Genomic DNA, 57,671 nt, shown 5'->3' on the forward strand with positions numbered 1-57,671 from the left:
TAAGAATCTTGGCAATTTCGGTCGGACTAAATTTGCTGATTTTCATAATACTTACCTAAAGTTAAAAAATATCACACTTTTTAAACTTTTAATCCGTACTATTTTTGGGGAAGCTTACAAGCCCTAATTCGAACATTTCGAATTAGGGCTTTTTGTTGAATTATTCAATAACAAATAACGCCTACTCAAACATCAAATACAGTGTAACTGAATGAGAATTAAGTCTTTGTATGGCGTTAGAATATGAAAGTGGATTAGTTGGCGCCACATACATATTGACTAAGCCATGTGAGAATCGTAGTTCTGGGGTGAATTTGAAGTATTTGAAAAATTGTTCAAATCCAATACCGTATTCGATTGAAAAATCTCCTGTTTTAGTATTCAATCGAGTGGTCGTTGCTGCATTTTTACGAACATTTGCCTCAAGACCTATCTTAAAACCTGCATCTACAAACATTCTCGAATTTCCTCGTCTTTGAGATTTTAGCTTTAGTAATACTGGTATTTCAAGCCAAGTTGACTCTCGTAATTCGGGTGGATAAGCTGGCGAATGATCAAATCGGTAATCAATTTCACGACCATAAAGGGCAATATTAATACCCGTTTTAAGGTCAAAATGCTTGCTTAGCGTAAAATTGGCAATACCTCCAACGAGGAATGCAAAATTGCCTGGCGAAACAATCGACCTTGATGTATCGGAGGGCGCTGCTACTTGAGGGCCATGATACAAGTTGAATCTAGCATCTCCAAAACCAAAAAGAAATCCAAAATGCACAAGTTTTTCATCATAAAACTCGTCATAGATTCTTTTGTATTTGTAGCGTTGCGCCTGAGATTTTGGAGAAAATCCTAGCACCAATATGCCTGTAACAACAGCAAAAATTATTTTTTGCCAATGTAAATCGTACTTATTCCGAACGTAAGTGGTAAGCATTGCGTCTGAGTAAAACCTGCTTTGTGATACACTTTCAAAAAGTCTTCACCATCAGGAAATGCTTGTACAGACTCTGGAAGATATGTATAAGCCGATGAATCTTTTGAAACCATATTACCAATAGTAGGCAAAATGTATTTGAAATAGAAATTATAAATCTGTTTGAAAGGGAATGACTTTGGTTTTGAAAATTCCAAAACAATACATGTACCTCCTGGCTTCATTACGCGGCACATATCGGTAAGACCTTTCTCCAAATTTTCGAAGTTTCTTACGCCAAAACTAACGATGACAGCATCGAAAGTATTGTCTTCGAAAAGTAATCTTTCCGAATCACCTAATTGCATTTCGATGATATTATCAACGCCTAATTTCTTGATTTTCTCTTTTCCCACATTCAACATTCCTTCCGAAATATCCACGCCGACAATTTTTTCAGGCTTTAAAGCTAAAGCTTCGATAGCAAAATCACCCGTTCCTGTGGCAATATCTAGGATGTTTTTAGGCTGAGCAGCTTTCAATAATTTGATGGCTTTTTTACGCCACAAAATATCAATACCACCGCTCAAAAGGTGATTTAAAAAGTCGTATTTATGTGAAATATTATTAAACATTTGAGCTACTTGCTCCTTTTTGCTAGCCTCTTGCTCTTTGTATGGAAGTACTGTCATTGTACAAAATATTTTGATGAAAAAAATGCCTTAGAAGTCTACCTACGCATCTGTAATTTGCAAAATCCAAAACAGACCACAAAGTTACACTTCCTATTTGAGATAACAGCCTGTAAAATAAGAATGTTTTAGGATACATAAATTATCCCTACCTTAGTGTAACTGGAGTGTAGAGCTATCATAAGGATTTCGGATTCGTAAATATCTAATGATTTTATCTTTAAAAACTTATCAGAATCCCAAATCCACAATCAAAAATCTCATATCCACAATATTCCTAACCTTTCAATCTCTTCGCTATGATGTATTTATTGAGTTTACTAATGATATCGGCTGGCATTTTTCATTTTGTGAAGCCTAAGTTTTTTCTAGCAATAATGCCGCCATATATTCCTGCTCATCAGTTGATGGTGGCGCTGAGTGGCCTAGCAGAAATTGTTTTAGGAATAGGTTTACTTTTTGAAAATACTCGCACATGGTCTGCTTGGGGAATTATTGCACTTTTGATAGCAGTTTTTCCAGCCAATATTTATATGGCCACTTCCGATAAATTTAAACAATTTCCTAAATGGATTTTGTATGCTCGTTTGCCACTCCAATTTGCCCTCATGGCATGGGCATATAGCTATGCGTAGTGGTTTTCGGCTTTCAGCCATCGAAAGGATGCACTTCCAAGAGCCAACGGCTGACCGCCGACTACTCTTTCTAACTCATAAAATAGTCTATGAAAACACGTTTACTATTAGTGGGGATATGCCTGTTTTTAGGCTTTTCCTCATTTTCTCAAAATGCCTATTATGATGCGCTTACCTTGCGTGTGTATAAGGATTCTTTGGAGAAAATTTATCCAAATTCAAGCCGTGGAGGTGCCAAACGGACTTTCTTCGGCTATCTGGATACGAAAAGAGTTATGAATGCCAAAGATTATGAGGCGATTAAAAGCTTTGTGAAAAAGCCTTTCTCTAAAGTCAATAATGAGCTGAATACGATTAATCAGTTGCCCAATGCTTTTAAACTTTTTCATGAGTTTGACGGTGCACAGTCAGTAATTAATGACAAAGCTCGTGTAACAGCCAAAGCAATAGATACTCTCATGAGCAAACTCAAACTGCGCATTGACTCGCTCAATACACGTTATAAAGTCAATGTGGTATATAAAACGACCAATTTTGTAGGGGCTGAACGTTTGCCTATTTCGAGCCGTAATCTCTATGTGAAGTTTGAGCCAATGCCCGATTCTGTTCGACAGAAATATCAAGAGTCAATTCAAATAACACAGTTTAAAGTGGGTGAAATAGCCTCTGATTTGGATTCGACCTTAAGCGAAATGGCAGGTGCACGTATAGCGATTATGGATTCGGTCATTAGTAAAAATCTTATCAAGAAAAAGGAAAAAGAGATTCTCGAAACACAATCATTTGTTACAACCGATGCCCTTAACAATACGCGTAAACCTCAGTTACAAAGCACTTCGACCTCGGGCTCGGGGTTATCTTTGGACATGACCACTCGTATGGTGGACGCAACCGCCAGATGGTTGGTCAAACGTACTAAACAGGAATTGACTTTGGCTTTTTTTGATAAACTCCGAAATCGACTCGACACGATTCCTGAGCTTCGGGCTTTTTTTCCTGCTACTTATTTGATGTTACAAAATGATGAAAATATCTATCGTTTGCCTTCTTTGGGGAATACTTGGTTGGCGGCTTTTCATGCCGATGTAACCAAAATTCCACAAAATTTTGAAAACTATATTCAACAATATCATCCTGAAATGCTGAAGGAAGATAGCTTCAAAATCTTTTTGATGACTTATCATTCTTTTGATTTATTGGAAAAAGGTACCAATCCTGCGACACTTTTAGATTTTCTGAAAACACGTTATGCGACCGATGCCGACATTCGAACTTCGGAAGTGAGTCGCACGATACGTTTGTTAGCATTGTTGTCGGACAACCTCATTGACTTGACAAATGACCCTGCCAATAAAATGTGGATTCGTCCTTCGGAGGCACTTAAGCAGTTTTCTGACCCCTTGGTTGGTAGATATTTCTTGGGACTATTGTACCAAAAAGATGCATTGCTTTTCAATAATTTAAAAGTGGGTTCAGATGGACAGAGTCTTGGGAATTGGCTCGGTGAGTCCAATAATCGTTTGGAGTATTTTAATCAAACGGTTAGCCAGTTTTTACTCATGCTAGATGATATTCAAAAGCAAATTGTCTATAATTCTACCTCCGATAATCTGCCTTTGCGAGATGTGAAGCCCTTTTTACATTATACCCAATCGATTTTTGATATGGTGAATGTAGGTTTTCAAATCAAGTATTTGCTCAAAAGTGGTGAGCCAGATACAAGCTTTTACAAAAGTGCTTATAATCAAAAATGGAAACCCATCGCCACCGATGCCATCGAAGCTATTAAGGCATTTTATACTAAAAGTTATGGTTCAGGCTTACTGCATACTATTGCAGCGATGAAGCCTATTTGGGCAGAGGTTAGTCCCAAAGATGTACGCTTAGGGCTTTTGAATAATGGCTTGGCAATTTTACAAAAAACACATATTGCTCAGGTTGAAAAGGATTTGACTTCAAATAAAGGTTTGATAGCAACAAAAGAAAAAGAAGCTAATGCGCTTTTGAAGCAACTAAAAGAAAACATGAACAAAGATTCTTTGAGAATTTTGACCATCAAAAAATTACAAGAAACCAAAATACAATTGGAGTTGCTACAAAAACAAGTAGAAGATTTGACAAGCCAGAAAAAGACTTTTGAAAGTGTTCAGAAAAGCTTATCAGAAGTAAAAAATATCGATGAATTGATGGCACAAAATAACACCAAGGTTCAGAAAAAACAAAAGGAGCGACTCAAAGCAAAATTTGATCAAATTACTTTTTATGCCAATTTTATGACCGATGTAATTACTTCAGATTCGACTACGGATTTACAAGAAATTATTGATAAATATGCGGCTCCAGTTGGCTCGTATAGTCTCAAACGCAAAAATGCTTTTAGTCTCGATATTAATGCTTACCCAGGGTTATATGCAGGCGTTGAGCAACCCATTGCTTCAAGTCGAGGCGTGTCGCAAAGTGCTTTTGTGACAGGTATTACAGCTCCGATTGGCGTGGCTTTTAGTTGGGGTAAAAAAAGTAAAGTATTAGGAGGATATGAAAGAGATAGTCGTGGAGGACATTCATTGAGTTTGTTTGTGCCAATTGTTGATATTGGGGCAGCATTTAGCTATCGTTGGTCACAAGGAGATGAGATTAATGGTTTTCCGAAAATTAAGTTTTCTCAAATCTTTTCACCAGGTTGTTATTTGGTTTGGGGCGTCAAAAATGCTCCTATTGCTTTGAAAGTAGGTGCGCAAATTACGCCACAATTGAGAGAGGTCAATGTTACCTCTTCGTCAGGAGGATTGACTAATACGGTATCAGAAGTGAGTATGCTACGTTATGGTATGACTTTGAGTGTAGATATACCAGTTTTTCATCTTTTTGAGAAAAGGATGAGATAATAAATGAATGTTTTTGATTAAGAAACATGAGTCATTTTGAATTGAGTGAATGGTAACATACTAAAACTTTTATTCTACTAGGGTGCGACTAAGTCGTACCCTAGTAGAATAAAATGTAATGATTTTAGCCTATGAGTCCTAATATATGCAAAATGAGATGGCGCCTACAAAAGCTCACTTAAAAACCTTCTAAACTGAAGAACAGCTAGGGTAGAGGCATTGATATTGCTTTACTGGTCATTTGATACAAAATGATAATTAACAGATTGGCTAAGAGATATGTTTTATCGATAAATTGGAATACTAAGAAATACTTTCGATAAATCTTCTATTATAAACAATCGTTCAGATTAAAAGCCAAGTCTTCTATTTGTGTTTTGGTAGGGCTAATCCCTGCTGTGATTAACTTGCGAGCATTGAGGTGATCGGCAGCACGGTTTAAGGAATCAACAGCTATCAATTGTTTATTTTTGAAATAGTAAACGGAAAATTTATCACTTCCTATTTCTCCTCTCAATACATATTCGTCAAAACCTGCTGATATACCAACCATCTGTAGTTTTAAATGATACTGATTTGTCCAAAACCATGGAACAGCACGATAGGCTTGTGGTTGTTCTAGGATATGATTTACAGCTACCTTTGCTTGATCAACAGCATTTTGGACAGATTCTAATCGTATGTTTTTTCCAGCAAAAACATTGTAATGGTTGGCACAATCGCCAATAGCATAAATATAAGGAACAGAAGTCTGCTGAAACTCATTTACTACCACGCCATTTTCACAAACGATACCTGCTTCTTGAGCCAACGAACTTGCTGGAATAACCCCAATGCCTGCCAAAATTAGGTCTGCTTGGATAAAACCTTCTTTTGTCTGAATACCCTCGTTTGAGATTTGTTCAATATGTGAGTTTAAGCAAATACGAACGCCATTATGTTCATGGGTTTGTTGAAAAGTAGTTGAAATAACAGCAGGTAAAACTCGTTCCATTAACCGAGTTTGTGCTTCAATAACGGTTACTTGCTTTCCTTTTTCGGCTGCTAATGCAGCTAATTCTAAACCAATAAATCCTCCACCGATTATAGCAATGTGCTGACTACTTTCGAGTCTTTGGGCAATTACTTGGGCATCATTTAAGGTTCGTAAGTATAGAATATTAGGTGCTTCGGTACCATTGAATACCAGCTTTCGGTTGTTTGCTCCTGTAGCTAAAATCAAATGAGAAAAAGAAATAGTTTCTCCAGAGCTTGTAACTACCCGTTTTTCAGAGACCTTTATTTGCTGTACTTCTTCGCCTAGTCGTAAGTGAATATTATTATTTTCGTAATAAGTAGCTGCACGAAATAGAATAGCTTCTTCCGACTGCTTACCTTGCAGAAATCCTTTTGAAAGAGGAGGCTTCTGATAAGGCATTTCTTTTTCAGAAGCAATGAGTACGATTTCACCATCAAACCCCTCTTCTCGTAAAGAAGCTACGACTTGTATTCCCCCATGTCCTGCTCCAATAATGACCACCTTTTTACTCATTGTTTTTCGGGAATTCTGACGATGATACCATCTAATTTTGGAGAAACTCGTACTTGACAACCTAAGCGACTATTGGGTTTTATTTCGGCAGAAGCCCCTTCTAACATTTCTGCTTCTTCTTCTTCCATTTCGGGTAATAAATCCAAAAATTGTTCGTCGATATACACGTGGCAAGTTGCACACATACATGAGCCCCCACATTCGGCAACAATGCCTTTTACGTCGTTTTGAACAGCCCCTTCCATGATGGTTGCTCCCATTGGTAAGGATACTTGATGTGCTGTTCCGTCGTTCTGAATATATGTGATTGTTGGCATAAATAATTCTGTTTTAAGATTCAATATCTCTTTGGTTACTAAATAAATTTGGATGAAAGGATGATTTAAGAACAAGCATAAACCTTAAATGAATTGCTTCCCTCCATCTACTATGATGGTTTGACCTGTCACAAAGTCTGATGCAGGAGACGCTAAATACAGTGCTGTTCCTACAATATCTTCGGCCGACGAAGGGCGTTTGATTGCCCCACGGTCAACACCATACTTGTTGGCATTTTCCATTATGGACAAACTGGCTTCAGTAAGCGTAAAGCCTGGGGCAATGGTATTGACATTGATATGAAAATCGCCTAATTCCTTTGCCATCGAACGAGTAAAACCAATCACTCCTCCTTTAGATGCTACATAATGTGACCAATTGGGCGAGCCGCTCATAACGGTGGCAGAAGAAATATTGATAATTTTTCCTGAGCCATTGTTTTTCATAAAAGGGAAAATAGCCTTTGAAACCATCCAAACGCCTTTTAGGTTGACGTTCATTACCAAATCCCATTCGGCTTCGGTAATTTCAAAAAATGGCTTTCGTTGAATGGTTGCATAAATGGCTGCATTATTAACAAGTACATCAATGCGACCAAAAGCATCCATTACTTGTTGTGCCATCCTTTGTGTTGATTGTTCGTTAGCAACATCCACTTCAATAGCAATAGCGCCTTTTATTTCACTTGCGGTTTCGATGGCTCCTTGTATATTTTTGTCACAAACGGCAATTTTTGCCCCTTGTTCTGCAAATGCTAAAGCAAATGCTTTTCCTAAACCTCCTGCTGCCCCTGTTATGACGACAACTTTATCTGTTAAATTGAACATTTGTCTATTGAGTTAAATCACTTATGCAATTGGAGAATAAGTGATACCTAGCCAAGCGGATAGATTTCTGAATAAATTTGTCTTATTACGCTTTAAGTCGTAAGTATCTTATAGTCAAATACTTATAGTTGGTTGTTTATTTGAGCTATTTCCAGCATCATTATAGCAAGTCGCTTTCCTTCTTCAGTCAAAAAGGTAGGTAGTACAAATCCTTCTAATATTTTCAGAACTTCTGAGGGAGGAATACCAAACCATTCTCCAATGATTTTATTTCCATGTGGGGTATATCGCCAAAGTTTATCTGCATCCTTGTGAATAGCGTCGTTCAACGAACGGCTATTTTTAGTGGTATCGTGCCCATCTATCAGGGCTACGATATCCGTAATTCGCTCACTCGAAAAACCTAATTTAGGTAAGGCCTCTTGAGCAATGGTTACACTTTCTATTTCATGCTGGCGAGTGAGTTCTGGATATTTATTATTAGGACCAAAGGCATCAAAGAGTTTTTCTTTAGGAATTTTAGACCAACCTGTATCATGAAAAATAATTGCTGGCAGTACTATTTCTAAGTCTGAGGTCGGATAAAACCGACATAGTTCTTTTGCCAAATAATACGAAAACTGTGTATGTTCATCGTTATTTCGGACATTTAGGTGTGCTTTGGCAACTTCCCAAAGTGCCAAGTCTTGTTCTCTAAAAATCATAATTTCAACTTATTTTGATAAAGAATACACAGCACTAAATTTGTTTGTTGATGATTAGTAATTCAGGTAAATAGTTTTCAGTTCAGTGTATGCCTCAATGCCATAGTGACCTTTTTCTCGTCCAATACCACTTTGTTTGACTCCTCCAAAAGGGACATCATGATACGAGCGACTGATGTTGTTAATCCAAACAGAACCAGCTTCTAATGACTCAGCTATTCTTAGGCCTGTTCCCACTTGTTCTGAAAAAACATACGCTGCCAATCCATATTCCGAATCATTGGCTAAAGCAATAGCTTCTTCATTGGTTTCGAAGGGCATAATACCTACTACAGGACCAAAGGTTTCTTCGGTCATAATCTTCATGGAGTGGTTAGTATCTGAGATAATTGTTGGTGGAAAATACCAACCTTTATCATATTCTTCTCCACGTAAGCGTTGTCCTCCTGTCAGCACTGTTGCTCCTTTTTCAAGGGCATCCAAAACTTGAGCCTCACTATTTTGATAAATTTTTTGGTTGACTATTGGTCCCATATCAGCATTTGAATGAGGATTCCCTAGTTTCAACTTCTGCGCTAAGGCAACAGCTTGTGCTAAAAAGGCTTGGTACTTAGTTTTGTGAACATATACTCGGTTTACACGATAACAAAACTGCCCACTGTTGGCAAAAGCATGACGAACGATGGCAGTGACTGCTGTAGTTATATCGGCATCTTCACAAACGATTGCGGGTGATTGCCCCCCCAATTCTAAGGTTATTCGCTTGTTGTGCATCGCTGCCGTAGCCCCGATTCGTTTGCCTGTGCTAGTTCCTCCTGTGAAAGCAATTTTGGCAGTAATTGGATGTTCAATAAGAGCGTTTCCAATTTCATAACCCCAGCCTGTTAGCACATTAAAAACGCCAGGAGGATAGCCTGCCTCCATAAAAATTTCGGCTAAGATTAAAGTCGAAATAGGCGTATCTTCTGAAGGTTTGGCAACTACAGTGCATCCTGCCATTAAGGCAGCCCCTAATTTCATTACCAACAACGTAATGGGATAATTGAAGGGGGTAATGGCAACTACCACTCCAATAGCTTCACGAACGATTAAGGCTTTTTCACCCTCTAAATTATGCAGGGGAATTTCGCCTTTCATACGAAGTCCTTCTTCGGCATAAAAATCTAGTAAGTCTGCACTACGACTTATTTCAGTGAAACATCCCGCAAGTGGCCTGCCCAATTCGCTGGCTAGGCTATTGGCTAAACGCTCTGCATTTTGACGCATCAAGGTGGCAGCCTTGTGTTGCAACACAGCTCGTTGAGCCACTGGTGTTTTCTTCCAATTTTTAAATGCCAGATTAGCAACATGTAGCGCCTCATTTACGTCTTTAATATTACTGCAAGCAAAGGTTTCGATTACTTCTCCTGTGCAAGGATTGAAGACATCGGCATATTGTTCGGAACGAGGTTTTGTCCACATTCCATTGATAAAATTTTCCATATTTAAAGCACGTCACACAACAACGCTTTTCGTGTTTGGGCAAGGTCTGCTTTTGCCATTTCTATAGATTCAGGTAAGTGTAATTGAGGAATAATGTCTGTTTCTAGGCGATTACAATAACGAGAAGGTGTTTGTTTAAACCAATCACAAGCAATACTTACACCTGTAACTGTAAAACGCCAAAGTTTATCGGCATCTCTAACAATTTCATCTTCCAATGATTTTGCAAAAGCACGAGTATCGTGTCCGTCTATAATTACGCCTACTTTTTCTATAAATTCAGTTGGGTAATTTAAGCTTGACAATACCTCTTTTGAAAGTCTAACCCCTTCTGATTCATGTAAATAACGAACGTCGCTCTGCATGAAATTTTCTGACTGAAAACCTTTTTTAAAAATATCATCTTCATCAATCGAATACCAACCAATGTCATGCAAAATGATACCAGCGGCTGCTAAATCAGCATCGGCATCGGGGTATTTCTCAATGAGTCGCAAAGCATAATCAAATGAAAGTGGAATATGCACATCGTTCTTACGTACTCGCATATACTTTTCGGCTGCTTTGAAAATCTCTTGATAATTGGTCATTGTATTTGGCGATTATGTGCTTTGCTCGATGCGTACACGTGTTGATGGTTATGTTGTTGAATTTAAGCCTAATAGGCAAATTCAAAAGGTAATATGCTTTTGTTCCAGTTTGATGTTTTGGATAGATATAGACTAGCCAACTAGTAGAAGTTGACTAGTCTTAAATAATCGACTCAAATTCCTGTAAATTATTATGGTATATTAGTTTTTGACTAGGCAGTCTCTAAAATGACAACTTCGCCTGTTGAACCATCCACTTGGATTAAATCACCCGTTTTAATAGTGGTACTTGCAGAGCCTGTGCCTGTTACCGCAGGTAGACCATACTCACGACATACAATAGCAGCATGCGACATCATACCTCCAATATCAGTAACTGTAGCTTTGATTTTGCCAAATACTGGTGCCCAGCTTGGAGCGGTTACTCGGGTCACTAAAATTTCTCCTTGTTGCAACAATCCCAATTCTTCTGGGTTGTTGATTACTCGTGCAATACCCTCTACTTTTCCAGCAGAAGCAGCCATACCTTTTAATTGATTGGTAGTTTCGCCACTACTTAACCAGCCTTGTACACTCTCAGTAGTGATACCCCAAAGCATAATAGTAAATGGCTCGGTAACTACTGCTGGAGGCTCGTTGAAAGCTGGCTTAGGAGCTGCTGTCGATAAAGCATCAATGATTTTTTTACGACGCGCTACTTCATTTGGTAAGTAATCAGGGCCAATGGAAGGTACGCCCATTGCCCAACCACGACCATAATCAAAAAGTAATTGATGAATTTCCTCACGACGGAAATAGAACATATCGTTAGGGTCAGCAAAGAAGCCTGCTTGTACAAATACATTAGCTAATTCACGCATTTTACGCCAGAATACACACATAGCCCAGTGTTCAATATAGAAATTATGGTTTTCTACATACGGGAATACTACACGCGCCAGACCTATTTTGCCATCAAAAGCTGCTTGAGCATCTTCGCTTGCAATAGAATCTCGGTATTCTTCGGTAATGCGTTCTCTTTCTGCCGCAATGACTTCTGTCGGACGGTCGATAGTTTCCCCTTTTTCCAATCGTATAACATAGTCTTGGATATAGCCAAAAGGAATTTCAAGATGTTCTATCCAATACTTATCTGTTGAATAAAAACCGTTTCCAGTAGTAAAATTAAACCATGGATATTTAGCTTTTTCCCAAGCTTCAAGCCATGTTTTTCCTGCTTCTGATTCGGCTAGGATAGCTAAGGCTGCATCAACATTGTGTTTTGTAATGATGTTGTTGACCTGTAATTCAATGGCTAATTTGGACAAAATACGTAATTCCTCGTCAGGGCGAAATAGGTCTACTTCTACGCCTTGTACCATCTTGGCAATCGACAAATCAGGTATTCCAGGGAATGTTTCTTTACAAAAACCAAAGAAATCAAGGTAAGCAGCGTAACCCAAATTCAAGAACTCAAAATGATATTGCCATGTTTTGTAGCACAAATCAATCATTTTATCATAATTCTGAATCATAAAGTAGGTAGGGTCAAGTCCAACGCCATTTTTTACCCACTCCATATCAATTACTTCTGGAAGAGCTTCAAAAGTAACAGCTTCCATATCATCGATAACTGTTTTTACTTTTTTATGCCAATTTTCCAATAAGTCATTCCAATTCATGAAATAATGTCCTGCCCTTTCCATAAACTGAGGTACACGGTCGGCAATAAGCTCGGGAGCCACTCCCACAGGACTCATATAACAATAACCATTATGAATCTTAAAATCAATACCATTTGCTGGCGGAATTAACCACTGACGAGTATTATATTGTCCCAAGCATTTTACGGCAAATTCTACCGTGATAGCATCAAAAGGCTTAAATACCTGTGGCCAGTGTTGTGAATCACAAAAAAAGAATTTTGATTCTTCGGTGGATTTCAAGTTTTCTTGAAAAACCATGTAATATGGATACAACTCTTTCCATCCTTCTGCTCCTTCAGGAGCTTGGTGATCGTAAGGGCTAATGAATTTTTGAGACATAATTTTCAAATGGTTTTATGATTATTGTTGTTTTTTGAATAATTACTTTTTACTCGAAATTGGATTCATGAGTGTATTCAAAATACCCTCCATTCCCATTTTAATTGCTCCTGTTTCGACTTTCTTCTGTGTCCAAACTGTTTCGGGACGACTTTGGAGGAGGGTAAAATTCTGTCCTTCTGGCAAATCAAAATCAATTGCCCATTCGATATCTTGCGGACATTTGTAGTGCTTTTCTATGATTTTTGCCATTCTACAAATTTCCTTTACTTCAGTTTCACTCAAACTTGGTTGGGAGGCTCTTGCTCCTTCTATTTCTTTAGTCACTACGCAGCGATTGGCACGGTCAGGTATGTGTTCGATATGCTTATGCTGAATGTCTGACTTTAATACCTGTAACATAATTTTATCGACCATAAAATTATCGGGGGTTACTTCTCCCGAAACTACTGCTTCTCCTAAGCCCCATGAGGCATCAATGACAATTTTAGAACGGTCGCCATTGGTTGGGTTAAGAGTCATCGCAACGCCTGCAGTTCGTGCATTTACCATTTTTTGTATTACTACGCACATCAATACTTCGCTTTCGATAATCTCTTGATTTTTACGGTAGTTAATAGCTCTAGAAGTGTACAAACTTGCCCAACATTTACGTACGTTTTCGAGTACTTCGGCTTCGCCAACAACCCACAAATAAGTATCTTGTTGTCCTGCAAAACTTGCATCAGGTAAATCTTCGGCTGTTGCAGATGAGCGTACCGCTACGGGTAAATCGTTATTCATGCCTGCCATTTCGCACAACACCCGATATGAAGTTTTGATACTAGCTTCAACGTCATCAGGTAATGCTTTTTGTAGAATTATTTGACGAATTTCTTCAGAAGCTAAGTCTAACTCAGCTACGTTAGAACAATCAATATTATTTACTTTTTCAATGATGATGTCTGTGATTTTTCCAGATTCTAGAAAAGTAGCGTAAGCATTGGTTGTTACACAGAATCCTTGTGGAACAGGTAAGTTTGCCGTTGTCATACTAGCTAAACTTGCTCCTTTACCACCCAATAAATGATAATCTTCGGGTAAGGCCTCTTTGAAAAATAAGGTATATTTCATGTTTTACTTGTTGAGTTTGTTGCTTTATTTAACGGATTGATTTTGCCATTGTACATCTAATGCTACAGGAGCTCTGAAAGAGGTATTATGAGCAAATTCAAATTTTTGATTAGGCTTTAGACGCAAATCAGGAATCCGCTTACTTAATTCTTCTAAAACTACTTTTGCTTCTAATTTAGCCAAAGGTGAGCCCAAACAGAAGTGAATTCCCGCTCCGAAAGATAAATGTTGATTGGCATTAGAACGCTCAATATCAAAGGATTCTCCTTCTGGAAATACAGCCTCATCTCGGTTGCCAGATCCCATTACTAACAAAATATTGGAACCTTTAGGAATAGGTATTCCGCCAATTTCAGCATCTTCAACGGCTTTTCTTCGCCATGATACAATAGATGGACTAAAACGTAAAATTTCATCTACTGCTCCAGGTATTAAACTTGGATTAGCACAAATTGCCTCCCAACTTTCACGGAAGGTCAGTAACTCTCTAATGCCATTTCCTAACAAAGAGGTGGTGGTTTCGTGCCCTGCAAATAAAGCACTGTAACACATAGCGGCGATTTCTCGGTCAGAAATTTCATATCCTTCCGTTTGATAACGAACCAAATCCCCTGGTAAGTCGTCCGTTGGATTGTCTTTTCTTAATGCGACTAAATGTTGGCAATAATTCCAATATTTAATCATATTCTCAGCGTGTATTAGTTGGTCATCTTCGCTCAAATCACCCCACGTTAATAGCAGGCGGCTTTCTGCCCAGCTTTTTACTTGTTGTACCTCCTCTTTGGGTACTCCCAAAAGCATGAAAATGACAAATGCAGGCAAGTCATAGGCCAAATCTTTGATGATATTCGTTTCTCCTTTGTGAATAAAGCCCTCAATCATTTCGATGGCTAACTCACGAATTCTTGGTTCTAGTTTTTTGAAACGACTCATACTAAACGCCATACTTACGATACGTCTAATACGAGTATGATCAGGGGGGATTCTTCCCGATAAACCCGAAAGTCCTACCATACCAGCGGTTTCCATTAGGGCTTTTGCTTTGGGGGAAATTTCTTTGAGAGGAGATTGTGCATTTTCAGAAGTAAAAACTTTCCAATTGGCAAAAACAGATTTCACATCTTCAAAACGTGTTACAACATAATAGCCTAATTCTTGGTTGAAGAAAACAGGTTTTTCTGCTCGTGCTTTTTGATAAAATGGAAAAGGATTACTAAGTTCAAAGGGTTTAAACTCTTCACTTATTTTATGATATGGGCAACCAACAGGAGGATTCATTTCGAGTTTGTGTTTTGAGTTTTGTTTTGATAGAACAAATCTAAAACACAAACCTTTGGTTTTTCTTTGGTTTTTTTAGTAGTATTCTAATTTTTTTTAGAAATATTTACATATAAATCTCGTATTTCTTGAGAAGGATACCCCATGTTAAATTTTCGAAGAGATTCTGTATAAATTTTAAATTGTCTATGAAGTGCATCAAAGCGTTTTGATTCTGCCAAGGCTAAGAGTTTTTCTTTTTGGGCAGCTTCCAAAGTTGGGTCTTCAGCCAAAACTTTATCACAATAATTGATAGCTTGTGATAATTGACCTAATTGCCTATAAATATTTGCCAAACTGTACAGCAATTTATGGTACATTTCATGAAACCAAAAACGCTTGCTCCAACACCAATCATTATCGTTATTTTCAATATATTTTATGGGAATATCATTGAATAAGTCTCCACTGTAAAGTCGTTCGGCTGATTCGTAGCATATTTTCGCTTGTTCAAGATTGCCTTCATTGATATGTTGATTGCCTTTAAAACATAGTTCTTGAAACATGGGCAAATCAATCCAGCTATCATAAGGAAGTCTTAGATAATAAACGGAACTCTGGTGAATAATAAATGATGAATCTCGGACAGACTCGCCATTTCCATTTAAGACCATTCTTAAATACCGAATAGCATGGTATAGTCGATTGAGGGCCTGTTCGGTATTATCAGAATCCGACCATAGTAAGTCGGCTAATTCTTCGGCGGTAGCACCTTTTTCACCTCTAATGAGCAAAAAAGCAAAAATCGTTTTTAATTTTTTGGTAGCTCCTGCTTTGGTATTCCAATCAATCAATTCTCCATTTTCTCGATGAATACGAAGCTCTCCAAAACAGCGGATTTTCCAACGCCCTTCGTTGGCTTGCGCTACCATAGAGTTGAAAATTTTTTCGATAGGGTAATTCTCTTTTTCGTTATTAGCTGTTTGGGGTTTAGGGGTAATATCTCTTCGTTGCGAATCAATATTTGACAACCAGTAGTTAAATCGGGGTTTAAGCTGATTTTTCTTGATAATTTCAGAAGGTAAAAAATAGGGATTTTCTTTAATGCCGTCAGCAGTATAAATATTGGAATGAGAAAAAAGCCCAAGTAATAATTGTTCGTTTAACAGGATAGATTCGTTATAAACGCATACGATGGTTATGGTATTTGAAGCCAAATACTTTTGAAATGCTTCGTGGAGTTCTCGCAAATATATATCGCCTGATGGAGAACGCACAGCCCAAGTCATCTCACAAAAAATAACTAGCGATTCGTGGCTAGTAAGAGCTACATTTTGCTCAATAGCATCAATAACAGGTTGGGCTCGCACTACTTGCTCTCTCAAAAAGAAATCGGAGGATGAAAGCACTTCTCCTTGATTTTCAAGATGATTTGTCGAAAATATATCTTTTACTTGTGCTACCGTATGTTCGTCTGCAATATAAATCCACTGCCGAAATCCATCCATGATGTTAATGACATCGCGCCATAAGCTTGTTTTTTCAGTAAAAAATAATCCCAAAAATCGTTGTTGTCGTTGTTCCATGAAGTAAAAATCTAGCAAACGATACAATTAATACACTATGGTAAGGTACTCACTAACCAAAACATTGCCTAAATAAAATACAAAACCACTGATAATGTTTGTATTTGTTATACTTTATTAGTGATTTTTCGATAGGGTAAATGAAAACATCATTTTGTGCAGAACATATAAATATGGTTACAAACAAAACTACTAGGCACATGAACGAAAATTTATGCTGAAATTTTAGCTATTTTAATGAAAGCAGGAATAACAAATGAGACGTACTTTGATTATAACCTAAGGAAACTGAACCGAAAAGTAGGTTTTATATCTCAATCGTTTACCGTCTTGTAAAGCAGGAACCCACGGTGCGGAGGCAAATAACGCTTCTTTTACAAGACCTTCTAGACCTTTATCGGTGTTGTTGGTAGGTAGAATATGAACAGAAGAGATGCAACCATTTTTTCGATAATGATTGAACACAAAACCATTGCCTTATCTTGAATGGAGCTTTTAGAGTGCTTTTGTAGATATTGTTTTACAAAACGACTTAGCGCCATATTTCCTTCGGGGAACGTTGCAGGATGTTGTGTTGCCATATATACCGTCGTATCAGGACTAATTTCTTGGTAAGAACTCATAAAAGATTCTATATCAAATACCCTGATTGTATCTTGCTTTTGCGCATGACTTGTATGTTCCATTGTACCAATAAGAAGGAGATTGATGAGAATGAGTTTCATAGTTGTAGGGTTTGTGTATATGTATCTTATTTCTTCAAAAACTCGTCCCAAAAACTTCGTATATGTTGATTGGTCGGTCTGGGTGCATTGTCGCTAATTATGGTACCATCGCGTCCTACGAGCATATAACGAGGAATGGAACTTACCTTAAACTTGTCAGCAAATGCAGACTTTTTTCCATCAGGCATCAGATAGTGAGTCGACGAATCTAGACCTAATTCAGTAATAGCTTTTTGCCAAGTACTTATATTATCATCAATTGAAATATAAACAAACTTGATTCCTTTAGTAGAATATTCTTCTTTAAGTTGCTTTGAAGTAGGCATTTCTGCTCTACAGGGAGCACACCACGAAGCCCAGAAATCTAGATAGATAAGTTTATGCTCGTCTGTACTCAATAGCTCTCTCCATGTATGTGCCTCCAAATCTTTGTTTGAAATAAGTTCGCTATCTAAAATGTCATTATTCACCCCTAATCGTTTAGCCAGTATTTGTGGTTGAAAACTCTTGATGACGTATTCTTTTAAAAAGCTATCCGAAGCATATTGTAGGTATGCTTCCAGTGTCGTGTTTGTATTTTCTTGTCCTAATACCACCGCAGCACGAATTGAGTCATACATTGCCATTTCACGAATTTTTCCTTTAAATGTTTCATTTGCAATGCTTATCAAGGTAGCTGCGTCGGTTGGCTGTTTTCTCTTAAGTGCCCAACTGTATAGAAATTGTTGAACGTAACTTCTTTGCTCGCTTGAATAGAAAAGAGCTTCATCTAATTTTACAGTGGTGCTTATTTCCTGCTCAATCAGCTCATGACTCTTTTTAAATGTTCCTCTATAAACAGAATAATAGCCAGACATCAAGCTTGAGAGTTTTCTGAATAGAAAAAGTGCTTGTAATTGTGAAATGAAAGAGGGACTTAATTCATAAATTTGCTGGTACTTACTCAAAAAACGCATACGACTCTCGAATTTCTCTCTCGCAAATGTAATTTCATCAATGGGAGTGGATTGGACAGGCATTAAATCGGCTCCGAAACCTTCAAATAAGCCCAGCTCCTTTTCCATTGCGACAAAAAAGTTGAGTTCATTTGTACGCACTTTATCCTTGGTACTAAAATGAGTGATGTTTTCCTTATCTTTTTCGACTAGGATTGTTTCGTTGGGCTGGACTAAGAAGTTATTTACCGTAAATCTCCCATGAAACTTACTGTAAAGTGTTTTTCGAGTGGGAGTACTATCAGTTACAATCACCAAAATAGGATAGTCGAAGTATAGCTTTAACAGAGTATCTTTCTGTATTTCGTATAAAACAGGACGTTCACCAAATATATCGTTATAGTAGAATTTGAACGGCTTCTCTTTTGAAGCCCGAATATCTAATAACGTGGAATCAGTGGTACGAATATTTTCAGCATATAGAATAGCGCTATGACTTTTAAATAGAAAGCATATCCAGAAAAAAGAGAGAAGGCAATAGGTTTTGTACATGATTTTATGAGGTTTAGAAATAGGAGTAAAAATTTAATTTAGAAAAAACTACTAAATTCTTAGTTATAGCAAATTTTAGAAAACTTACTTAGATTTCCAAATCAAAAAAAGATAAAAGTTACCTTTCTGAGCTGTAGGAGCGAGTCATGATAAAAATCAGACAAATTCTTACAGCTCAGTAATTCTTATCATAAATGGTATGCTTGCATAATATTTTTATTTGTATTATTTTTACTTAAAATAGAATATAACTTTTAAAGAAATAAAATCCTATTTAATATATGGCACAACAATATTCTCGTCGAAATCTCGACTTTATGCTCAAGGAGGTACTCAAAGTGGGAGAACTTACGCAGTATCCTCATTTTCAGGATTACACGCCTGATATGTTTGATATGGTATTGGATACGGCTGAGGAAATTGCCGACAAAATCATGCGTCCTGCCTACGTGGAATCTGACCGTAAACAACCTGAGCTTATCAATGGGCAGGTAAAAGTGCATCCTGCTGTAAAGGATTATATGAAAGCGATGGGGGATTCTGGCATGATTAGCGCCACTTTCCACTATGAGCATGGTGGACAGCAATTGCCTTTGTTGGTCAATGCCGCCAATGAGTTTATTCGTGGAGCTGCGCACAATTCATTTGTCATGTTTACGGGCTTGACTGCTGGCTCGGCACATTTGATTTATTCTTTTGGCTCTAAAGAATTACAAGAAAAATTTGCAGATCGTATGATTACCGCTGAGTGGACAGGCACAATGTGCTTGACTGAACCTCAAGCAGGAAGTTCTTTGTCGGATGTCGTGACTACGGCCTCACCTCAGGCAGATGGAACCTATAAAATCAAAGGGCAAAAAGTATTTATCTCTGCGGGAGATCATGATATTGCCGATAATATTATTCATTTGGTTTTGGCGAGAATCGAAGGCGCTCCGCTGGGTACCAAAGGTATTTCTTTGTTTGTGGTACCGAAGTTTAGAGCCGACGACGCTGGTAATTATACGATAGACAATGACGTGGTTTCGACAGGTATTTATCATAAAATGGGTCAAAAAGCTACGCCAGCGATGCACTTGACTTTTGGTGATAAGGATAATTCTGTAGGGTATTTGGTAGGAGAGGCCAATCGTGGTTTGCAATATATGTTCCAAATGATGAACGAAGCTCGTTTGGGTGTGGGTATGGGTGGTACTTATATTGCTTCGGCTGCTTATTATGCGGCTTTGGAGTATGCCCAAGAGCGTCCGCAAGGCCGTAGATTAACCAATAAGAATCTCGTTGACTCACAAACGTTCATTATCAATCACCCTGATGTGCGTCGTATGTTGACGTTCCAAAAGGCGATTGTCGAAGGTTGTATTGGTTTGTTGTTTCAATGTTATTGGTGGCAAGATATGATTCATGGCTTGGGTAGTGACAACGAGGAGGCAAAAGCTTATCAAACAATGCTAGATTTGATGACGACGGTTGCCAAAACGTATCCAGCCGAATATGGTATCAAAGCGGTAAATGAAGGTTTGCAAGTATTTGGAGGGTATGGATATACCGAAGATTTTCCGTTGGAGCAAATGGCACGTGATGTAAGAATTATGTCGATTTATGAAGGCACCACGGGAATCCATTCTTTGAATTTACTGGGTAGAGGTGTTACTGCGAATGGTGGCAAAGCGCCTCAACTTCTTTTTGCAGAAGTGATGAAAACCGTCATAGAAGCCAAAAATCATGAAGTTTTGTTACCGTATGCTGAAAAGCTAGAAAAGGAGTTAGGTCGTTTACAAAAAGTAACTATGCATTTGCTTGGCTTAGCCGCCCAAGGAAACAATGAGGTATTTTTGGCAGATGCTACTTTATATATGGAGTTGTTTGGTATTATCACCGTGGCTTGGCAATGGTTGAAACAAGGCGTTGTGTCACAAAATGCGATAGAACAATCAGCGCCGACTGGCGATGAACTGGCGTTCTATCAAGATAAAATTCATACGATGAAATTCTATTTTCATTATGAACTAATCAAGACTTTGAGCCTTGCCGCAAGATTGTTGGATACAGAAGTACTGACGGTGTTACATGAGGAGGTAGAAGCCTAGCAGCTATCTATTTCGGATTTGGGATTTGAGATTTCGGAAATGAAGGAATATGCCTTATTTCCGAAATCTTATATCCCATATCTCCAACCAAATTAGAGTTTTTCACCTGCTGTTACTACCATTGGAATGAGGTTTTCTGCTGGAGGTAGCGGACAAGTAAAGGTATGGTTGTAGGCACAAAAAGGATGATAGGCTAAGTTAAAATCAATCTCAATTTGTGAATCTTTCTCATTCTTAGGATCAAGATCAATATATCTTCCTGCACCGTATGTTTCTTTACCCGAGGTCAAGTCTTTGAAAGGTAAGAACAACATTCCTTCACTATTGATAAAAAGTTTCAATGAAACCTTTTTGCCATCTTTTTCAAAACTAATATTTCCGTAAGGTTCATAGGTTTCTGTTTCGCCTCCTGTCATTTGGATTTCGAATTTCTGACCACTTTTTACTTTATCTATTTTACCTAAAACCTTCCAAGTTGGGTCTATTTCAAAGTACGATAATCCTTTGAAAGTAGCTTTGTCTTCGATGGGAGAATCTTTGTCTGTCTTGAGAGACTGATCCTTTTCTTCACGAGCCTTTTGGAGTTGTTGCGTGTAGGCAGCGTTATCCTGCTTTGGTGCCGATTCGCTTCCGTTGAATATGGTATAGCCAACAATGACTAAAATCACTAAACCGATAATCCATTTTAAATTTTTCATTTGCTTCTGAAATTCGCCTTTTGTTCGTTCTTTGTTTGCAAAGATAACAATAGAGGCAATCATTTGTTGGAGCTTGTTGTTAAAGAATACAAAGGCGCCAAGTTTTGAAGTGAAAGCGATTCCAATAAATCCTTAACTTTGCGCCTGCTAATGCAAATTTTCATTTTAATCTTTTACAACTATGTTTACAGGAATTGTTGAGGCTATCGGCGAGGTGGTGGATATTCATAAAGAAGGTACAAATATTACATTTACGTTCACTTGTCCGTTTACCAATGAGTTGAAAATCGACCAAAGTTTATCTCATAATGGGGTTTGTCTTACGGTGATTGCCATAGAAGGAAATCTATACTCAGTAACGGCGATTGATGAGACTTTGAAGAAAACCAATCTTGGAAAATTGGGAGTCGGCTCAAAAGTAAACCTTGAGCGTTGTATGCCTGCCAATGGTCGTTTTGATGGGCATATTGTACAAGGGCACGTCGACCAAATTGGTCGTGTAACAGCGATTACCCCACAAGACGGTTCGTGGTTATATGACTTTGAATATGAACCAGAAGGACAAAATATTACGGTAGAAAAAGGCTCTATTTGTATTAACGGAACCAGTTTAACCGTTTTTAATTCAGGTACCAATACTTTCCGTGTGGCAATTATTCCTTACACGTATGAACATACAGTTTTTCATACTTTGAAAGTAGGCGATATCGTCAATTTGGAATTTGATATTGTAGGAAAGTACATTCGTAAAATGATGAATTTAGGATAGATTTTAAGCTCTAAAGGGCGTAAGGTCAAAATCATATTTAATTTCTTGGCACAAGGCAAATAGTGTTTAAAACTATTTGCCTTGTGCCTCTTGCCTAATAGATAAATATTATTCTGTATGGTTGCTAAATGTAAAATGCTGACAATTAGAAATTTATATTCATAATTTGCAATTCATCATTCAACACTCGTACTGTAAAACCTCTTGTTAATAATGAAATTAGTAAAGTTCCTTGCCTTGGTATTGTGGAGTAGTCCTCTTGTTTTTTCCCAACAAATTATCCCAGAACCTGTAGCCCAACAAAAAGCACTTGGCGAGTTTGTCCTTACGGCCGATACGCGTATTCATATACCCAAAGGAAATCTAGAAGTACGAAAGATTGCTGAGTTTTTGGCAATGACTTTGGCTATTCCTACGGGGGTAAAACTACCTGTATTGGAGACACCCAAAATAGGAAAACATATCAATTTTAAGCTGGAAAGTACACCTTTCAAAGTCGTTGGACAGGAGGAGGGATATACTTTGGATATTACGCCTAAACATATCGACATTAAAGCACAAACACCTGCGGGCTTGTTTTATGGCGTTCAATCTTTGATTCAGCTTTTTCCCAAACAAGTTGAAGGTAAAAAGTACCAAAGAATGGTTTGGAAAATCCCAGCGAGTAGTGTCATCGATTATCCTCGTTATGCGTGGCGTGGCATTATGTTGGACGTAAGTCGCCATTTTTTCCCGAAGGAATATATCAAAAGTTTTATCGACCAACTGGCACGTTATAAGTTCAATACCTTTCATTGGCATTTGACCGACGATCAAGGCTGGCGAATCGAAATAAAATCTTATCCAAAACTCACCAGCGTAGGAGCTTGGCGAGTGCCACGTGTGGGTAATTGGTGGGAAAGAGAATTACCTCAAGAAGGCGAGAAACCTACTTACGGAGGATTTTATACCCAAGAAGACATTAAGGAAATTGTGGCGTATGCCCAATCAAAATATATACAAATTTTGCCAGAAATCGATGTGCCAGGGCATAGTTTGGCAATTCTGACGGCTTATCCAGAATTGTCATGTGCAGGAGGCAATAAGTTTCAGGTGAATGCAGGATGGAAGTTTTACCGAGATGTAGAAAACTCACTTTGTCCATCAAACGAAAAGGTATATGAGTTTCTAGACAAAGTCTTTGGCGAAGTAGCCGAGCTTTTTCCACACCCCTATATCCACATTGGTGGCGACGAATGTTATAAAGGATACTGGGAAAAAAGTGCCGAATGTCAAGCTTTGATGAAAAGAGAGGGCTTGAAAAATACGGTTGAATTACAAAGTTATTTTGTCAAAAGAGTCGAAAAAATCCTATCGAGCAAAGGCAAAAAACTCATAGGATGGGATGAAATTTTGGAGGGAGGTTTAGCTCCAGAAGCTACTGTAATGTCGTGGCGAGGCGATAAAGGTGGGATAGAGGCTGCCAAACAAAATCATGCCGTAGTAATGACGCCCAATACTTTTGCCTATTTGGATTTGTACCAAGGTGAGCCAACAGCAGAACCAATGACCTATGATTTGTTACGCTTGAAGAGAGTGTATAATTTTGAGCCAACACCTGCTAGCGTGAGTTCTTCCTTGATTTTGGGTGGACAAGGGAATCTTTGGACGGAGTCTATTCCTAATTCTCGCCATGTTGAATATATGATGTATCCACGAGCGTGGGCTTTGTCGGAGGTATTATGGAGTAAGAAAGAAAAGCGAAATTGGGACTATTTTATTACCAAAATGGAAAACCAATTTTTGAGAATGGACGAAGCTTCTATCAACTATTCACGTAGTGTATATGATCCTTTGGTTAGAACCATGAAGGAAGGTGCAAATCTCAAAATCGAGATGCTTTCAGAAATTAAAGGCTTGGATTTGTATTTTACTTTTGATGGGACAAACCCCGATGCTTTTTCTCCAAAATATCAAAGCAAATTGGATATTCCTAAAAATGCTTCTTTCTTGAAAATTCAAAGCTATAGAGGAGGCAAACCTATTGGACAACGACTGAGTATCCCTGTAAAGTCTTTATACGACCGTGCTGGGCGCTATAATGCTGATTTTGGATTTTAATAAAGGATGGGAATCCTTTGCAAAAAAGGTGCTGGATGAGAATCCAGCACCTTTTTGCTTTTATTTACAGAAACCGCTTTTTCAAAGTATCCATAATATGTGTGGCGTGCACACGGGAGTTTTCGATAAACAAAGAGTGGGTATTCATACCACCACAAATAACCCCAGCTAAGAATACGTTTGGTAAGTTGGTTTCTTGCGTTTTATCATCATAAAATGGCTTACGAACCTCATCCTGAGAAAGCTCAATGCCCATTTTCTCCAAAAAAGTTAGATTGGGCTGATAGCCAGTCATGGCAATTACATAATCATTTGGAATCGTAACGATACCCTCTGGCGTTTTGATGTCTACCTCATGCTGACGAATTGCTGCTACTTCTGAGTTAAAAAATGCTTGAATAGAACCTTCTTTGATACGATTTTCAATATCTGGTTTTGCCCAATATTTTACTCTTTCACCAATTCCTTCGCTTCTGACAACCATGGTAACATTGGCACCTTTACGCCATGTTTCTAAGGCAGCATCAACGGCAGAGTTATTGGCACCTACCACGAGTACATTTTGCATAGAATAAAAATGCGGTTCTTCGTAATAGTGCGTTACTTTAGGCAAATCTTCGCCCTCAACCTCCATCAAATAAGGAATATCATAAAAGCCTGTAGCAATAACGATGCTTTTGCATGAATACTGTGCCTTACTTGTAGTGATTTGATACAAGTTTTCTTGTGAAGTAACCGATTCAACGGTTTCAAATAAATTAATGGCTAGTTTACGATGTACCGCTACACGACGATAATACTCTAACGCTTCCGCACGCGTTGGTTTTGCATTGTTAGAAACAAAAGGGACATCTCCAATTTCTAGTCTTTCTGAAGTACTAAAAAAAGTCATGTTAGCGGGATAGTTGTAGAGAGAGTTGACCAAACATCCTTTTTCCAAAATCAAATAACTGAGACCCGCTTCTTGAGCTTCTAGTCCACAAGCTAATCCAATTGGGCCTGCACCAATAATAATTACATCGTAGTTGTTCATCGTTTGTTTCGACCTAAAATGGCAAAGTATCTGTTCATCATTTCTTTGTCCTTTCGGATTGCCTCTAAGTTGTTATAAATAGCATTTTTATTATCTAAAACACCTTTTATTTGAGCCAAAGGACCTATATGATTATAATAATCTAAGGACTTGTTTAGTTCCATTTCGGCTTTGTGAAGTAGTTCAAACATTTTGTTTTTATACTGTAAAGCCAAGGCCTGTTGTTCTTTGGGATTTTTATTATCCCTAATCAAGCGTGATATGACGGTGTACTCTTCCAGTGTTTTGGTGGAGCGAGTAGCATAAAAATACCCCAACATATTGTGGGCATTATCGTTTTTGGGGTCATGCGCAATGATTCGCTCTTGGGTTTCTAACACCTGAGTTGTAGAGTCCAGACTTTCATATTGAGCTAAAATTCTTTCGTAATCAAATCTTTTTGTTTTCAGAAAAGGGCTTCCTTTGACAAATTCTTCATACGAAATAATTCTTTTTTGTAACTGCCATACGGGGTCGCTAGGGTAGTGGGTTAGTAAGAAAACCGCAGGAGAAATCATGTAAAACTCCCATGAACGACGTTGCTGGTAGGTGTTGTTGATCATGGCGCCCGAACTCCATGTGAGGTCGAGCAAATACCATTTTTCGTTGAGTTTTACGGCATTCCAAGCATGGCTTTCTATCCGAAAAGTAGAGTCGGAAGGATTGGATGAATTGCGAATTTTGCCCAAACCCTCAATCACTTGGGTTTTGATTCCTGCGTATTTGCAGAGGTCATAAAAAAGATTAGAATAGCCACCACAAATTGCTTTTCGAGTATTGAGAACCACAGCACTGGATTGAGAATTACCCAAATCGAGGGAGGGAAGCCGTTGCTGAAAAGTCTCCAAATCGTATTGGATAGAGCCAGTAATCCACTCGAAAATAGCTGCTACTTTCAAGGAATCGTTTGGAGCAGATTGTGTTAGTTGTAAGGATAATTGCTTTACAGAGTTTTGGGCAAAAGAATTTACCGAAATACTCAGTAAGATTAAATATGTTATGTACTTCATTAAAAATCAGTCTAAAAAATGGTCCAGTCAGAATACACGTTCTCAAGTTTCACGCAAACCATATTAGCGAAATTCGCTCTATGCTTATACTAGAATATTGCTTTGGGCTGTAGGCGCCAAGCATTAGGCATACGAATTAGCAAAAATATTCATTGAATGGCGGCATCTTTCACGCAAACAGTCTATGATTGTGAGGATGTAAAATTTTACTACTATAAAAATATAAAGTTCGGGGCAAGTTTTTCAAATAAAATGAAGTCATTTGTTAGAAATATTTTTTCAAGAGTTAATCTTTCCGTTAATTACACATCTTACCATTATATAAAATTTTGATAATCAACTAAATACCCTAATAACTATGAAATTGTCATATTTGCCATTACTGGCGTTAGCTTTTGCTGGAATCGGCGCCCAAAGTGCATTGGCACAAGACACACCCAAAGGAATTACCATTTTGTCATATAATCACGTTGGACTGGCGGTAAAAGACCTTAAAGTCAGTGCGGCTTTTTATCGAGAAATCATAGGTTTGTCACCCGTGACCGTGCCAGATAACTTGATTTCGATACGTAGATGGTTTCAGATAGCACCGGGACAGGAGCTACATTTGTTGCTTGGTCGCAAAGACCCTGTAAGTAATAACGATAGAAATGGAGCGCACTTTTCGCTAACTATTCCAAGTAATTCTGCTGATGGTATCGAGGCGTTTTTGAAGTCAAAAGAAGTTCCTTATCATCGTCAACAGCGATTTGATGGTGCTTACCAAATCTATGTGACCGACCCAGATGGTTATGTGATAGAATTGAATGAACCGAAGAGATAATTTGAAAATGTGGTAATTTGAAGATTTGAAAACGGTGGATTTGAAAATGGTAGAACCACACTAGTTCAAGACTTAGTCTTGGACTTATTTTTTAATACAGTTTAGAAACTGAAAAAAGTATTAGTCCGAGACTAAGTCTCGAACTAGTCGACTATTTTATAATAGAAAATTAATCTAGTTTCTTACAATAGCCCATTTTAACTGGAAAGCCCCATTTAGCATAAAATCTAAACAGGGCTTTCTAGTTGTATCAAGAGTATTTAAAGAGGTTTAACAGCTTACTCACTTCTTACTGATGAGGCGCCAGACGCATCGCTACGTACCGAAGGAGTACCTCTGTAACGTACTGAAGATGCACCACTAGCTTCAACGTTCAATGTTTTTGAAGCATTTACACGTACACTTGTAGCACCTGAAACATCCAAATCGGCATCTTTTGCTACAAAATCAAGCGCGTTGAACTTACTAGCTCCTGAAGCATCAAGCTTCATAATGCTACCTTTTCCTCTAAGTGTTACGTTAGAAGCTCCTGAAATATCGAATAGTAATTTATCAACATTAACACTAATTTCTGAGCTAGATGCACCCGAAAATTGCACTTTCAAATATTCTAAGTCGTTAAAACCAGAGATTTTTGATTTTGTTGCGCCCGAAAAATCTAACACTTTGATGTCTGGAACAACAATGGTAAAATGTACTCTTTTACGGTTTTTATTCCAGCCCCAGCTTCCCTTGTCTTTATAGCGGGCAATCAGACGTTTGCCTGATACTTTTACTTCTAAATCTTCTAAGTCTTCGCTTCTTTCGGCATCTGCATGTACTTTAAAAGTACTGCCTTGAGTTACATCAATCACAAATGCGCTTGACATCTCAATTTCGTTGAATCCTGAAAGATTAAAATCTTTTTGGCTTTGAGCTTGAGCCAAATTAGCTCCTAAAAATAAGGCACCAGCCATGATAGCTTGGCGAAAGTAGGTTTGAAGTTTCATATTAATTGATGATTATGATTTGTCGATAAGATGCAAAGAGGCTTAGGAAGGTTGCATGATGTAGAAAAAAAACAAAAGTATTTTGAAAATAGAGGCATAACGCATTTGACATTATGCCTCTATCATGCTGGTCTAATCTCTTTCAGGTTTGATTACGCCACTATCTTTAATCGTTTTTTGAAGGTTTGGACTGCCTTTGTAGCGAATTTGTGCAACGCCAGAAGCCTTAGCTTCCAGATTTTGATTGACATCTACTTCAACATGTGCGTTTTCAGAAGCATTGATTTTGGCATTTTCAATTTCTAAGTCAAAAGCTTCGAGATTGGTCAGACCACCCAAGTCGGCCGTCAAATTACCAATGTGCCCTGTACTTCTGATTTTATACTGACCTTTTACATCCAATTGTAAGTTTTCGGTTTGAATATCTTTGATTCGGACATTACCAAATCCTTTATCTAGGCTCAGTGCCAACAAAGTAGGAAGTGTAATGTGTACGGTCAAGAAGCCAGCTTGTTTACTTTGGACTTTTTGAGAAATAATCAAACGTCCATCTTTGACTTCAGCTACAATATTTTCTACATCTTTTTGGTCGCCGCCTACTTCTACTTTATAGTTTTCGCCAAAATGAATATAAATTTCAGAAGGCGTTTCTATAGCTGATTGGACTTTATTGAATTCTTTGAGCGGGAATTTCTGAACAAAGTCATTAGGTGCGAAGTCAGTCTCATCATCAGAAGAGTCGCTATGGTTATCATAATTGTTTTCTACAGGGAAACGGTTTAAACATACAAGTTCGCCTTCACGAGTAAATTGCCACAAAGAGCCTTTGAATAAATCTTTTTCACCATCAAAGTACCCTCCAGAGATTCTATTTTCGATAAATGAAGCAAATTCCCTTGTCATGCTAAACGGTTTTTCGTAGGGAATATACAATCTCAAACGAACACGCTGATCACGGAAACGGGCATTTTCGGTAAATTCATACTCTTCATCAAATGCCAATACGGAGTCAATTTTTGAGTATGTATAAAGAATTTCCCCTGCATTTTTTTCTGCATCTTTTTTGTCAAAACCTTTTGCATAATATTCTTTTTCAAGTTTGTAAACGTCGCCTTCGTAGCCAATAATTTCAAGTGATGGTACAAATTCAACATGGTCAGACACGTGTTTGAGGGTAAGTAGAGGAGTCTTTTTCCCAAAGTCAAGATTAGACGATTGCTGAATACTGGCGCTTCTCGAAAAGTTTTTGGCATAGCTAATACCTGTGTACATAGACCCGAACAAGCCTACAATAAAGATACCTAGCAAACTTTGCCATACCACAGATGTGAAGATATTACGACGTAAAAGCAATGAAATACCCACAATACCAACGGCAATTGAAGGCGCTAGTGCTGCCAAAAATCCAGCCAAAAACATAAATGGAGAGGCATCTCTTGCCAAAAATCCTACAGGCAAATGGTCTCCAATATAGACATTAGCACTTTCGAGTGCCGTGAATCCTACAAACAAGGTAAAAAACAGAGCCACAATCATTGCTAGCGACGTAAATAACATAATGCCACCCGCAAAAAATCTAAAAGCCGTTGCTGCAAATTGTGCAATAGGGCCAAGCGCTTTGAATACCTGCGATATCATTCTGAAAGGCAATAACAATACTTTGGTGAGAGTATCTTCAGGCTTATTTTCGGTATTAAGCGTGCGTTTGATATTGCTCTCGATATTCTCCAAAGTGATAGGTTCGCCAGTCATTTGCATTTTATCAGTAATCGTTTTTGCTTCAGGTGCTATTGCCCACAAAATCAAATAGATAACGATTCCTGAGCCAAAGGCAAAAATCATTAGTACAAAGACAAAACGTAGCATTCCCAAATCAAAACCTGTGTAAGAAGATACGCCACTCACTACGCCACCTAGTACTTTATGGTCGGGGTTACGGTAAAATTTCTTGACAGTATCGTCTTCTTCCAAAAACGCATTGGCAGGAAAAGCAATCCATGAGGCAATATATAAAACAAAGATTACTCCACTTAAAGGCGATTCTGTTAATGGGCTTAAGCCCAAGAAAGTAATTAAGAAAATCAAACGTACCCAAAGTGCATCTATGCCTAAATAATGAGCAAATCCCGCACAAACGCCTCCCAAAAGCTTACGTTGTGTATCTCTGTAAAGTTTTTTAGAACTTTCAAATTTGGGATACTCATAACTTTCAGAAGTATGAGATTTTTGTTCTGATTGGGACGAGCTGTACGTGTTTTGAGCTTTTTCTTCAGTTACTAAATCTTCTTCTTCCTGAATCGCTTCAAAGTCAGATACGGTTCCCATCGAAGCAATAAGTTCATCTACGTCCTCTAGTGTGATAGCTTGTTTGGCATCACGTTTTTGTTTATCCCAAAATTTTTCTGCTATACGAGATTCAATGTCTTCGATAATTTCTTTTGAACCTTCATAAGAAGCAAAATGCGATTGGATAGCCTTGAGATAAAGCCCCAATTTTTCGTATCCATCTTCCTCTATGTGGAAAATAATACCTGCTATATTAATAGAAATGGTCTTTTTCATCGCAAAATTCAATTTATGCTCACGCTGTGTGAATATTGGTTTAAGGTTAAATTAGGCTTGTTTTTCCGTTTCGGTGTTACTTGCCTCTTGCTTTTTGTGGTAGCTATCCTGAATAATTTGAACGACGGATTCTTGCAATTCTTTCCAAGTAGTTTCGAGTTGTTCAAGAAAAGTTTTACCATTGTCAGTCAATACATAATACTTACGTGGAGGTCCTGACGACGATTCTACCCATTTATAATCTAACAAGCCAGAGTTTTTGAGGCGCGTCAACAAAGGATAAAGTGTTCCTTCTACGACCATAATCTTGGCTGAGGTTAGTTCTTCGAGCATATCCGAGGCATATACTTCGCCTCTCGATATGATTTGCAGAATACAGAATTCCAAAATTCCCTTCCGCATCTGCACTTTGGCATTTTCCAAATCCATAGTTTCTAAATATTTTATAGCCTAGACTGTTAGCAAAAAACAGTAAAATACAGATTTTCGCTCTGTCAGTCTACTGCTGTGATTAGTCGATTTACTTGAATAATACCCACTACTGGGTAATCCTTAGTTCAAAGATATAAAAAGGTACTATGCAATGCAAAGTACTATAGGGGTTTTTTTTGTTCAAGCTTGATAAATGGTCAAAAAATTGGTTGAATGGTAAAATTTTGACTTGTCGAGAAATAAAAAGTAAGTCCTTAACAAAACGAGTTTGTAAAAAGATACAAAATCACGAACGGGCAATGTAGAATAGTCTAGGTTTTATGAGAAAATAGTCAAAGAAGTTGCTTAAACAGCTTCAAAATCAACAATTCTATATCTCAAACTTTCCTATTTGTTTGGTGGTAGTGATGGCACCAAGATTTCTTTTGAATCTAAATAAGTTTTCATTCAGCATTCCATTGACTGATGAAATACCTAAATCCAAAATTTTATATTTATGCAATTGGGCATATTCATATAAATGTTTTATAAGTAAAATGCTAGGGCTGAAAGGTTTGTAAGATAGGCTATTAGCAGGAAGAAAATAATATATGATTTGTTGAGGAACAACAATTACAGCAGTACAAGTTGCAATGATTTGATTGTTATGATATAGTGTAAAAGGGATGAAGCTTTCAGGAAAACTTTCGAATAAAGACAAAAAGCGTGCTTTGGTAATAGTTAAAGGTATCCCTTTTGCTAATCGTTCTTTTTGAATAAAATCATATTGTTCATTAAGCTTTTGTGGATTGATTTCTAGAAAAAAATGCTGTTTTTCACACTTATTCAAACGACGTTTAGCAGCAGGATCAATAATTTTTGCAAAAGGAATATCCGAAATAGCCAAATGTTGATTGGTTTCAGAAATGATATTTGTAGAAAAGAAAGCTAATACTTTTTGTAGTCTCAAATAATGTATTTGATAACAAACAGGTGCTTGAATGATTTGAACAGCATGAATTTGTTGCGTTTTCAACCAGCAAAATACCGCTTCAACAAAGGCAAAAAGCTGTTTGTCTGAAAGTTCATTATCAAAATCAAAGCCTCCGAAACTAGCTGCTAGTGGACTCGTTGCCTGTTGATTTTCAAGCCAAAAATAGGCTAAAGCTTGTAATTTCGAACTATTCTTATCTTGCCAAGCAAACCCTATAGCTTGTCTAGCAGACTGCCAACGTAAATGTTCTGGTTGAAAAAATAAGGAAAGTGTAAACGAACACTCGTCCTGAGTGGCGTAGTGATTTAATAAGTGTAGCATGAGAGAGTTTTGAGTGATGAGTGATAAATTATAAGTTATTGATAACTAGTTATTTATATTTTTTGTTTTTAATTTAAAACTCACAACTCATCACTCAGAACTCCAAAAAGTTTACATGATTGCAAACTTACTCAGAACACTTTTGAGTTGTACTGGTGTAAATGGTTTGCTAAGATAATCGGACATACCACATTCCAAAGCCTTGTCTTTTTGGGTGACTAAAGCGCTAGCAGTAAGTGCTACGATTGGTGTATTTTTATTAGGGTTTTCTGTATTTGTAATTTTGATGGTTGCCTCATAGCCGTCCATAATTGGCATTTGGATATCCATCAAAATCAAGTCATACTTTTTATCGAGGACTTTTTGGCATGCTTCGGCACCATCGAAAGCCATATCATATTCTATCTTCCACTTTTTGAGTAAGGTGGTAGCATACTTGCGATTAAGCTCATTATCTTCAACTAATAGTACTTTTAGCCCTTCAAGAACAGAGCTAGGTTCTGAAGCTTTTTTGGTTTGTGTCAACGCCAAAGGTTCTTCTATCGCTAGCCCATTAGGCGCAATTGCTTTTGGTAAACGAAGCGTAAAGAAAAACTTAGTACCTTTTCCTTCAACACTTTCTACCCAAATTTTTCCTCCTAAATATTCTACAATTTGTTTACAGATAGACAATCCTAAGCCTGTACCAGGTGTTTTGATTTTATTTTTATCATGAATTTGAGTAAACTTATTAAAAATCAAATCTATCTTGTCGGCTGGGATACCCATTCCTGTATCAAATACTTGAAATTCAAATAAAGTATCTTCTTCGCTTCTTTCTAAGATTTTTACTTTTAATCCAATTTTACCTTTTTCAGTAAATTTGTCGGCATTACCTAGCAAATTGAAAAGCACCTGATAAATAAGCGTTTCGTCAGCATAATAGAATTGATCCATACGCATATCTGCCATAAAATCTACTTCCAAACCCTTTGGCGTAACCTTCATCTGGAAGGTTTGCTGAATAGTTTTGAGAAGACCTTTTAGGTCAAAATCTTTTGGATGTGCCGTGATTTTTCCTGCATCCATCTTAGCAAAATCCAACAAATCAGTGATTAAATTGAGCAAAAACTGCGACGAGTTTTTCAAAATATCAAAATATTCGATTTGTTGTGGATTGGGATGAGTATCGTATAACAAATGAGTGATGCCAATAATAGCATTCAATGGTGTACGAATCTCATGGCTCATTGTTGATAGAAATTGCTTTTCAGCATTGCGAGCCTCCTCAAGTGCTTGTTCTGAAAGTTTACGATGTGTAATATCACGTATTATATCTCTCGAACCCTTAAATTCATTATCTTCCATGATGGCTGTAGAACTTACTTCTAAGTAGCGAACTTCCCCATCACCACGAATGATCCTTCCAACATAGTTTTTGTAAAAGCCCTCAGTCAAGAGTTTTTTCAAGTAGGAGTTTGAGTGTTCTCGATCTTCAGGATGAACTAATCTGCCTAAATCAAAAGTTGTCATTTCCTCCCTTTTGATACCCAATATTTGCAAAAATGTATCATTAGCTTCTTTTACAGCACCCTTTTCTGATAAGATGGCTACCCCATCATTCATATTCATAAAGAGATCTTGATAGCGCTCTTTTGATTCAAGAATCTGTTGTTTATATTCTGCAAATCTTAACAATAGTGCTTTGGTTTGATAGCCTAAAGCATCAGTATTATCAAAATTAAGGGCATTTGTACTTACACCCATTTCTTTACACAATACCTCTAAAATATCTTTTTGATTACGTATAGCTCGTTTTAACTGAAGGTTTTGGTCTTGAGTTTGGGTTAATAAAATTCGATTTTGAGCAAATTTTTCTAACTGTAATTTATAGATTATATCTCCTGCAAAATAAAGAGTAACGCTCAAGCCTACAGCTACCAACATCGTATCCAAAAGGATATGTTCTTTTGGGAAAATTGTAAGATAGCCTAAGAAGAAGAAAGCTAAACAAATAATATTGTAATAAAGCCTTTCTTTTGCATTGAGCATAAAGGAAAGATTGAAGTACGAAATTGCCAAGGCTATCATTGACAGTTCTGCTCCATAATGTTTAGCCATAAAGGCGGTAACATATTGCATGACTGTTAATGTGAGAACAGCTAAAGTAACCCATGCTTTTAAGGTACTGATTTTTTTGTGTTGCGGTATTAGCTTGGAGATTTGATAATGCGCAAGAATGAAGAGTAATTCAATACCTACAAGTCCAGCCAAATAGCCTGTCCATGCGTTAAGTGTTAGAATATCTTTGAGCGCAAGAATATCACTAATGGTCAATAATGGCATCATTATAATGCCAATCTTCAAAGCAAAGACAATCGCTCTCGTTTGAAAAGACAAACGATCTGCTTCAAATTCATCTAAATCAGAAGAATTTAAGGTATTAAATTGCCAGTTGGTATATTTTTTTAAAAACACTTTAGACAAAAGTTTTAAAATAATCGAATTTATCGGCAAAGATAATGAGTTACAAATGATTCGAAATTGTTATCAAAGAATCATTTCTGCATTTATAAACTTAAAATAACTATGATATATAACCAAGTAAAAGGTGCTGTAAGTTTAATAATTATGAAGTAAAGCTTGTGAATATTTTATATTTTTGTTGGAAAATTTAAGTTTTTTTGTAAATTTCCTCTCAAATAATTCTATGTTAATATTGTACTTACACCTATATTTATGAAAAAAATCATTTTTTTGAGTTTGGTCTTTATGACCAGATTACTTGCTGGTTTTGCTCAAATAGCTACTTATTACCCATCGCTCAGTGTTCCTGTTATTCAAACTTCTGTGCATCAAATTAGATATGAAACGATGTTGCGTTTTTGGCCATATCTTATCGAGCACCAATATATCCATCTCTATCGGCAAGGGCAAGAGATTGCGCTAGAAATTCATAGCAAAAATGATTCCTATTTAAAATCAGGTGACTATATTTTGTTTTTAGGAGAACCCAACAATGGTACCCTTGACTCTTCTTTATATGAATCTTTGCAAGCACAAGCAAATCCTTCGTATAGCCTTTTCTCAGATACAGCCACTTACCAATTAACGTATGAGCCTTCTCAAAAATCGTTGTTTCGGATAGGTACCGAAGCATGTAGTTTGAATGAAAGCTATCACGTGAATTTGATAGCAAGTAAGGAGCAAGCACAAGTATTTTCCAATAGCTATTTTGCGGGGCTTGTTTTAACACCCTTTGATAATGAGCAAGTTTGGGACTCCAATTACCAAAAAGCAGAAGGTTGGATGAGCAAAAGTTTTACATCAAACACTCCTGCACAGCTTACTTTCAATACCCTTGAATCAACAGAAGATACCATTAATTTTAAGATACGGCTTATTAGTCAAAAACGAACTAACCAAGTATTAGAAATAACCCAAGGTTCTCAATATGTTACGGTAGTTGAATTGCAACCTGCTGAAATTAAGGAAATAAACGGTACGATATTGCTTAGTGAAGGAAATATTTTGAATATAAAAGGAGTAGAGTCATTATTTGCTATTGCCAGTTTCAAATACGATTACGCAGCTTCTTTTGAGCAGAAAGAGGGACAGTATTTGTGGAGGTTACCTTATCCCAAAAAAATACCAATGAGCTCCCAAACGCTAAAAGTTTGGAATATTTCAGATAGATATTTTCCTGAAAATGCGCTTCGGATAGGAGATACTATTTTTACCAAAGCTACTAAAATTGTTTTGTGGGAAAATCCTACAGAGATAACAAATCTATCTCCAACTCGCGTGTGGCAACCCGATACCACGGCTAATTTTTTGATAGTCACTCATGAAAATCTATGGAATAGTGCTTTGCAATATGCCGATTATCGAACTTCGGAAGTAGGAGGAGCCTACCGTTGCGAAGTAGTAACTAGTCGTATGCTATATGACTATTTTAATTTTGGCAATAAATCAACACTGGCGTTTCAGCGTTATTTTGCGTGTTTTAAACATAAAAAAAATCCATTCTATGTCTTTCTGATTGGTACTGGAGCATATCCACAAATAGCAAGAAAGAGTTCTATTGCATTTGCCAGAGACCTTGTACCAACCTACGGTTACCCTTGTTCGGATACGCCCTTTGTGATAAATAAAAATAGCTCGATAGGTCGTCTTCCTGCCGAAACCAATGCCGATGTACAGGCCTATCTAAATAAAGTAATTGCTTTTGAAAAGGAGGATAATACTTATTTTGGGCGTAAACAGCTTTTGCATTTGAGTGGTGGAAGGTATGGGGTGGAGCAAAATTTATTTCGAAATTATTTGGACTCTTTGGCTGACATTGCTCAGAAACAAAATTTTACGGTTCGAACCATTGGAAAGCAAACGGATGCCTATGTTGAAGTACGTAATGTATCTGAAGAAGTCAATCAAGGACTTGGAATGATTACCCTGTTCGGGCACTCGGCTATAGGTCAGCTAGACCTTGATATTGGCTATGTGAGCAATCCAGATTTGGGATATCATAACCAAGATAAATATCCTTTTGTATTAGTAAATGGCTGTGATGCAGGCGATTTTTTTACAGAAAAAAAAGCATTGAGTACTGACTGGGTGTTATCTCCCAATCGTGGTGCTATTGCTTTTATGGCTCATACACATTTGGCATACCCCAATTCCCTATATACTTTTTCAAAAACCTTTTATCAGCAATTATTTCAGGAGAATTTATCTCAAACATTGGGAGAAGTTCATGCTCAAGTTATTAAAAATCAGTCTGCTGACCCTTATCTCAAAACCACTCTACAACAGTTTACTTTACAAGGAGATCCTGCTATTCGGCTATTCAAAGCAGTAGCATTACCTGATATTGCTTTTGTCAAAAATAGTTTGACTGTAGACACACAACAAGACTCATTAAGAATAACAGTTGCGATAGTAAATTATGGGAGAGTTTCCCAATTGCCATTTTCACTTCATTTGTATATCAACAAAGAGGATATTTTTCAAAAACTGTATGAAACCCCCTTGGCGAATATAGATTCTGTATCTTTTAAGGTTTTATTAAAATCTGATTGGCAAAATAATCTTCTAAATATTAGGTTATCGCTTGACGAAGAGGGAGTTTTAGAAGAAATAAATAAAGGAAATAATGATATTGAATTAAGGGATATTTACCTGAAAAAGACCTTAGAATTGTTTTATCCATCCAATTGGGCAATCGTTTCAAGCTCTGATATTTGGTTAGAAGGCGTCAAGAATCTATCAGCTTTGGTGCAGTTGCAGGTTGCTGATAATTCAAACTTTAGCTCTATTTTACTTCAAAAAAGTATTACAAATCAAGGTATTTTTCGCTATTTGTTTAAAGGCCTTGCAAATGATACCACTACGTATTATTGGAGGGTTACCGCTAAGGATAGTGTTTTGCTGAACGGAACATTTACCTATATACCCAAAAGCCCTTTGGGGTGGATACAGCGAACATCAGAGCATTTTCAAGCAATAAAAACTTCAGGAATCGGGTGGAATAATAGTACTTGGAAATTGCAGCCCGATACACTCAAAATAGCTTTGTATGTACCTGGTGCCGATATACCTCAGAGTAATTATTTGGGTTGGGTAAAAGTAAATGACCAACAATGGTTGGGTAATGGTTTGTGTTACCCTTGGAGTAGCCTCAATGCCCTTACTCTAGACTCGCAATTGAAGCCTTATCTTATTTTACCTCAACTAAGCTGCGGTAATTCACCGTACTGGATTCAAAATTTGAATGAAAGTTTATTGCTAAATGAAATCCCTTTGCTGACTTGTTTGCAAAAACTCAAAGATGGCGATTGGCTTATTCTTTGGTCGCATGGACGTGTAGATACACAAAAGTGGTCAGAGAAAATTTGGGCATCTTTACAAGAACTAGGTTGTTCGATTGCCAAGCTCAAATCATTACCGTTGGGTACACCTTTTTTGTTGGTATTACAAAAAGGTAAGAAAAATATCCTTGAAAGATTTGGAACAAATGCTCTTTCAGCAATTAGTCAGACGTTAAATCTACTCCCCGAAAGTAAAAATTGGGAAATGATACCTCCTCAAATGGGCGCTTTGGCCGCCGTACAAAGTATTTTTACAGATTTTCAGACTTTAGAGAAGTTTGGGGTGTATGAAATACAGGTCGATGATAAAAGCTATTTACTTCCAGAAAATCTATCTTTTCAAGTTCCTTATACAAGAGTTTTCTCGACTCCTATCCAAGTGAAATTTAAGGCCAAACAAGTTCAACAAAATAGCCAACTTCGTCGTTGGGGTATATTGGGGAAGCCTTACGCAGACTTAGTCATACAAGCATCCGCAGATACTCAAGACATAGAGATTGGGCAAGAGTTGAAGATAAAGCGGTGTGTTTATAATACCTCAGATACTCCTTTTTCTGATACAATTGCCATTGATTGGCAGGCTGTTAGGGGTGTAGATGTTTTGAAGAGTGGGAGCGAGGCTTTTACTCCCTTAATAGCTCATGATTCGGTAGCATTGCCAGTCTTTTCAAAGGTGTTTGAACAAGCAGGTGATTATACTTTACGGTTCGTTCTGAATCCTTCTCGACATCAAGAAGTTAATTTTAGTAATAATTCAGCACAAGTTTTTATAAAAGTCAAACAGGATAATGTCGCTCCTACCATGCTTGTGCAATTGGATGGGAGAATTGCACAGAATTTTGAGTATTTTAGTCCAAATCCCAAATTAGAAATACAACTATATGATAATAACCAATCTCTTTTTTTAAGAAAGGAAAATATAGAAATATTAGTAAAGCAATGTCAATCATGCGATTGGGTTGCTGGAAGTAACTCAAATATTACGTTTTTATCGGAGGAAAGAGGAAGATTAAAACTAGAATATCAAGCTAAAAATTGGCTCAAAGATACCGTTTGGATATCCATAAATGCGTGGGATGCAGTAGGAGTGAAGTCGCTCAAAGCATACCAAATACCCATAGTTATTGTTGAAAAAAATAACCCTATTCAAGTAACAGTATTTCCAAACCCTCTGTACACTTGGACGAGGTTACGACTAGAAAACTTACCAGAAAAGGAGTACTGGGCGGTATATCAAATTTTTGATGTATCTGGACAAAAGCTTTATGAGGTTCAACAGGCTGTGAATGCCACCGAAAAAGAAATATTTTGGGATGGACGAAATCAAGAAGGCAATTTTTTGCCAAATGCACTGTATTTTTACAAACTAACATTACAAAATAAAGAATCAAAGGATTCGTTGTCGATAGCAGATACCTTTACTGGCAAAATCGTGCTGGATAGAAAATGAAAAATCACTAAATTACCCATTCGCTAATTCGCTCAATATCTATTCTATGTTAACAGTTGATATTTATAGTAAAAATACTTGGTGGAAAATAGCTTTTCTATTCGTTTGCGTCATTATCGGTGCATTTTCATTATATTTTACCGACCGTATTGTTTCGAAATTAGAGGAACGAGAAAAGGAGCAAATTCAGATTTATGCAGAGTCGTTTAAATTTATGATGACCAACGATTTGGATAAAGATGTCAATTTCTTTTTCGAAAAAATCAAAAAAGCTAACGAGAATATCACTATTCCTGTAATTCTGAAAGATGGCTCTGGATATTTGACCGCATCTGAAAGTATCCAAATTCCACCAGGATTGAATTCTAAAGAGCAACAAGCTTTTTTGCGTGACAAATTGAATGAAATTATGCGTGATGATAATCCGCCTATCGAGTTAGACATGGATTTTCACAAAGAGTATGTATATTATGGAAACTCTCATTTACTAAATATGCTCAGGTATTATCCTGTATTCCAGTTAATTGTGGTTTTGATTTTTGGTTTGGCAGCCTATTTGTTTTTTGACGCTTCACGTCGCTCGGAGCAAAATAGAGTTTGGGTGGGTTTGGCTAAAGAAACTGCACACCAATTAGGGACTCCACTATCTTCTTTGACTGCTTGGGTAGAGTTTTTTAAATCAGACCCAACTTTTGACCAAGAAATTGTAAAAGAATTAGAAAAAGACGTTCAACGACTCGACGTGATAACAACACGTTTTTCTAATATAGGTTCGATACCAGTGCTCAAAGAAGAAAATGTAGCAGAAACAGTAGAAGTATTTTTGAGCTATCTCAAACGAAGAATTTCCTCTAAGGTATCACTTACCATTGAAAACCATTTGACGCATCCGACGGTCAAGATTAACAAATATTTGTTTGAATGGGTTATCGAAAATATCTGTAAAAATGCCGTAGATGCCATGACTGGCGTGGGAGCATTAAAGGTAACCATGGAAAACGGAAAGCATAATCAGATTATTATTGATATTTCAGATACAGGAAAAGGTATTAGCAAACAGAATCTGAGTAAAGTCTTCAATGCGGGTTTTAGTACCAAAAAGCGAGGATGGGGCTTAGGCTTAACACTTGCCAAAAGAATTATCGAAAACTATCATAGTGGCAAACTTTTCGTTAAATATTCAGAGGTTGGAAAAGGAACTACTTTCAGAATCATTATCGCAGGTATGACCGAAGAGGTAGCGTAGATAAACATGTGTCATTCCGAATTTAGTGGTTGAGTGATTATTCTAAAATGTAGCATCGAAAAAGGCGGTCGAAAAATTAATTTCGACCGCCTTTTTTTATTAACTGTCAGGAGATTCTTTACATCTGAGCAAATTACAGACCTCTTCAATAAACTAAATGTTGAATATCAACAAACAAAAACAGGATGGCTCACGTTTGTTTTTTCAAACAAAACCTAATGTGTATTGTTACTAAAGAGTATTAGTAAAGCTATTACTACTTTTTTATATTTGTATTTAAGAAGGAACGATTCCTTACTTCCATAATAGAGTTGTTTAGTAATAGCATTGATGAATATATGAAAAAGGCAATTAATCCAGTCGTTGAATTAGTAAAGGCTTGGGAGGTGTTTGAGAATGAAAATCCAACAGGAAACTTAGAAGCTTTTTGTCAGGACTATTTGCGAAAACAACAGTTAGCAAAGTTTAAGAGTGTTGATGAAGGATATCTCCACCACAACGGCGGTCGTGAAGTCAAACCATCAAATGGGCTAGGAAAGGCATTGGTGCGTGTTCAGAAATATCTTCATTTTTATATCAAAAAAACTATGCAAAATCTGCCTATCGACAATATCGAGGATTTTGCCTATTTATCAGATTTGCACTTTATGGGTGCGATGCGAAAAAGCGAACTTATACACCGTAATATTTCAGAATTTACATCGGGAACTAATGTAATAAATCGACTTATCAAAAACCAGTTGGTAGAAGAATTTAATGACCCCGACGATGCTCGATCCAAACAAGTTAAAATTACACAGTCAGGTGTAAATTGGATTATGAGTTGTTTACCAGATATGATAAAAGTAGATTCTGTATTATTTCAAGTTTTGCAATCTGACGAAAGAGAAGTGTTGTTTCATATTTTAGCAAAACTTGACCGTTTTCATACAAGTATTTACTCTGAAATGCGAGCTTTGGAAATTGAAGATATTTTGAAAAAGGTAATTTAGTAAATAAAAAAGGGTCTATTTCAGATGAAAATAGACCCTTTTTATTTGCGATGTGCTTAATAGTGACTATTTACACAAAACATCTGGCATAGAGCTGTTGATAGAGTGCACGCTACCTGATGTTACGGTTTGGTTATCGTAGTAGAACAAAATTCCACCAACATCAAACATAAAGTCGTAAACGCCACCTCTTTTTAAGATAGTAGACGTAGCAGTGATAATATTTGAAGCATTTCTGGTTGCTTTGCCAATATAGAAATATCCACCTCCTGATGTTTTGGCATACATGTGAATGTTGTCTGCATTAGAAGTTTTATTGACATCCTTACATTTCAAGTTTGCTTGCAACTCGATAAAGTTTGATGGAGCTGGCATATTGATGATTGCCGACAGACCACTTGGATATGGGTTATTGACTGTTGTGATTACCTCTCCTAAGGAGTTTTTAACTACAATTTTGGTAATAGCATTTGGCGTAATAATAGAGTTATTTAATCTATCTGTAGTTTCAAATACAACAGCGCCGTCGTTTACTTCTACACGAAACGTTTCGCTTGCGTACTGTCCAACTGACCCCCCAAATGCTAAGGAATAAGATTTGATAGCCATAATCATAGCAGGTGTAACATTATCACCAAAGGCTGCTCTTGCTGCCGCAACATCTGAAGGGTTGTTTGAGTTACCAGAAACAGTGATACCATTGAATGAAGCAAAAAATACAGAAGTTAAGTGATTAATGGTTCCTTTAGCTTCTAATTTGCCGTTAGCATTGGTCGTTAGCTTGGCACTTCCCTCATATTTAAACACCTTAGTATCTTCATCATAAGATGCAATAGCAATCAAATCTCCTGCTACCAAAGGCTTGCCTGTAGTTGGGTCAGTAGCACCAGTAGGAAACTCTGTTTGAACATCAATTTGACCTGAGAATGATTTTACTTTTTGGTTTTTTTCATTCGAAATTTCTATGTCCAATCCTACCACTGGCTTAAACGTAAATGAAGGAATAGGCTGATTGTTCTTATCCAAAACTTTGCTAACATCACCCAAATCAATATTGACAGGTGTCTTGGTAGCATCAGTTTTAGTAACTACAACATTTACACTACCGCCCACATTTTGACCATCGCCATCTTTCATTGTAATACCTGAAGGGATATTGACAGTAGCTTTTTCTTGTATCGTATTAGTTGTAGAAGTGGCTGCTGTGATAGGTGCTGAAGTTGTCCCTGATGCAGGAACAGTAGCAGGTTGTTGAACAACAGATACACCTGTAGGAGGCGCTGCAATTTTGGTCAATTTAACAACCAAGTTCTGATCTTTTGTACTTGTAATTTCTACTGGAGTAATGCTTCGTAAGTACCCCTCAGCCTCAGCTATGATAAAAAACTTGATTGGAGCATTTGCGCTAGGAACACTATTTGATTTGGCTGCTAAGGTCAAAACGTTTTGTTTTACGGCTAGTGTTTTTCCGCCAACACTGTTTACCACTTTTGCTGTATCTACGCCACCGAGTGAGATTTTGATATCTTTCGGTAAATCTCCAGCACCGATATTATCTGGCTGGAATTGAACAACAACGTTAGAATTGGCAAGTGCTACTGGAAGTTTAAGAGTAACGCCGTCTAATGGGGGAGTACAAGCATACCAAATACTTGCTAGTACCAATGCCGATAGAATATATATAAGCTTTTTCATAGGATTTCTTTTGGATTATGAATGTAAAGGACGCAATAGATTATTTACTCAGCTTGTAAATAATGCTGAAAGTAAGGTTTGGAGCAAAGGAATAGTTTTTGATGTTTTTCTCAATATCAGCGATATTTTGGTCTGTCAAAATCGACTCAATCATACCTGTACGAGGTACTGCTAATTTAGGGGAACCTGTATAATAAGTTCCTAAATCAATGCTAAAACCTAATTTATGCTTAGGAATAGCTCTTCCAAAACCAAGTCCAACATAAGGGCGAACTTTGTTGCCAGATACAATCAAGCGAGCTGTGCCAAATTCTTCAGCATCTAACTCTACATCTTTTGCTAATTTAAAACGTCCTGTTTTTTGAGCAGGCTCTACGTCTACATAAAAGTCTCCACTTCCATACGATACACCACCTACTAATTTGAAAGAGCTTTTCTTGAAAGGATGCCAATCTACTTTTGCTCCCAAAAGCACAGATGTTATTGTTGGATTAACCAAAATGTCTGAAGCTCCGTCACCTAAGTTTACTTTGATAGGATTTTTTACGAAGTTTTTACTGTCTAAAAAATCCGCTGAAATACGCAAATTAAGCTTACCTGGTTTTAATTGTCTTGCTAGACCTGCGCCAAAACCAAAGCTACCAAATTGAAGATTAATAGAGCTGCCCAGTGTAGGCTTGTCGCTCTGTGCTGTTGCGGTATTGCCCATTAAAAGAGCAGAGAGGATTAAAAGGTATAACTTTCTCATACATAAGAATTTTAGAAGTGAGACTTTATTAAAGTACCGCTCAAATATCATTCTAGAAATTATTAGAATTGTACTACATGCACTTAAAACCGAATAGAAATGTATTTTTCGAAGGCGAAAAAACCTTATATGTTAAGAAAATAGCTTTTGGGTTGTGTTTGCAAAAGAAAAGACTGATGAAAAATATAGACATATTAGTTGTATTGATAACGAGATTATCATGTAGAGGTATATGTTTGTTTTTCAATAGTAAGTAAAGAGCCTACTAAAATCTTCAAAAAAAAGTCCAGCCTTTCGACTGGACTATCCTTTTTATGCCTATTCCCACTCAATTGTTGCTGGTGGTTTTGACGAAATATCATAAACAACGCGGTTCACACCTTTTACTTTGTTGATGATATCGTTAGATACTTCAGCCAAGAATTCATACGGTAAATGACACCAGTCAGCAGTCATACCATCTACAGAGGTTACTGCACGAAGAGCTACTACCTTTTCATAAGTACGTTCATCGCCCATTACACCTACCGATTGTATTGGTAACAAAATAGCACCTGCTTGCCAAACTTGGTTGTATAACCCTTTTTCTTTTAGTTTTCCAATAAAAATTGCATCTACATTTTGAAGAACATCTACTTTTTCTGGTGTAATATCTCCAAGAATACGGATAGCCAAACCTGGTCCTGGGAATGGGTGACGACCTAAAATATTTGGGTCGATTCCCAATGTTTTACCAACTAAACGAACTTCGTCTTTAAACAATGTATTGAGAGGCTCGACTACTTTCAATTTCATGTAATCAGGCAAGCCACCCACGTTGTGGTGAGATTTGATGGTAGCAGAAGGACCTTTTACTGAAACTGACTCAATTACATCAGGATAGATAGTACCTTGCCCTAACCATTTTACATCTTCAATCAAATGAGCTTCTTGGTCAAATACGTCGATAAATGTTTTACCAATGGCTTTTCTTTTTGCCTCTGGGTCTGTTAAACCTGCCAAAGCGTTATAGAATTGCTCTTTAGAATCAACACCTTTTACGTTAAGCCCTAAGTTTTTATATGATTCAAGTACTTCTTCAAACTCATTCTTGCGAAGCAAACCGTTATCAACGAAGATACAGTACAAATTTTTACCAATAGCTTTGTGAATCAATACTGCTGCCACAGAACTATCTACACCACCCGAAAGACCTAAAACAACTTTATCGTCGCCTAATTTTGCTTTCAATTCTGCAACTGTAGAATCAACAAATGAATCTGCGGTCCAATTTTGCGAACAACCACAGATACCAACTACGAAGTTTTTCAACATATCTTTTCCTTCCAAAGAGTGAGTTACCTCTGGATGGAACTGAATGCCATAAGTAGATTCATCTTTGATTTTGAAGGCAGCTACTTTCACAGAATCTGTCGAACCAATGATTTCGAAGCTTTCAGGGACTGACATAATGGTGTCACCGTGTGACATCCAAACCTGCGAACCTTCTGATACACCTTCCCAAAGTTCAGATTCCTGTACTTTGGTCATTTTAGCACGACCATACTCACGGTGCCCTGAGTTAAATACTTCACCGCCAGCAGTATGTGCCAAAAGTTGTGCTCCATAACAAATTCCTAATAAAGGTAATTTACCTCTGAAAAGAGACATATCTACACGTGGAGAATCTTCTTCACGTACAGAACAAGGGCTACCCGAAAAGATAACGCCTTTCACATCGTCACCAATGGCAGGAATATGATTGAATGGATGAATTTCGCAATAGACATTTAGTTCGCGCACACGACGTGCAATCAATTGCGTTACTTGAGAACCAAAATCGAGGATTAATATTTTTTCGGTCATGATACTTTGGAATTAGGATGTTGATAATTAGGTATTTAGCCTATTAGCAAGTCCTACGTGTCTAAAAAGAAGGTGCAAATTTCGGAAAAAAACACATAGCTTATTCAAAAATGCTATAAAATATCTTCCTAAAAATGAAGGAATAGTGTTGTATGTCTCTAAAGTATGATGAATTGTACAAGGTTTTTCATTTTTAATATATTTACTGATTAAAACTGAAAGTATATAAATTGTGCTGGCGCCTGATACATGCCCATAAATAGGGTGGCAAAGATAATTCCGTAATATAGCAGCCAACGAAACCAAAGTGGTTTTTGGCTAAGCTTTTCTCTTATATGAATACCTCTTTGTGCCCAATGAACGCTTTCCATTATCACAAGTGCTAAGATTACCATGACAAAATTGAGGTCACCTTTGTTGAGCATTACATTTTTGGCAAAAAACTCACTATTGTTCAATTGGTGGATCTGTTGAGGTAAATCTGTAAACAAATGACTTACAATATAAGATGCTGTTTGGAAATCTCTGGCACGGAAAAAGATCCAAGCAAAACTTGTTAGCCCAAAAATAGTTATCACCTGAAGAATATTGTAGAAAATTGGCCATGCAGTTAATCCAAGAGAACGCACAATCCCATTACGGATATCTTTAGTTTGATTAGCAAAAATCAGATAAAAGCCATGAATAGCACCCCAAATCACAAAGTTCCAACTAGCACCGTGCCATATACCACTTACGAGAAAAACGATAAACAAATTAAATTCTCGACGCCATTTGGATACTCTATTCCCGCCTAAAGAAATATACAAATAGTCTCTAAACCAAGTAGATAGTGAGATATGCCAACGACGCCAAAATTCTGAAATAGTTTTTGAAAAATAAGGACGGTCAAAATTCTTCATTAAGTCAAAGCCCATTACCTGTGCTGTGCCTAAAGCAATATCAGAATAACCAGAAAAATCACAAAATATTTGAATTGAGAACAAGCAAGTCGCAATAATTAATGGTAAGCCTGTATATCCTTGAGGATGGTCGTACACATGTCCTACCATAGCAGCTAATCTATCGGCAATGACTACTTTTTTGAACATCCCCCAAGCCATTAATTTGAGCCCATTAGTTACATTTTTATAGTCAAAATAATGTTCCTCATGAAATTGATGTAGTACATTTTGTGGGCGTTCAATAGGCCCAGCCACCAGTTGTGGATAGAACATCACATAGAGAGAGTAAATACCAAAATGCCTTTCTGCTTTTTGGTTGCCTCTGTAAACCTCTATGGTATAGCTCATTGCCTGAAAAGTATGAAATGACAAGCCAATCGGTAGAAGTATTTCTAAATAAGGAATAGGATTTTGAAGAGCAAAACCTTTGAGTAACCAAGTGATATTTTCGTTGATAAAATTATAATATTTAAAAACGGCCAAAACACCGATATTGGCAATAAGACTCATGACTAGAAACCACTTTCGTTGATTGCCCTCACTTTGTTCTATAAAGATACCCGCATAATAGTCAACGATAATGGTAAAGCCCAAAATGACCATATATATGGGCACAAATGCCATGTAAAAATAACATGATGCTATCAGTAGCCAGAGCCATCTGAATTTGTGAGGTAACAAGAAATAACCAATCGTCACGATTGGGAAAAACACTAAAAATTCAATTGAGTTAAAAAGCATAATGTAAAAAATACCTGTAGGGAAGGCCCCTACAGGTTGTTGATTTCTTCTTCTGAGAGTCCAGTGAGTATTTTAATATTTTCAATACCTAAACCCATAACCTTTGCTTGACGAGCAATATGTCGTTGCTCTTCTTTTTTTCCTTCTAAAATACCTTCTTGGATACCCTTCTCAAGCCCTTCTTGGATACCTTGTTCTAATCCTTTTTCAAGCCCCTCCTGAATTCCTTTTTGAATTCCTTTCTCGAGTCCCTCTTTCAAACCTTCTTTCAAACCCTCTTGCAAACCTTTAAGAAGACCTTCTTCATGGGCAGTTTCCACGGCATAGTCGTATGTAGCTTTATTATCTCTAAATACTTTAAGACTGTATTCGTACCTTTCCCAATCTTCTCTATCCATTTTGGCTAGTTCGGCTACTTCAAAAGCATGGGTAAATACTTCATCTTTAAATAACTCTGGTATATTCTGAAAGTCTTCGAGATTTTTGATGAAATATAGCCACTTATCTAATCGAGTGTGTAACTGGCTTTCTTCTTTTCTGAAATTAGGCATTTCAAGATAAATGTAGGTTAGCTTATCATAAAAGACCTTTCCATGCTGATTTTTGAGGTTAATGGTATGAACGACTTCCGATTTTTCAGGTTCAGATTCATAGTCATCAAAGGTAAAATCCAGAACACCAATACAGTAAACTGCTTTGAGATTGTAATTCCAGATACCTTTTTCAGCTTGCTCCCGAATTGGGAAAGTTGAATAGTAAATGGTTCTTTCTCTGAAATAATTCTGTTTGGCTTTTTGTAATTCCACGATAAACTTTTCACCATTTTGATTTTCGCAATAGATGTCATAGATGGCCTTACGATCGTATGGCGTAAAGCCTAATTGTTCATTGTTTTTGAAGGTGAGTTCTACGATTTGGTCTCTTTCGGGCAAAAGGGAGTTCAGGAAGTCAATAAGTTGTGGCTTACTGGCTTCTTCACCAAAGATTTTCTTGAACCCGAAGTCCGTAAATGGATTAAGATATTTTGCTTTCATGCTTATAAAGGAGTAGTTCTAAAATCCAAAGTTAGGCAATTTTTATGACTTACTCTTTATAATGATAGTAGCTTGATTTTCATTAGTTTAAACTAGAAGTCAAAACTGTCCAATAATTCTACAATTCGATAGGTCCAAATTTTACGTCCCTCAGCATTGGGGTGATTTTGAGAATCAAAATATAAGGCATCATCCATAACACCTGTCAGGCTATTTCCAATAATAGGGCAAAATAATGTATTATTCAACAAAGTTTCATACTGTTGAATAGCTTTTTGATTTTGCTCAAAATATCCTTCCGAACAACTTCCAATTATCCAAAATAGCTTTGCTTGTTTTTGAGTAGCATATCTATTAAAGCTATTCACCTCTTCGATTTGTTGATTCAGAGTGCTATCGACCACTAATGCTGGTAACGAATTCTTGATATAAGGGGGCAGTCCTAAATGTGAAATTAAATCACCTTTTGTATTAAACCCCTGATTTGTATATACATTACTAAAAGAGGACTCTTTAGAAATATGAGCTATATCCCATAAGCTTAAAAAAAAAGATTTCAAGATATACCAATAATAGGCTAGATGCCCATTCAATCGCTCAGTAACAGTAAACGAAGAACGCCAATCACGAGCTTCAGGTAGATAGTCACCCGTAATTAATTGCGGAAGAAGATTCCCCTTTTGAGAAGTCTGATAATCGACTACCAACAGTACAATGTCGTTTGGTTGTAAATGACCTTCGAGCTGTTTTAACATAAAACTACTACCTAAATCAGAGTCAAGAGCCATGTTGATAACAGGTAGATTAAAATCATTATGTAAAATGGTGCTATTGATTCCGAAAGTCGCCGACGAACTGCCTGTAATGATAATTCGAGGGGATGGTGTTTCCTCCAGTAGTCTCTGCTTTTGCAGAATTGCTGCGTGATAGCAGTTTTTTGAAGAAGGTATAAGATTGAGATAACTAAAAACAATCAACCATAGAAATATCAAAGTACCAACTAGGTACTTTAAGGTTTTTAAGATGCTTGGGTACAGGCTATATGCGTACTCTAAATACTTCACAGAGTCGATGTGTCAGAAAATATAATGTGTTGATATGACAAAAATAGTACAATATCACGGATGCCAACCTATTTCTTTTCAAAATAAAACTGTACACTATTTTATGCCCAGGTTATATTAAATGAGTGGATGTTTGAGGATACGAAACATTTGTTTTTTATTTGTAGATTGAAAGGTAAACGTAATACGTTTTAATCTTCGTTATGATTTCTTAATCTGCTCATAAACTTTGTTTGTAGATTCGAATAAACTACTGGTGTTTTTAGAAAATCTCAAAAAACACCCCTACGATAAAAGCTTTAATGCTTGAAATACTTGAACTATGACTAATTTCCCTAGATATATCTCTAATCGTATTCAGAATACAGAATCCCAATCTTTTTCGGCTACAGTCACAAAAATAGGTGTAGGCAGTATTGCGCTAGGATTGATGGTCATGATTATTGCCTTTGGAATATTGTTTGGTTTTAAGGATGCCATCCGACAAAAACTCTTTAGTATTACTCCTCACATTCGAGTGGCAAAATTCTCAGCCAATGAGTCTTACGAAGAATACCCTATTACAAAACAAACCGATTTGTATCGCCATCATAAAAATATTACTGATATTAAGCATTTACAGGTGTCGGCCCAAAAAGCAGGTATTCTCAAAACGCCAGAGGAAATGCTTGGCGTAGTAATGAAAGGAATTAGCAGAGATTTTGATACGACTAATTTTCGTTCTGTGATGATTGAAGGAAAGCCGATTCAATTCAATGATACCACTTATTCAAAGGATATTTTGATCAGTAAAATTATTGCAGATAAACTAAGGTTGAATGTTGGCGATAATGCAATTATCTACTTTTTGAATGCCCCAGATCGTCCTCGTAAATTGAGTGTTAAGGGGATTTATGAGACAGGTTTAGAGGAGTTTGATAAAACCTTGATTATCGGTGATTTAGGATTGATTCAGAAGATAAATGGTTGGGGTGCTGATTCAGTTGGGGCCTATGAGATTTATTTGAAAGATTTCGATGCCATACAAGCCTCGTCGAAAGTGATTCAGGATAAAATGCAACCTGATATGAAGCTCGAAAAGGTTACAGATAAATTTATGGGTTTGTTTGATTGGCTTGGAATGCTGGATCGCAACATGGTGATTTTCCTTACCCTAATCTTGTTTGTGGCTTGTTTTAATATGATTTCAATCCTGCTGGTGCTAATGATGGAACGTACACCTATGATTGGACTTTTTAAGGCGCTTGGTAGTTCTAATTGGCAAATCCGTAAGATATTTCTTTGGAGTGGATTTTTAATGATTTTTAAAGGCATAATTTACGGTAATATTATTGGTATCGGTTTTTGTCTTATTCAACAACATTTTAAGCTTATACCGCTCGACCCTGCCAACTATTACATGAACACAGTGCCAATTACAATGAATTGGGGTGTCATAGCCTTACTTAATCTTGCAACTGTGTCATTAGTACTTTTTGTTTTGTTAATCCCTACATTCGTTATTACAAGAATTCAACCTATCAAAGCAATAATTTTCAAAAAGTAATTTTGTTCAAATGTGACTTTTTTATGAGTAACCGTCTGATTAAGTAGAAGGTGCATATTCCTTCCTGCTATTATTGATCACTTAAACAGTATCTTCATGAAAAAGTTCTCTTTGACTGTGTTAGCTATTTTTATAGCAAACTGTTTTCCTATTATTTCTACCTCTCAAGCACAAACTTCTCCTTGGAGTATTGGTGTAAAAACTGGATTTGGTTCGATTATCGGCGATGCACAAGCATTTACGGGTAGTTTGACTTATGGTGTGTTTATTGAAAAAAGAATGACTGTAAAACTTTCACTAAATGCAAGTTTTGATTTTGGTTCTATTGCTACAAAAGCATATTCTGGTTATAATTATACAGGTAAAACAAGCTTTTTTCAGACGGCAGTTTTAGCAAAATATCAACTTGGAAAAGGAGAAGGGAAAAAGCCAACATTTTCTCCATTTGTTGGTTTGGGTGTAATTGCTTACAATCCGCAGGTTAGCCAAAATGGTACAGTGATTCGCTATGCTGATGGTACTGCAAGTAGTCCTGAAGGTGTTAATGACTTGATTATTCCATTTGGTTTTGAGGTAGGTTTTAAACTTTCAGAAAAAGCAAAGCTTTCGATTGTAGCACAATCTGGATTTGCTCTTACTGATCGTTTGAATGGTACTGTAGGCGTTAGCAACCCTACGACGAGTATGCCAGATGGCCATAAGTATATGGGCAAAATCAACGATATATCAGGTGCATCAAGTAATGATTTTACGAGTTTTTTAGGACTTAAGTTAGGGTTTTCTATAGGAGATAAAACTGATAAATAATTGATGTAGATTTACGTATAAGGGAATAGAGTGCTTACTTTATTCCCTTTTTGTATATAAGGCTAATTCAAAAATTAGTAAAATAGCTTGGCTGGAAAGTGCTTCAAAATCAACCATTTCTATTGAATTTAATAAAAGAGCGTCTTCTGAGTGCAATAGCCTATCTTGTATTTCAAAAGCACCATCAATAACATAAGCCAATACACACTTGTGGTTATTTGCTAAAGCGAGTCCTCCCTTTTGTCTTCCATCAAACTGACCAATCCACGATGCCCTATGTATTGGTATCAACTTATTTTTACTCATCTGAATTGAAATATCGTTGAGTTCTTCAGCTAGTAACATAGAATATTTTACAACAAAAAACGTAACTATTTCATCTTGATAGGGATTAAGTATCTCTGAATATAGGTCTGTTTTTAAGGCAAACGATTGATTTTCCTCAATTAATTTATGCCCGATTCTGGCATTTTCTATATGTAAATCACCAATAAATGGGATAATCAAAATAGAATGAGTAGACAAAACAGGTAAACTAAAGGTACAGTTAGGCAAAAGCAAGACCTTTTCTACATATTCTAGCTCAGAGTCTTGTGTTTCACTTTTTTCCCAAATATGTGTTTTGTGAAAAGTTGGTGTTTGCGTGTGTGGTTGCATATCAGACAAAATGATGCGTCCCTCAGTTTGTGTAATCATAGCTGTCAGATAATTGTTGAAGTAGCTTTAAACGAACTAATATTGAGCAATGGTTGTAATGCAATCAAATCGGTTTCTAGTTCTTCTTGACTACTTGTTGAATGACTTACCAATAGCTGGTTCCCAATGGTATCTATCCATAAAAGTGGTTTGCTATAAAAATAAATAGCTACTCTATGTTGTTGTTTGTCGCTGATATGCGATTGAATAATTTCAAATCTGAAGTTTTCAAATGATAAACAGAGCTTCCCAAATGCGTTTGTGACTTCGGGAGCAACTCCGTTAAGCTGCTGGATGTATCCAACAGCTGCCGTACTTACCAAAAATTGAAGCTTTTCTGCTTGCGGATTTTTCTCAAGAATTTCGTGATAAGTTCTAAATTTTCCTTCTTGGTTATACAATTGTGCTTGCATAAAAAACTCTTGATGAGTATCATCAAACACATACTTGTCCCAAAGCTTGGTTGAGTTAGCGTCTATAATTTTACGATAACATAATTGAATGATTCCTTTGGACATGGTTGTTTTCTAGGGATTAGGGGACAGGGTATAGTTGTTAGTGAACAGGCATAAAGGCACAAGGTGTTTTAGGGGTGAGGGTATAGTTGTTAGTTTTTCAAAAAGTAGAAAAAATGTTAAACACCGAGTAGATAGGGTGTGTAGCAATTTTTTCTACTTGCCTCTTGCCTCTTGCCTCTTGCCTTATGCTGAAACTACAATATTATGAGTCAATACATAACCGTCTGTAGTATTACCTGTTACTGTTGACATTTCGTAGGTTACACCATCACCAAAGACGTTATCTTTTGCATTGGTGGTATCTGCTTGCCCATGGCTGGCATACACACCTTGTGCATATACAATTTTAGAAATATCTTCAGGAAATGCGATTTGTGTAACCAACAATGACGTTCCCGAACTGTTGTACACATGGACGTGAATATGTGTAGCTCTACCTGAATACCAACCAGGGTAGATACTCGTAAAGGTAACCAAACCTGTACTATCTGTAACTTGGCGACCTCTCAGAAAGTGCACAGTTGTATAATTGGTAGATTGCATACCAGTACCTCCATATTCTGAGTAGTTACCAGCTGCATCGCAATGCCAAATGTCTACTATGGCATTGGCTAAACCTGCGCAACTTGCATTTTTATTTTGGATATTTATCTTAACCGTCAATTTAGTACCTGTACGGTCTGAGGTAATATTACTTTGTACTAAAGACGAAGGTGTTTTAGTAGGAAAAGGACCTTCTGTCTCAGATGGGGTACTCGTACAACTCGTATTAGTCGAGCCACTGGTTGTTGTTGATGAACTTGAGCTACTAGAGCTTGATGTAGGGTCAACACTTTCAGTTTTACATGCTACGATTTGTGCTGTTACTAAACCCAAACCTGCTCTCTTCAAAAAATCAATTCTTTTCATAACACAGTTGTTTATTAGATTAGATACCTATTTCGAGATATGTCTTGTTACTTTACTTTCATGACCTAGTTTAAGTATGAAGCGTTATGAAAAGGCATATTTTTGAGGTGAAGGATAAAAATGTGTCGGTGAAAGATATGTTTTGAAAAGAAATAAATAGATGCCAGCAAGAATATTTTTAGTCTAAACCTTTTAATCTTGCCAATAAAACCTTTTCGTAAGTAGGACCAAGTGGAATTTCGAAATTGGGCAAATACACCACTTTATTTCGCAATGCTTTGATTTTATTGAAAGAAATAATATAGGATTTATGGACTCTGATAAAGAGTTTTTCTGGCAATTTGAGTTGTAAATTTTTCAATGTCATACGAGCTACTATAGGTTTACCTGTTGTACAATGAATTTTTACATAATCATCAAGTGCTTCTACCAAAATAATATCTTCAAAAGCAATTTGATGTAAACTATAGTCTGCTCTAATTTGGAGATATTCAGGCGTAATTTCGTTTTCTTGTGAGCTCAACACTTTTTCGTAATATAATAATGCTTTTTGACAAGCTTGCTCAAAACGTTCGGGCGTGATGGGTTTTAGTAAATAATCAATCGCCTGAAGATTGAAACCTTCCAAGGCAAATTCGCTAAAAGCCGTTGTAAAAATGAGCATGACAGGTTGTGGAACACTTTTGAAAAAATCAATGCCAGAAATAGTAGGCATATTGATATCTAAAAAAATTAAATCAACAGCGTTGTTTTGTAAAAAAGAAGTTGCTTCGGAGGGTTTGGTAAATGTTTGTACAAGATTGATAGAGGAGGTTTGCTTGCACAAACTACCCAGTACTTTCAAAGCTGGTGGTTCATCATCGAGGGCTATGGCTTTTAATGTGGACATTTCAAAAGGGTTTAGTCAGATAGTTAGATTGGGAGTTAGTCCTGTACGAAGAATTAATTTCAAACTATTACAGATTTGGGATTTCTGATTTCGGGAATAAAGAAAAATACCTTTATTTTTTATAGTATATAGAAACATACTCTTCCGAAATCCAATATCCGAAATAAATGGTTTTTACAATTCTTCTTACAGTACTAATTTGGAATCAATGATTTATTGATGTAACTCCAACGATAAGGATACCGAAAAAAGATGTTCATTATTTTTGATTACCAAACAATTTTTGTTGGGGTAATTTAGTTCTAATCGTTGCTTTGTGTTTTGTAAACCTACCCCAGTGCTTTCTTTGGGTAGAATATTGGGGTGGATTTTATTTTCTACTAAAAGAGATAAAAGCCGTTCTTGAATACTCAGATGTATCGTGATTGGAGAATCCTCTTCTGGTGAAATGCCATATTTAAAGGCATTTTCAATAATCGAAATCAGCAACAATGGAGCTATTTTTAAAGAATGGCTATTTCCCTCTATTTTAAAATCAATTTGTGCGGTATCTCCCAATCTCAACTCTTGAAGAGCAACATAGTTTTTGATATAAGTAAGCTCTTTCTCCAAATCAACCAAATCTGAATGGGCATCAGAAATCACATAGCGCATCATATTTGATAATTGTAACACTGCTTTACCCGATTGTGGCGCCTCTTCTTCAATACACATGGCATAAAGGCTATTCAAAGAATTGAATAGAAAATGTGGGTGAATTTGTGCTTTGAGGTACTTTAGTTCTGCATCGGTTTTGGCTTGTGTAAGCGCATATTGAAACTGTCGAGTACGAAATAAGGTCGTAAACAGAATACCCAAAAGATATAAAATCATGGATTTCCCAAAATCAAAAATAATACCTGGGGGATTCATAGGATTGTGTGGACCTGTGCCTGCGTGTTCTTGTGGAGGAGGGGGTGCGAGGTGTAACAGATGTGGTGGAGGTGGCAAAAGATTATTTTGTGATTCACCAAGAATAATAGGCCAATTAATTTGATTTGAAATCACATAAATAAAACCAAACAGCAATAGCAGTATCCCTAAAAACGAAAGATATTTCTCGGTGAGATATAGGCGTGGTGTAAACCAATAATAGTTGGCATAAAAACAGCCAAACATAAGGGTGTACGAAAAAAGATTGCTCAGTTCGTGTGGATTACGTTTGAGCATTTCCCAAGCTAAAAGGTCTTCGGGAGTAAATATATAAATCAGTCCAATAAACGAAAGGACTGGAATACTTTGCAATAGAATGGTCGAAAGTCGCTGTTTCATATTGCAAAGTATTGATAATTTTTTAGATGCTCAAGACCCCTATTTCACTATCCAACGATTGAGGGTATTGTGTGGGCTTTCTAGTACAATTTTGTAGAAACTTGAAGCGGGAATACCTTTGATAATCAAATGCTCTTTTGTCAAATCTGTCGTTCCTATCAGTTGGTATTGGTCTTCGCCACCTTCTTCAAAACGATTTGTTGTACTCAACCAAATTTTCATTTTACCTGATTTTTCCAATGCTTTCCAAGATACTTCCAGCTGATTATCGAGCAGTTTTACTTCTGGTAAAATAGCTGAAACAGATTTGTTTAATGCTACACCATCTATTTCAAATGCTTGTTTTTGTGGAAATTTAATGTTCATGAAATGGGCAATACTTGGCATAATATCAACTACTGCTGGTTGGTATTCCTTAAAATAAGTATTGAGGTTTTGTGCGTTTGTAGTCATCCATGTAGTACGCTCACGCTCAGATTGTCCTCCGTGATTACGACCTGTCTGGGCATCACGTCCGTGGTCAGTTGTGATAAAAATTAACCATTTTTCTTTATGTTTTTTCTCTCTTTCTTGAATAGCACTCCACACTTTTCCTACTTGTTGATCTACATATTCGATGGCCTTTTGCATTTGTGGGCTATCGCCATATTTATGTCCCATATCATCCGAGTATTCCATGTAAAGCCAAGTCATATCTGGAGCATTTTCAAGAATACCTTTTTGTGCATCATCGCTCACTTTTTCATCTATCTGATGAATATACCAGCGCTCTTTGTCATGCT

General features: G+C 36.9%; 45 protein-coding genes (1 of these 45 running past the window's edge). 11 read left to right on the forward strand and 34 right to left on the reverse strand.

The window, feature by feature from the left end; all coding sequences use genetic code 11:
- Positions 1 to 181 precede the first annotated feature (181 nt).
- Together porT and ubiE are read right to left on the reverse strand one after the other, a co-directional pair.
- Complete coding sequence (gene porT / locus QM491_RS04205; RefSeq protein ID WP_283325988.1) at positions 182 to 934, reverse strand: type IX secretion/gliding motility protein PorT/SprT; 753 nt, start codon at positions 932 to 934, stop codon at positions 182 to 184.
- Positions 883 to 1,605: a bifunctional demethylmenaquinone methyltransferase/2-methoxy-6-polyprenyl-1,4-benzoquinol methylase UbiE gene (gene ubiE / locus QM491_RS04210; RefSeq protein WP_095161934.1), complete on the reverse strand. Its 723-nt coding sequence runs from the start codon at positions 1,603 to 1,605 to the stop codon at positions 883 to 885. Before ubiE ends, porT begins: the two co-directional genes overlap by 52 nt.
- A gap of 323 nt (positions 1,606 to 1,928) precedes the next feature.
- Between ubiE and QM491_RS04215 the strand changes: the two genes are divergently transcribed.
- Positions 1,929 to 2,240, forward strand: a complete 312-nt coding sequence (locus QM491_RS04215; RefSeq protein ID WP_510186158.1) for a DoxX family protein — start codon at positions 1,929 to 1,931, stop codon at positions 2,238 to 2,240.
- A gap of 89 nt (positions 2,241 to 2,329) precedes the next feature.
- Positions 2,330 to 5,125, forward strand: a complete 2,796-nt coding sequence (locus QM491_RS04220) for a hypothetical protein (protein WP_283325990.1) — start codon at positions 2,330 to 2,332, stop codon at positions 5,123 to 5,125.
- A gap of 331 nt (positions 5,126 to 5,456) precedes the next feature.
- Here the strand turns inward: QM491_RS04220 and QM491_RS04225 are convergent, their stop codons facing one another.
- The 12 genes from QM491_RS04225 to QM491_RS04280 form a co-directional block, all read right to left on the reverse strand.
- Positions 5,457 to 6,656: an NAD(P)/FAD-dependent oxidoreductase gene (locus QM491_RS04225; protein WP_283325991.1), complete on the reverse strand. Its 1,200-nt coding sequence runs from the start codon at positions 6,654 to 6,656 to the stop codon at positions 5,457 to 5,459.
- Complete coding sequence (locus tag QM491_RS04230) at positions 6,653 to 6,973, reverse strand: 2Fe-2S iron-sulfur cluster-binding protein (RefSeq protein WP_283325992.1); 321 nt, start codon at positions 6,971 to 6,973, stop codon at positions 6,653 to 6,655. The genes QM491_RS04225 and QM491_RS04230 overlap by 4 nt, the downstream gene beginning before the upstream one ends.
- Before the next feature lie 84 nt (positions 6,974 to 7,057).
- Complete coding sequence (locus QM491_RS04235) at positions 7,058 to 7,801, reverse strand: SDR family NAD(P)-dependent oxidoreductase (RefSeq protein ID WP_283325993.1); 744 nt, start codon at positions 7,799 to 7,801, stop codon at positions 7,058 to 7,060.
- Between the two features lie 122 nt (positions 7,802 to 7,923).
- Positions 7,924 to 8,505 (reverse strand): HD domain-containing protein, encoded by a 582-nt coding sequence (locus QM491_RS04240; RefSeq protein WP_283325994.1) that lies wholly within the window; start codon positions 8,503 to 8,505, stop codon positions 7,924 to 7,926.
- Positions 8,506 to 8,559: 54 nt separating this feature from the next.
- Positions 8,560 to 9,987 carry an aldehyde dehydrogenase family protein gene (locus tag QM491_RS04245; protein ID WP_283325995.1) on the reverse strand — a complete coding sequence of 476 codons (1,428 nt, stop codon included), beginning with the start codon at positions 9,985 to 9,987 and terminating at the stop codon, positions 8,560 to 8,562.
- A gap of 2 nt (positions 9,988 to 9,989) precedes the next feature.
- A complete protein-coding gene (locus QM491_RS04250) occupies positions 9,990 to 10,577 on the reverse strand; it encodes an HD domain-containing protein (protein WP_166577983.1) in 588 nt (195 codons plus the stop codon).
- Positions 10,578 to 10,789: 212 nt separating this feature from the next.
- Positions 10,790 to 12,601: a PEP-utilizing enzyme gene (locus QM491_RS04255; RefSeq protein WP_283325996.1), complete on the reverse strand. Its 1,812-nt coding sequence runs from the start codon at positions 12,599 to 12,601 to the stop codon at positions 10,790 to 10,792.
- 42 nt (positions 12,602 to 12,643) lie between these two features.
- Positions 12,644 to 13,714, reverse strand: coding sequence for a PEP/pyruvate-binding domain-containing protein (locus tag QM491_RS04260; RefSeq protein ID WP_283325997.1), 1,071 nt, complete (start codon positions 13,712 to 13,714; stop codon positions 12,644 to 12,646).
- A gap of 24 nt (positions 13,715 to 13,738) precedes the next feature.
- On the reverse strand, positions 13,739 to 14,992 hold the full coding sequence (locus QM491_RS04265) for a cytochrome P450 (protein WP_283325998.1): 1,254 nt from the start codon (positions 14,990 to 14,992) through the stop codon (positions 13,739 to 13,741).
- 86 nt (positions 14,993 to 15,078) lie between these two features.
- Complete coding sequence (locus QM491_RS04270) at positions 15,079 to 16,557, reverse strand: AfsR/SARP family transcriptional regulator (protein ID WP_283325999.1); 1,479 nt, start codon at positions 16,555 to 16,557, stop codon at positions 15,079 to 15,081.
- A 386-nt stretch (positions 16,558 to 16,943) separates the two neighbouring features.
- Positions 16,944 to 17,282 carry a hypothetical protein gene (locus QM491_RS04275; RefSeq protein ID WP_283326000.1) on the reverse strand — a complete coding sequence of 113 codons (339 nt, stop codon included), beginning with the start codon at positions 17,280 to 17,282 and terminating at the stop codon, positions 16,944 to 16,946.
- Positions 17,283 to 17,308: 26 nt separating this feature from the next.
- Positions 17,309 to 18,769, reverse strand: coding sequence for a TlpA family protein disulfide reductase (locus tag QM491_RS04280; protein WP_283326001.1), 1,461 nt, complete (start codon positions 18,767 to 18,769; stop codon positions 17,309 to 17,311).
- A gap of 281 nt (positions 18,770 to 19,050) precedes the next feature.
- On the opposite strand from QM491_RS04280, the gene QM491_RS04285 reads away from it, so the two are divergent.
- Positions 19,051 to 20,859: an acyl-CoA dehydrogenase gene (locus tag QM491_RS04285; protein WP_283326002.1), complete on the forward strand. Its 1,809-nt coding sequence runs from the start codon at positions 19,051 to 19,053 to the stop codon at positions 20,857 to 20,859.
- 92 nt (positions 20,860 to 20,951) lie between these two features.
- On the opposite strand, the gene QM491_RS04290 is transcribed toward QM491_RS04285, so the two are convergent.
- Positions 20,952 to 21,557, reverse strand: coding sequence for a DUF1684 domain-containing protein (locus QM491_RS04290; protein WP_283326003.1), 606 nt, complete (start codon positions 21,555 to 21,557; stop codon positions 20,952 to 20,954).
- A 181-nt stretch (positions 21,558 to 21,738) separates the two neighbouring features.
- On the opposite strand from QM491_RS04290, the gene QM491_RS04295 reads away from it, so the two are divergent.
- Together QM491_RS04295 and QM491_RS04300 are read left to right on the forward strand one after the other, a co-directional pair.
- On the forward strand, positions 21,739 to 22,326 hold the full coding sequence (locus QM491_RS04295) for a riboflavin synthase (protein ID WP_283326004.1): 588 nt from the start codon (positions 21,739 to 21,741) through the stop codon (positions 22,324 to 22,326).
- 213 nt (positions 22,327 to 22,539) lie between these two features.
- Complete coding sequence (locus QM491_RS04300) at positions 22,540 to 24,426, forward strand: beta-N-acetylhexosaminidase (RefSeq protein WP_283326005.1); 1,887 nt, start codon at positions 22,540 to 22,542, stop codon at positions 24,424 to 24,426.
- A gap of 64 nt (positions 24,427 to 24,490) precedes the next feature.
- Here the strand turns inward: QM491_RS04300 and QM491_RS04305 are convergent, their stop codons facing one another.
- Complete coding sequence (locus tag QM491_RS04305) at positions 24,491 to 25,459, reverse strand: YpdA family putative bacillithiol disulfide reductase (protein ID WP_283326006.1); 969 nt, start codon at positions 25,457 to 25,459, stop codon at positions 24,491 to 24,493.
- Positions 25,456 to 26,508, reverse strand: coding sequence for a transglutaminase domain-containing protein (locus tag QM491_RS04310; protein ID WP_283326007.1), 1,053 nt, complete (start codon positions 26,506 to 26,508; stop codon positions 25,456 to 25,458). Before QM491_RS04310 ends, QM491_RS04305 begins: the two co-directional genes overlap by 4 nt.
- Before the next feature lie 358 nt (positions 26,509 to 26,866).
- Between QM491_RS04310 and QM491_RS04315 the strand changes: the two genes are divergently transcribed.
- Positions 26,867 to 27,331 carry a VOC family protein gene (locus tag QM491_RS04315; RefSeq protein WP_283326008.1) on the forward strand — a complete coding sequence of 155 codons (465 nt, stop codon included), beginning with the start codon at positions 26,867 to 26,869 and terminating at the stop codon, positions 27,329 to 27,331.
- Between the two features lie 278 nt (positions 27,332 to 27,609).
- On the opposite strand, the gene QM491_RS04320 is transcribed toward QM491_RS04315, so the two are convergent.
- The 5 genes from QM491_RS04320 to QM491_RS04340 form a co-directional block, all read right to left on the reverse strand.
- Positions 27,610 to 28,320 carry a head GIN domain-containing protein gene (locus tag QM491_RS04320; RefSeq protein ID WP_166550499.1) on the reverse strand — a complete coding sequence of 237 codons (711 nt, stop codon included), beginning with the start codon at positions 28,318 to 28,320 and terminating at the stop codon, positions 27,610 to 27,612.
- 132 nt (positions 28,321 to 28,452) lie between these two features.
- Positions 28,453 to 30,882, reverse strand: coding sequence for a PspC domain-containing protein (locus QM491_RS04325; protein WP_283326010.1), 2,430 nt, complete (start codon positions 30,880 to 30,882; stop codon positions 28,453 to 28,455).
- A gap of 51 nt (positions 30,883 to 30,933) precedes the next feature.
- A complete protein-coding gene (locus tag QM491_RS04330; protein WP_283326011.1) occupies positions 30,934 to 31,311 on the reverse strand; it encodes a PadR family transcriptional regulator in 378 nt (125 codons plus the stop codon).
- A gap of 373 nt (positions 31,312 to 31,684) precedes the next feature.
- Entirely contained in the window at positions 31,685 to 32,608 is a 924-nt protein-coding gene (locus tag QM491_RS04335; protein ID WP_283326013.1) for a hypothetical protein, read from the reverse strand.
- 111 nt (positions 32,609 to 32,719) lie between these two features.
- Positions 32,720 to 35,065, reverse strand: coding sequence for a PAS domain-containing sensor histidine kinase (locus QM491_RS04340; protein WP_283326014.1), 2,346 nt, complete (start codon positions 35,063 to 35,065; stop codon positions 32,720 to 32,722).
- Positions 35,066 to 35,326: 261 nt separating this feature from the next.
- On the opposite strand from QM491_RS04340, the gene porU2 reads away from it, so the two are divergent.
- From porU2 to QM491_RS04355, 3 genes are all read left to right on the forward strand, one after another.
- Entirely contained in the window at positions 35,327 to 39,904 is a 4,578-nt protein-coding gene (gene porU2, locus QM491_RS04345) for a putative type IX secretion system sortase PorU2 (protein ID WP_283326016.1), read from the forward strand.
- 46 nt (positions 39,905 to 39,950) lie between these two features.
- A complete protein-coding gene (locus QM491_RS04350) occupies positions 39,951 to 41,150 on the forward strand; it encodes a sensor histidine kinase (RefSeq protein WP_283326017.1) in 1,200 nt (399 codons plus the stop codon).
- A gap of 338 nt (positions 41,151 to 41,488) precedes the next feature.
- Positions 41,489 to 42,142, forward strand: coding sequence for a MarR family winged helix-turn-helix transcriptional regulator (locus tag QM491_RS04355; RefSeq protein ID WP_283326018.1), 654 nt, complete (start codon positions 41,489 to 41,491; stop codon positions 42,140 to 42,142).
- Between the two features lie 66 nt (positions 42,143 to 42,208).
- Here the strand turns inward: QM491_RS04355 and QM491_RS04360 are convergent, their stop codons facing one another.
- From QM491_RS04360 to QM491_RS04385, 6 genes are all read right to left on the reverse strand, one after another.
- Positions 42,209 to 43,837 (reverse strand): hypothetical protein, encoded by a 1,629-nt coding sequence (locus QM491_RS04360; protein WP_283326019.1) that lies wholly within the window; start codon positions 43,835 to 43,837, stop codon positions 42,209 to 42,211.
- A 40-nt stretch (positions 43,838 to 43,877) separates the two neighbouring features.
- Positions 43,878 to 44,585 carry a hypothetical protein gene (locus QM491_RS04365; protein ID WP_283326020.1) on the reverse strand — a complete coding sequence of 236 codons (708 nt, stop codon included), beginning with the start codon at positions 44,583 to 44,585 and terminating at the stop codon, positions 43,878 to 43,880.
- Positions 44,586 to 44,903: 318 nt separating this feature from the next.
- Positions 44,904 to 46,430, reverse strand: coding sequence for a glutamine-hydrolyzing GMP synthase (gene guaA / locus QM491_RS04370; protein WP_283326021.1), 1,527 nt, complete (start codon positions 46,428 to 46,430; stop codon positions 44,904 to 44,906).
- Between the two features lie 209 nt (positions 46,431 to 46,639).
- A complete protein-coding gene (locus tag QM491_RS04375) occupies positions 46,640 to 48,115 on the reverse strand; it encodes an MBOAT family O-acyltransferase (RefSeq protein WP_283326022.1) in 1,476 nt (491 codons plus the stop codon).
- Positions 48,116 to 48,144: 29 nt separating this feature from the next.
- Complete coding sequence (locus tag QM491_RS04380) at positions 48,145 to 49,149, reverse strand: Rpn family recombination-promoting nuclease/putative transposase (RefSeq protein ID WP_283326023.1); 1,005 nt, start codon at positions 49,147 to 49,149, stop codon at positions 48,145 to 48,147.
- Positions 49,150 to 49,241: 92 nt separating this feature from the next.
- A complete protein-coding gene (locus QM491_RS04385; protein ID WP_283326024.1) occupies positions 49,242 to 50,213 on the reverse strand; it encodes a hypothetical protein in 972 nt (323 codons plus the stop codon).
- Between the two features lie 322 nt (positions 50,214 to 50,535).
- On the opposite strand from QM491_RS04385, the gene QM491_RS04390 reads away from it, so the two are divergent.
- Together QM491_RS04390 and QM491_RS04395 are read left to right on the forward strand one after the other, a co-directional pair.
- Complete coding sequence (locus QM491_RS04390) at positions 50,536 to 51,759, forward strand: ABC transporter permease (protein WP_283326026.1); 1,224 nt, start codon at positions 50,536 to 50,538, stop codon at positions 51,757 to 51,759.
- A 96-nt stretch (positions 51,760 to 51,855) separates the two neighbouring features.
- Positions 51,856 to 52,566, forward strand: a complete 711-nt coding sequence (locus QM491_RS04395; protein ID WP_283326028.1) for a hypothetical protein — start codon at positions 51,856 to 51,858, stop codon at positions 52,564 to 52,566.
- Positions 52,567 to 52,605: 39 nt separating this feature from the next.
- Here the strand turns inward: QM491_RS04395 and QM491_RS04400 are convergent, their stop codons facing one another.
- From QM491_RS04400 to QM491_RS04425, 6 genes are all read right to left on the reverse strand, one after another.
- Positions 52,606 to 53,262 (reverse strand): hypothetical protein, encoded by a 657-nt coding sequence (locus QM491_RS04400; protein WP_283326029.1) that lies wholly within the window; start codon positions 53,260 to 53,262, stop codon positions 52,606 to 52,608.
- Between the two features lie 5 nt (positions 53,263 to 53,267).
- Positions 53,268 to 53,780, reverse strand: coding sequence for a hypothetical protein (locus tag QM491_RS04405; RefSeq protein WP_283326030.1), 513 nt, complete (start codon positions 53,778 to 53,780; stop codon positions 53,268 to 53,270).
- A 183-nt stretch (positions 53,781 to 53,963) separates the two neighbouring features.
- Entirely contained in the window at positions 53,964 to 54,689 is a 726-nt protein-coding gene (locus QM491_RS04410) for a dioxygenase family protein (protein ID WP_283326031.1), read from the reverse strand.
- Between the two features lie 178 nt (positions 54,690 to 54,867).
- A complete protein-coding gene (locus QM491_RS04415) occupies positions 54,868 to 55,578 on the reverse strand; it encodes a LytR/AlgR family response regulator transcription factor (protein ID WP_283326032.1) in 711 nt (236 codons plus the stop codon).
- A 213-nt stretch (positions 55,579 to 55,791) separates the two neighbouring features.
- Positions 55,792 to 56,889, reverse strand: a complete 1,098-nt coding sequence (locus QM491_RS04420) for a sensor histidine kinase (protein ID WP_283326034.1) — start codon at positions 56,887 to 56,889, stop codon at positions 55,792 to 55,794.
- Positions 56,890 to 56,928: 39 nt separating this feature from the next.
- On the reverse strand, positions 56,929 to 57,671 hold the 3' portion of the coding sequence (locus tag QM491_RS04425) for an alkaline phosphatase family protein (RefSeq protein WP_283326036.1). It continues 487 nt past the right edge of the window; 743 of the gene's 1,230 nt are visible here — the last part of the coding sequence; the start codon falls outside the window, past its right edge; it ends in the stop codon at positions 56,929 to 56,931.

It is taken from the genome of Flectobacillus longus (genome assembly GCF_030056705.1).
Lineage (GTDB): Bacteria > Bacteroidota > Bacteroidia > Cytophagales > Spirosomataceae > Flectobacillus > Flectobacillus longus.

Excerpts from the sequence above, each read along its gene's own strand:
- porT (WP_283325988.1), bottom strand. The coding sequence starts at position 934 with ATGCTTACCACTTACGTTCGGAATAAGTACGATTTACATTGGCAAAAA.
- QM491_RS04400 (WP_283326029.1), bottom strand. The coding sequence starts at position 53,262 with ATGATTACACAAACTGAGGGACGCATCATTTTGTCTGATATGCAACCA.
- QM491_RS04405 (WP_283326030.1), bottom strand. The coding sequence starts at position 53,780 with ATGTCCAAAGGAATCATTCAATTATGTTATCGTAAAATTATAGACGCT.
- ubiE (WP_095161934.1), bottom strand. The coding sequence starts at position 1,605 with ATGACAGTACTTCCATACAAAGAGCAAGAGGCTAGCAAAAAGGAGCAA.
- QM491_RS04265 (WP_283325998.1), bottom strand. The coding sequence starts at position 14,992 with ATGAATCCTCCTGTTGGTTGCCCATATCATAAAATAAGTGAAGAGTTT.
- QM491_RS04410 (WP_283326031.1), bottom strand. The coding sequence starts at position 54,689 with ATGAAAAGAATTGATTTTTTGAAGAGAGCAGGTTTGGGTTTAGTAACA.
- QM491_RS04270 (WP_283325999.1), bottom strand. The coding sequence starts at position 16,557 with ATGGAACAACGACAACAACGATTTTTGGGATTATTTTTTACTGAAAAA.
- QM491_RS04415 (WP_283326032.1), bottom strand. The coding sequence starts at position 55,578 with ATGTCCACATTAAAAGCCATAGCCCTCGATGATGAACCACCAGCTTTG.
- QM491_RS04420 (WP_283326034.1), bottom strand. The coding sequence starts at position 56,889 with ATGAAACAGCGACTTTCGACCATTCTATTGCAAAGTATTCCAGTCCTT.
- QM491_RS04315 (WP_283326008.1), top strand. The coding sequence starts at position 26,867 with ATGAAATTGTCATATTTGCCATTACTGGCGTTAGCTTTTGCTGGAATC.
- porU2 (WP_283326016.1), top strand. The coding sequence starts at position 35,327 with ATGAAAAAAATCATTTTTTTGAGTTTGGTCTTTATGACCAGATTACTT.
- QM491_RS04250 (WP_166577983.1), bottom strand. The coding sequence starts at position 10,577 with ATGACCAATTATCAAGAGATTTTCAAAGCAGCCGAAAAGTATATGCGA.
- QM491_RS04305 (WP_283326006.1), bottom strand. The coding sequence starts at position 25,459 with ATGAACAACTACGATGTAATTATTATTGGTGCAGGCCCAATTGGATTA.
- QM491_RS04300 (WP_283326005.1), top strand. The coding sequence starts at position 22,540 with ATGAAATTAGTAAAGTTCCTTGCCTTGGTATTGTGGAGTAGTCCTCTT.
- QM491_RS04350 (WP_283326017.1), top strand. The coding sequence starts at position 39,951 with ATGTTAACAGTTGATATTTATAGTAAAAATACTTGGTGGAAAATAGCT.
- guaA (WP_283326021.1), bottom strand. The coding sequence starts at position 46,430 with ATGACCGAAAAAATATTAATCCTCGATTTTGGTTCTCAAGTAACGCAA.
- QM491_RS04310 (WP_283326007.1), bottom strand. The coding sequence starts at position 26,508 with ATGAAGTACATAACATATTTAATCTTACTGAGTATTTCGGTAAATTCT.
- QM491_RS04245 (WP_283325995.1), bottom strand. The coding sequence starts at position 9,987 with ATGGAAAATTTTATCAATGGAATGTGGACAAAACCTCGTTCCGAACAA.
- QM491_RS04290 (WP_283326003.1), bottom strand. The coding sequence starts at position 21,557 with ATGAAAAATTTAAAATGGATTATCGGTTTAGTGATTTTAGTCATTGTT.
- QM491_RS04230 (WP_283325992.1), bottom strand. The coding sequence starts at position 6,973 with ATGCCAACAATCACATATATTCAGAACGACGGAACAGCACATCAAGTA.
- QM491_RS04390 (WP_283326026.1), top strand. The coding sequence starts at position 50,536 with ATGACTAATTTCCCTAGATATATCTCTAATCGTATTCAGAATACAGAA.
- QM491_RS04220 (WP_283325990.1), top strand. The coding sequence starts at position 2,330 with ATGAAAACACGTTTACTATTAGTGGGGATATGCCTGTTTTTAGGCTTT.
- QM491_RS04235 (WP_283325993.1), bottom strand. The coding sequence starts at position 7,801 with ATGTTCAATTTAACAGATAAAGTTGTCGTCATAACAGGGGCAGCAGGA.
- QM491_RS04285 (WP_283326002.1), top strand. The coding sequence starts at position 19,051 with ATGGCACAACAATATTCTCGTCGAAATCTCGACTTTATGCTCAAGGAG.
- QM491_RS04240 (WP_283325994.1), bottom strand. The coding sequence starts at position 8,505 with ATGATTTTTAGAGAACAAGACTTGGCACTTTGGGAAGTTGCCAAAGCA.
- QM491_RS04295 (WP_283326004.1), top strand. The coding sequence starts at position 21,739 with ATGTTTACAGGAATTGTTGAGGCTATCGGCGAGGTGGTGGATATTCAT.
- QM491_RS04215 (WP_510186158.1), top strand. The coding sequence starts at position 1,929 with ATGATATCGGCTGGCATTTTTCATTTTGTGAAGCCTAAGTTTTTTCTA.
- QM491_RS04275 (WP_283326000.1), bottom strand. The coding sequence starts at position 17,282 with ATGAAACTCATTCTCATCAATCTCCTTCTTATTGGTACAATGGAACAT.
- QM491_RS04375 (WP_283326022.1), bottom strand. The coding sequence starts at position 48,115 with ATGCTTTTTAACTCAATTGAATTTTTAGTGTTTTTCCCAATCGTGACG.
- QM491_RS04320 (WP_166550499.1), bottom strand. The coding sequence starts at position 28,320 with ATGAAACTTCAAACCTACTTTCGCCAAGCTATCATGGCTGGTGCCTTA.
- QM491_RS04395 (WP_283326028.1), top strand. The coding sequence starts at position 51,856 with ATGAAAAAGTTCTCTTTGACTGTGTTAGCTATTTTTATAGCAAACTGT.
- QM491_RS04365 (WP_283326020.1), bottom strand. The coding sequence starts at position 44,585 with ATGAGAAAGTTATACCTTTTAATCCTCTCTGCTCTTTTAATGGGCAAT.
- QM491_RS04335 (WP_283326013.1), bottom strand. The coding sequence starts at position 32,608 with ATGCTACACTTATTAAATCACTACGCCACTCAGGACGAGTGTTCGTTT.
- QM491_RS04360 (WP_283326019.1), bottom strand. The coding sequence starts at position 43,837 with ATGAAAAAGCTTATATATATTCTATCGGCATTGGTACTAGCAAGTATT.
- QM491_RS04355 (WP_283326018.1), top strand. The coding sequence starts at position 41,489 with ATGAAAAAGGCAATTAATCCAGTCGTTGAATTAGTAAAGGCTTGGGAG.
- QM491_RS04260 (WP_283325997.1), bottom strand. The coding sequence starts at position 13,714 with ATGAAATATACCTTATTTTTCAAAGAGGCCTTACCCGAAGATTATCAT.
- QM491_RS04380 (WP_283326023.1), bottom strand. The coding sequence starts at position 49,149 with ATGAAAGCAAAATATCTTAATCCATTTACGGACTTCGGGTTCAAGAAA.
- QM491_RS04330 (WP_283326011.1), bottom strand. The coding sequence starts at position 31,311 with ATGGATTTGGAAAATGCCAAAGTGCAGATGCGGAAGGGAATTTTGGAA.
- QM491_RS04255 (WP_283325996.1), bottom strand. The coding sequence starts at position 12,601 with ATGTCTCAAAAATTCATTAGCCCTTACGATCACCAAGCTCCTGAAGGA.
- QM491_RS04325 (WP_283326010.1), bottom strand. The coding sequence starts at position 30,882 with ATGAAAAAGACCATTTCTATTAATATAGCAGGTATTATTTTCCACATA.
- QM491_RS04225 (WP_283325991.1), bottom strand. The coding sequence starts at position 6,656 with ATGAGTAAAAAGGTGGTCATTATTGGAGCAGGACATGGGGGAATACAA.
- QM491_RS04280 (WP_283326001.1), bottom strand. The coding sequence starts at position 18,769 with ATGTACAAAACCTATTGCCTTCTCTCTTTTTTCTGGATATGCTTTCTA.